This window comes from Streptomyces sp. NPDC003038, from assembly GCF_040611115.1.
GTDB lineage: Bacteria > Actinomycetota > Actinomycetes > Streptomycetales > Streptomycetaceae > Streptomyces.
In genome coordinates, this window is the sequence record NZ_JBEXNN010000008.1 from 114,180 (window position 1) to 167,215 (window position 53,036).

The 53,036-nt window shown below is 69.6% G+C and carries 67 protein-coding genes (2 of these 67 cut by a window edge); 60 read left to right on the plus strand and 7 right to left on the minus strand.

Features of this window, described 5'->3' with window-relative positions:
• Both rfbC and rfbA read right to left on the minus strand, forming a co-directional pair.
• Nucleotides 1-110, minus strand: the beginning of a protein-coding gene (rfbC, locus tag ABZX75_RS13000) for a dTDP-4-dehydrorhamnose 3,5-epimerase (protein WP_355410220.1). The gene continues 490 nt to the left of window position 1, outside the view; only the first 110 of its 600 coding nucleotides appear in the window; the start codon lies at nucleotides 108-110; its stop codon lies off the left edge, out of view.
• Nucleotides 107-982, minus strand: a complete 876-nt coding sequence (gene rfbA / locus ABZX75_RS13005; protein WP_355410221.1) for a glucose-1-phosphate thymidylyltransferase RfbA — start codon at nucleotides 980-982, stop codon at nucleotides 107-109. The genes rfbC and rfbA overlap by 4 nt, the downstream gene beginning before the upstream one ends.
• A gap of 82 nt (nucleotides 983-1,064) precedes the next feature.
• Here rfbA and rfbB point away from each other — a divergent pair, with 82 nt between their 5' ends.
• The 43 genes from rfbB (at nucleotide 1,065) to glmM (ending at nucleotide 31,813) form a co-directional block, all read left to right on the plus strand.
• On the plus strand, nucleotides 1,065-2,042 hold the full coding sequence (gene rfbB / locus ABZX75_RS13010) for a dTDP-glucose 4,6-dehydratase (protein WP_355410222.1): 978 nt from the start codon (nucleotides 1,065-1,067) through the stop codon (nucleotides 2,040-2,042).
• The gene (rfbD, locus tag ABZX75_RS13015) at nucleotides 2,039-2,959 is read left to right on the plus strand and encodes a dTDP-4-dehydrorhamnose reductase (RefSeq protein WP_355410223.1); all 921 of its coding nucleotides are present in this window, start codon (nucleotides 2,039-2,041) and stop codon (nucleotides 2,957-2,959) included. The genes rfbB and rfbD overlap by 4 nt, the downstream gene beginning before the upstream one ends.
• Nucleotides 2,956-4,287, plus strand: a complete 1,332-nt coding sequence (locus tag ABZX75_RS13020) for a hypothetical protein (protein WP_355410224.1) — start codon at nucleotides 2,956-2,958, stop codon at nucleotides 4,285-4,287. The genes rfbD and ABZX75_RS13020 overlap by 4 nt, the downstream gene beginning before the upstream one ends.
• Before the next feature lie 68 nt (nucleotides 4,288-4,355).
• The gene (locus ABZX75_RS13025; RefSeq protein WP_355410225.1) at nucleotides 4,356-5,045 is read left to right on the plus strand and encodes a glycosyltransferase family 2 protein; all 690 of its coding nucleotides are present in this window, start codon (nucleotides 4,356-4,358) and stop codon (nucleotides 5,043-5,045) included.
• Nucleotides 5,042-5,500 (plus strand): DUF2304 domain-containing protein, encoded by a 459-nt coding sequence (locus tag ABZX75_RS13030; protein WP_355410226.1) that lies wholly within the window; start codon nucleotides 5,042-5,044, stop codon nucleotides 5,498-5,500. The genes ABZX75_RS13025 and ABZX75_RS13030 overlap by 4 nt, the downstream gene beginning before the upstream one ends.
• 5 nt (nucleotides 5,501-5,505) lie before the next feature.
• Nucleotides 5,506-6,405 (plus strand): glycosyltransferase family 2 protein, encoded by a 900-nt coding sequence (locus ABZX75_RS13035; RefSeq protein WP_355410227.1) that lies wholly within the window; start codon nucleotides 5,506-5,508, stop codon nucleotides 6,403-6,405.
• A gap of 102 nt (nucleotides 6,406-6,507) precedes the next feature.
• Nucleotides 6,508-8,310, plus strand: coding sequence for a hypothetical protein (locus tag ABZX75_RS13040; RefSeq protein ID WP_355410228.1), 1,803 nt, complete (start codon nucleotides 6,508-6,510; stop codon nucleotides 8,308-8,310).
• Nucleotides 8,311-8,815: 505 nt separating this feature from the next.
• Nucleotides 8,816-9,124 carry a 30S ribosomal protein S10 gene (gene rpsJ / locus ABZX75_RS13045; RefSeq protein ID WP_003948644.1) on the plus strand — a complete coding sequence of 103 codons (309 nt, stop codon included), beginning with the start codon at nucleotides 8,816-8,818 and terminating at the stop codon, nucleotides 9,122-9,124.
• Between the two features lie 14 nt (nucleotides 9,125-9,138).
• Complete coding sequence (gene rplC / locus ABZX75_RS13050) at nucleotides 9,139-9,783, plus strand: 50S ribosomal protein L3 (RefSeq protein ID WP_215015311.1); 645 nt, start codon at nucleotides 9,139-9,141, stop codon at nucleotides 9,781-9,783.
• Between the two features lie 4 nt (nucleotides 9,784-9,787).
• Nucleotides 9,788-10,447 carry a 50S ribosomal protein L4 gene (gene rplD, locus ABZX75_RS13055; protein WP_355410229.1) on the plus strand — a complete coding sequence of 220 codons (660 nt, stop codon included), beginning with the start codon at nucleotides 9,788-9,790 and terminating at the stop codon, nucleotides 10,445-10,447.
• A complete protein-coding gene (gene rplW, locus ABZX75_RS13060; RefSeq protein WP_037792012.1) occupies nucleotides 10,447-10,770 on the plus strand; it encodes a 50S ribosomal protein L23 in 324 nt (107 codons plus the stop codon). Before rplD ends, rplW begins: the two co-directional genes overlap by 1 nt.
• Before the next feature lie 40 nt (nucleotides 10,771-10,810).
• Complete coding sequence (rplB, locus tag ABZX75_RS13065; RefSeq protein ID WP_136213227.1) at nucleotides 10,811-11,647, plus strand: 50S ribosomal protein L2; 837 nt, start codon at nucleotides 10,811-10,813, stop codon at nucleotides 11,645-11,647.
• Nucleotides 11,648-11,659: 12 nt separating this feature from the next.
• Nucleotides 11,660-11,941, plus strand: a complete 282-nt coding sequence (rpsS, locus tag ABZX75_RS13070; protein ID WP_008739713.1) for a 30S ribosomal protein S19 — start codon at nucleotides 11,660-11,662, stop codon at nucleotides 11,939-11,941.
• A gap of 43 nt (nucleotides 11,942-11,984) precedes the next feature.
• Nucleotides 11,985-12,332, plus strand: coding sequence for a 50S ribosomal protein L22 (rplV, locus tag ABZX75_RS13075; protein WP_136213228.1), 348 nt, complete (start codon nucleotides 11,985-11,987; stop codon nucleotides 12,330-12,332).
• Nucleotides 12,332-13,174 (plus strand): 30S ribosomal protein S3, encoded by an 843-nt coding sequence (gene rpsC, locus ABZX75_RS13080; RefSeq protein WP_008739710.1) that lies wholly within the window; start codon nucleotides 12,332-12,334, stop codon nucleotides 13,172-13,174. The genes rplV and rpsC overlap by 1 nt, the downstream gene beginning before the upstream one ends.
• A gap of 5 nt (nucleotides 13,175-13,179) precedes the next feature.
• A complete protein-coding gene (gene rplP / locus ABZX75_RS13085; RefSeq protein WP_030026326.1) occupies nucleotides 13,180-13,599 on the plus strand; it encodes a 50S ribosomal protein L16 in 420 nt (139 codons plus the stop codon).
• Nucleotides 13,599-13,823, plus strand: a complete 225-nt coding sequence (gene rpmC / locus ABZX75_RS13090) for a 50S ribosomal protein L29 (RefSeq protein ID WP_008739703.1) — start codon at nucleotides 13,599-13,601, stop codon at nucleotides 13,821-13,823. The genes rplP and rpmC overlap by 1 nt, the downstream gene beginning before the upstream one ends.
• Complete coding sequence (rpsQ, locus tag ABZX75_RS13095; protein ID WP_355410230.1) at nucleotides 13,823-14,107, plus strand: 30S ribosomal protein S17; 285 nt, start codon at nucleotides 13,823-13,825, stop codon at nucleotides 14,105-14,107. The genes rpmC and rpsQ overlap by 1 nt, the downstream gene beginning before the upstream one ends.
• A 104-nt stretch (nucleotides 14,108-14,211) precedes the next feature.
• On the plus strand, nucleotides 14,212-14,580 hold the full coding sequence (gene rplN / locus ABZX75_RS13100) for a 50S ribosomal protein L14 (protein WP_003956455.1): 369 nt from the start codon (nucleotides 14,212-14,214) through the stop codon (nucleotides 14,578-14,580).
• 2 nt (nucleotides 14,581-14,582) lie between these two features.
• Entirely contained in the window at nucleotides 14,583-14,906 is a 324-nt protein-coding gene (gene rplX, locus ABZX75_RS13105) for a 50S ribosomal protein L24 (protein ID WP_073912889.1), read from the plus strand.
• Nucleotides 14,906-15,457: a 50S ribosomal protein L5 gene (rplE, locus tag ABZX75_RS13110; RefSeq protein ID WP_030388859.1), complete on the plus strand. Its 552-nt coding sequence runs from the start codon at nucleotides 14,906-14,908 to the stop codon at nucleotides 15,455-15,457. The genes rplX and rplE overlap by 1 nt, the downstream gene beginning before the upstream one ends.
• Nucleotides 15,458-15,462: 5 nt before the next feature.
• Complete coding sequence (locus tag ABZX75_RS13115) at nucleotides 15,463-15,648, plus strand: type Z 30S ribosomal protein S14 (protein WP_003956452.1); 186 nt, start codon at nucleotides 15,463-15,465, stop codon at nucleotides 15,646-15,648.
• 223 nt (nucleotides 15,649-15,871) lie between these two features.
• Nucleotides 15,872-16,270 carry a 30S ribosomal protein S8 gene (gene rpsH / locus ABZX75_RS13120; protein ID WP_007265911.1) on the plus strand — a complete coding sequence of 133 codons (399 nt, stop codon included), beginning with the start codon at nucleotides 15,872-15,874 and terminating at the stop codon, nucleotides 16,268-16,270.
• A gap of 20 nt (nucleotides 16,271-16,290) precedes the next feature.
• A complete protein-coding gene (gene rplF, locus ABZX75_RS13125) occupies nucleotides 16,291-16,830 on the plus strand; it encodes a 50S ribosomal protein L6 (RefSeq protein WP_355410231.1) in 540 nt (179 codons plus the stop codon).
• A gap of 2 nt (nucleotides 16,831-16,832) precedes the next feature.
• Nucleotides 16,833-17,216 carry a 50S ribosomal protein L18 gene (gene rplR, locus ABZX75_RS13130; protein ID WP_030026334.1) on the plus strand — a complete coding sequence of 128 codons (384 nt, stop codon included), beginning with the start codon at nucleotides 16,833-16,835 and terminating at the stop codon, nucleotides 17,214-17,216.
• Between the two features lie 45 nt (nucleotides 17,217-17,261).
• Nucleotides 17,262-17,864: a 30S ribosomal protein S5 gene (rpsE, locus tag ABZX75_RS13135; RefSeq protein ID WP_053682615.1), complete on the plus strand. Its 603-nt coding sequence runs from the start codon at nucleotides 17,262-17,264 to the stop codon at nucleotides 17,862-17,864.
• A complete protein-coding gene (gene rpmD / locus ABZX75_RS13140; protein ID WP_053682614.1) occupies nucleotides 17,864-18,046 on the plus strand; it encodes a 50S ribosomal protein L30 in 183 nt (60 codons plus the stop codon). Before rpsE ends, rpmD begins: the two co-directional genes overlap by 1 nt.
• Before the next feature lie 2 nt (nucleotides 18,047-18,048).
• Nucleotides 18,049-18,504, plus strand: a complete 456-nt coding sequence (rplO, locus tag ABZX75_RS13145) for a 50S ribosomal protein L15 (RefSeq protein ID WP_355410232.1) — start codon at nucleotides 18,049-18,051, stop codon at nucleotides 18,502-18,504.
• A 187-nt stretch (nucleotides 18,505-18,691) separates the two neighbouring features.
• Complete coding sequence (gene secY, locus ABZX75_RS13150; protein WP_355410233.1) at nucleotides 18,692-20,005, plus strand: preprotein translocase subunit SecY; 1,314 nt, start codon at nucleotides 18,692-18,694, stop codon at nucleotides 20,003-20,005.
• Nucleotides 20,005-20,652 carry an adenylate kinase gene (locus ABZX75_RS13155; RefSeq protein ID WP_355410234.1) on the plus strand — a complete coding sequence of 216 codons (648 nt, stop codon included), beginning with the start codon at nucleotides 20,005-20,007 and terminating at the stop codon, nucleotides 20,650-20,652. Before secY ends, ABZX75_RS13155 begins: the two co-directional genes overlap by 1 nt.
• Nucleotides 20,653-20,818: 166 nt before the next feature.
• Complete coding sequence (map, locus tag ABZX75_RS13160) at nucleotides 20,819-21,655, plus strand: type I methionyl aminopeptidase (RefSeq protein WP_355410235.1); 837 nt, start codon at nucleotides 20,819-20,821, stop codon at nucleotides 21,653-21,655.
• A 128-nt stretch (nucleotides 21,656-21,783) separates the two neighbouring features.
• Nucleotides 21,784-22,005, plus strand: a complete 222-nt coding sequence (infA, locus tag ABZX75_RS13165) for a translation initiation factor IF-1 (RefSeq protein ID WP_003956442.1) — start codon at nucleotides 21,784-21,786, stop codon at nucleotides 22,003-22,005.
• Nucleotides 22,006-22,079: 74 nt separating this feature from the next.
• Entirely contained in the window at nucleotides 22,080-22,193 is a 114-nt protein-coding gene (gene rpmJ, locus ABZX75_RS13170) for a 50S ribosomal protein L36 (protein ID WP_003956441.1), read from the plus strand.
• Nucleotides 22,194-22,392: 199 nt separating this feature from the next.
• Nucleotides 22,393-22,773, plus strand: coding sequence for a 30S ribosomal protein S13 (gene rpsM, locus ABZX75_RS13175; protein WP_355410236.1), 381 nt, complete (start codon nucleotides 22,393-22,395; stop codon nucleotides 22,771-22,773).
• Nucleotides 22,774-22,827: 54 nt separating this feature from the next.
• Nucleotides 22,828-23,232 (plus strand): 30S ribosomal protein S11, encoded by a 405-nt coding sequence (gene rpsK, locus ABZX75_RS13180; RefSeq protein ID WP_003956432.1) that lies wholly within the window; start codon nucleotides 22,828-22,830, stop codon nucleotides 23,230-23,232.
• 175 nt (nucleotides 23,233-23,407) lie between these two features.
• Nucleotides 23,408-24,430, plus strand: coding sequence for a DNA-directed RNA polymerase subunit alpha (locus ABZX75_RS13185; RefSeq protein ID WP_355410237.1), 1,023 nt, complete (start codon nucleotides 23,408-23,410; stop codon nucleotides 24,428-24,430).
• Nucleotides 24,431-24,564: 134 nt separating this feature from the next.
• Nucleotides 24,565-25,059: a 50S ribosomal protein L17 gene (rplQ, locus tag ABZX75_RS13190; RefSeq protein WP_355410238.1), complete on the plus strand. Its 495-nt coding sequence runs from the start codon at nucleotides 24,565-24,567 to the stop codon at nucleotides 25,057-25,059.
• Between the two features lie 108 nt (nucleotides 25,060-25,167).
• Nucleotides 25,168-26,019, plus strand: coding sequence for a tRNA pseudouridine(38-40) synthase TruA (truA, locus tag ABZX75_RS13195; RefSeq protein ID WP_355410239.1), 852 nt, complete (start codon nucleotides 25,168-25,170; stop codon nucleotides 26,017-26,019).
• Between the two features lie 70 nt (nucleotides 26,020-26,089).
• Nucleotides 26,090-27,709 carry an ATP-binding cassette domain-containing protein gene (locus ABZX75_RS13200; protein WP_355410240.1) on the plus strand — a complete coding sequence of 540 codons (1,620 nt, stop codon included), beginning with the start codon at nucleotides 26,090-26,092 and terminating at the stop codon, nucleotides 27,707-27,709.
• A 66-nt stretch (nucleotides 27,710-27,775) separates the two neighbouring features.
• On the plus strand, nucleotides 27,776-29,074 hold the full coding sequence (locus ABZX75_RS13205) for a glycosyltransferase family 87 protein (protein WP_355410241.1): 1,299 nt from the start codon (nucleotides 27,776-27,778) through the stop codon (nucleotides 29,072-29,074).
• A gap of 238 nt (nucleotides 29,075-29,312) precedes the next feature.
• Entirely contained in the window at nucleotides 29,313-29,756 is a 444-nt protein-coding gene (gene rplM / locus ABZX75_RS13210) for a 50S ribosomal protein L13 (RefSeq protein WP_355410242.1), read from the plus strand.
• Nucleotides 29,757-29,798: 42 nt separating this feature from the next.
• The gene (gene rpsI / locus ABZX75_RS13215) at nucleotides 29,799-30,320 is read left to right on the plus strand and encodes a 30S ribosomal protein S9 (RefSeq protein WP_355410243.1); all 522 of its coding nucleotides are present in this window, start codon (nucleotides 29,799-29,801) and stop codon (nucleotides 30,318-30,320) included.
• Between the two features lie 134 nt (nucleotides 30,321-30,454).
• A complete protein-coding gene (gene glmM / locus ABZX75_RS13220; protein WP_355410244.1) occupies nucleotides 30,455-31,813 on the plus strand; it encodes a phosphoglucosamine mutase in 1,359 nt (452 codons plus the stop codon).
• 13 nt (nucleotides 31,814-31,826) lie between these two features.
• Here the strand turns inward: glmM and ABZX75_RS13225 are convergent, their stop codons facing one another.
• Together ABZX75_RS13225 and coaA are read right to left on the minus strand one after the other, a co-directional pair.
• Complete coding sequence (locus ABZX75_RS13225) at nucleotides 31,827-32,795, minus strand: DUF389 domain-containing protein (RefSeq protein WP_355410245.1); 969 nt, start codon at nucleotides 32,793-32,795, stop codon at nucleotides 31,827-31,829.
• 25 nt (nucleotides 32,796-32,820) lie between these two features.
• The gene (coaA, locus tag ABZX75_RS13230) at nucleotides 32,821-33,816 is read right to left on the minus strand and encodes a type I pantothenate kinase (protein WP_355410246.1); all 996 of its coding nucleotides are present in this window, start codon (nucleotides 33,814-33,816) and stop codon (nucleotides 32,821-32,823) included.
• 345 nt (nucleotides 33,817-34,161) lie between these two features.
• Here coaA and ABZX75_RS13235 point away from each other — a divergent pair, with 345 nt between their 5' ends.
• From ABZX75_RS13235 to ABZX75_RS13270, 8 genes are all read left to right on the plus strand, one after another.
• On the plus strand, nucleotides 34,162-34,920 hold the full coding sequence (locus ABZX75_RS13235) for a hypothetical protein (RefSeq protein ID WP_355410247.1): 759 nt from the start codon (nucleotides 34,162-34,164) through the stop codon (nucleotides 34,918-34,920).
• Nucleotides 34,921-35,038: 118 nt separating this feature from the next.
• Complete coding sequence (glmS, locus tag ABZX75_RS13240) at nucleotides 35,039-36,886, plus strand: glutamine--fructose-6-phosphate transaminase (isomerizing) (protein WP_355410248.1); 1,848 nt, start codon at nucleotides 35,039-35,041, stop codon at nucleotides 36,884-36,886.
• Nucleotides 36,887-36,964: 78 nt separating this feature from the next.
• Entirely contained in the window at nucleotides 36,965-37,333 is a 369-nt protein-coding gene (locus tag ABZX75_RS13245) for a holo-ACP synthase (RefSeq protein ID WP_355410249.1), read from the plus strand.
• Between the two features lie 35 nt (nucleotides 37,334-37,368).
• Nucleotides 37,369-38,883: an NAD(P)H-hydrate dehydratase gene (locus ABZX75_RS13250; protein ID WP_355410250.1), complete on the plus strand. Its 1,515-nt coding sequence runs from the start codon at nucleotides 37,369-37,371 to the stop codon at nucleotides 38,881-38,883.
• A 532-nt stretch (nucleotides 38,884-39,415) separates the two neighbouring features.
• Nucleotides 39,416-40,552: an alanine racemase gene (gene alr / locus ABZX75_RS13255; protein WP_355410251.1), complete on the plus strand. Its 1,137-nt coding sequence runs from the start codon at nucleotides 39,416-39,418 to the stop codon at nucleotides 40,550-40,552.
• Between the two features lie 19 nt (nucleotides 40,553-40,571).
• Nucleotides 40,572-41,795, plus strand: a complete 1,224-nt coding sequence (locus tag ABZX75_RS13260) for an alpha/beta hydrolase (protein ID WP_355410252.1) — start codon at nucleotides 40,572-40,574, stop codon at nucleotides 41,793-41,795.
• On the plus strand, nucleotides 41,746-42,312 hold the full coding sequence (gene tsaE, locus ABZX75_RS13265; RefSeq protein WP_355410253.1) for a tRNA (adenosine(37)-N6)-threonylcarbamoyltransferase complex ATPase subunit type 1 TsaE: 567 nt from the start codon (nucleotides 41,746-41,748) through the stop codon (nucleotides 42,310-42,312). The genes ABZX75_RS13260 and tsaE overlap by 50 nt, the downstream gene beginning before the upstream one ends.
• A 115-nt stretch (nucleotides 42,313-42,427) precedes the next feature.
• Nucleotides 42,428-42,643 (plus strand): hypothetical protein, encoded by a 216-nt coding sequence (locus tag ABZX75_RS13270; protein WP_355410254.1) that lies wholly within the window; start codon nucleotides 42,428-42,430, stop codon nucleotides 42,641-42,643.
• Between the two features lie 39 nt (nucleotides 42,644-42,682).
• Here ABZX75_RS13270 and ABZX75_RS13275 read toward each other — a convergent pair whose 3' ends face one another.
• The gene (locus tag ABZX75_RS13275) at nucleotides 42,683-43,240 is read right to left on the minus strand and encodes a L,D-transpeptidase (protein ID WP_355410255.1); all 558 of its coding nucleotides are present in this window, start codon (nucleotides 43,238-43,240) and stop codon (nucleotides 42,683-42,685) included.
• A gap of 136 nt (nucleotides 43,241-43,376) precedes the next feature.
• Here ABZX75_RS13275 and tsaB point away from each other — a divergent pair, with 136 nt between their 5' ends.
• From tsaB to ABZX75_RS13300, 5 genes are all read left to right on the plus strand, one after another.
• On the plus strand, nucleotides 43,377-44,054 hold the full coding sequence (gene tsaB / locus ABZX75_RS13280) for a tRNA (adenosine(37)-N6)-threonylcarbamoyltransferase complex dimerization subunit type 1 TsaB (protein ID WP_355410256.1): 678 nt from the start codon (nucleotides 43,377-43,379) through the stop codon (nucleotides 44,052-44,054).
• A gap of 32 nt (nucleotides 44,055-44,086) precedes the next feature.
• The gene (gene rimI / locus ABZX75_RS13285; RefSeq protein ID WP_355410368.1) at nucleotides 44,087-44,566 is read left to right on the plus strand and encodes a ribosomal protein S18-alanine N-acetyltransferase; all 480 of its coding nucleotides are present in this window, start codon (nucleotides 44,087-44,089) and stop codon (nucleotides 44,564-44,566) included.
• Entirely contained in the window at nucleotides 44,559-45,707 is a 1,149-nt protein-coding gene (tsaD, locus tag ABZX75_RS13290; RefSeq protein WP_355410257.1) for a tRNA (adenosine(37)-N6)-threonylcarbamoyltransferase complex transferase subunit TsaD, read from the plus strand. The genes rimI and tsaD overlap by 8 nt, the downstream gene beginning before the upstream one ends.
• A complete protein-coding gene (locus ABZX75_RS13295) occupies nucleotides 45,707-45,985 on the plus strand; it encodes a hypothetical protein (protein WP_355410258.1) in 279 nt (92 codons plus the stop codon). Before tsaD ends, ABZX75_RS13295 begins: the two co-directional genes overlap by 1 nt.
• Nucleotides 45,986-46,085: 100 nt before the next feature.
• Nucleotides 46,086-46,709: a hypothetical protein gene (locus ABZX75_RS13300; protein ID WP_355410259.1), complete on the plus strand. Its 624-nt coding sequence runs from the start codon at nucleotides 46,086-46,088 to the stop codon at nucleotides 46,707-46,709.
• On the opposite strand, the gene ABZX75_RS13305 is transcribed toward ABZX75_RS13300, so the two are convergent.
• Nucleotides 46,699-47,928, minus strand: coding sequence for a methyltransferase domain-containing protein (locus ABZX75_RS13305; protein ID WP_355410260.1), 1,230 nt, complete (start codon nucleotides 47,926-47,928; stop codon nucleotides 46,699-46,701). The genes ABZX75_RS13300 and ABZX75_RS13305 overlap by 11 nt on opposite strands.
• A gap of 132 nt (nucleotides 47,929-48,060) precedes the next feature.
• Between ABZX75_RS13305 and ABZX75_RS13310 the strand changes: the two genes are divergently transcribed.
• The gene (locus tag ABZX75_RS13310) at nucleotides 48,061-49,026 is read left to right on the plus strand and encodes a polysaccharide deacetylase family protein (protein WP_355410261.1); all 966 of its coding nucleotides are present in this window, start codon (nucleotides 48,061-48,063) and stop codon (nucleotides 49,024-49,026) included.
• On the plus strand, nucleotides 49,023-49,931 hold the full coding sequence (locus tag ABZX75_RS13315) for a polysaccharide deacetylase family protein (protein WP_355410262.1): 909 nt from the start codon (nucleotides 49,023-49,025) through the stop codon (nucleotides 49,929-49,931). The genes ABZX75_RS13310 and ABZX75_RS13315 overlap by 4 nt, the downstream gene beginning before the upstream one ends.
• Here the strand turns inward: ABZX75_RS13315 and ABZX75_RS13320 are convergent.
• On the minus strand, nucleotides 49,922-51,259 hold the full coding sequence (locus ABZX75_RS13320) for an FtsW/RodA/SpoVE family cell cycle protein (protein WP_355410369.1): 1,338 nt from the start codon (nucleotides 51,257-51,259) through the stop codon (nucleotides 49,922-49,924). The genes ABZX75_RS13315 and ABZX75_RS13320 overlap by 10 nt on opposite strands.
• A gap of 541 nt (nucleotides 51,260-51,800) precedes the next feature.
• Here ABZX75_RS13320 and groES point away from each other — a divergent pair.
• Together groES and groL are read left to right on the plus strand one after the other, a co-directional pair.
• Nucleotides 51,801-52,109 carry a co-chaperone GroES gene (gene groES / locus ABZX75_RS13325; protein WP_266934835.1) on the plus strand — a complete coding sequence of 103 codons (309 nt, stop codon included), beginning with the start codon at nucleotides 51,801-51,803 and terminating at the stop codon, nucleotides 52,107-52,109.
• A 136-nt stretch (nucleotides 52,110-52,245) separates the two neighbouring features.
• Nucleotides 52,246-53,036 carry the start of a chaperonin GroEL gene (groL, locus tag ABZX75_RS13330; protein WP_355410263.1) on the plus strand. 832 nt of this gene lie beyond the right edge of the window, so the window shows 791 of its 1,623 coding nt (coding positions 1-791); the start codon lies at nucleotides 52,246-52,248; its stop codon lies off the right edge, out of view.

The window sequence follows — 53,036 nt, forward strand, 5'->3', positions numbered from 1 at the left end:
TCGGCCAGCCGGTCGAAGCGGTACCACTCGGTGAACAGGCCGCGCGGGTCCCCGTGCAGCTGCGGGGTGATCTCGAAGGCGCCCTCGATGGACAGCTCACGGAACTTCATCGGGCGTCCTCCTCGTCGAGCAGCGTCACCAGGTAGTCGCCGTAGCCGCTCTTGAGCAGCGGCTCGGCGAGCGCACGCAGCTGCGCGGAATCGATCAGGCCGGCCCGCCAGGCCGCCTCCTCGATGCACCCGATCTTGAAGCCCTGCCGCTCCTCGATCACGCGGACGAACTCCGAGGCCTGCACCATCGATACGAAGGTGCCGGTGTCCAGCCAGGCGGTTCCCCGGTCGAGGATGGTGACATTCAACTCGCCGGCCTGGAGGTAGGCGTCGTTGACCGCCGTGATCTCCAGCTCGCCGCGGGCGCTGGGCTTCAGCTCGCGGGCTATCTCCACGACGCGGTTGTCGTAGAAGTAGAGGCCCGGCACCGCGTACCGGGACTTGGGCTTGACCGGCTTCTCCTCGATGGAGATGGCCTGGCCGTTCTCGTCGAACTCGACCACGCCGTACGCCGTCGGGTCCGCCACCGGGTACGCGAAGACCCGGCCGCCCTTGGAGTCGGTGTGCTGCGCGAGGCGGGTGCCGAGGCCACTGCCGTGGAAGATGTTGTCGCCGAGGATGAGCGCGACGGATTCGTCGCCGATGAAGTCGGCTCCGAGCACGAACGCCTGGGCGATGCCCTCCGGGCGCTCCTGGACGGCGTATTCGAGTTTCAGACCGAACTGCGAACCGTCGCCGAGCAGTCGCTCGAACTGGTCGCGGTCGTCCGGGGTGGTGATGATCAGGATTTCGCTGATCCCCGCCATCACCAGGGTGGAGAGCGGGTAGTAGATCATCGGCTTGTCGAAGACGGGCAGCAGCTGCTTCGAGACGGCCCGGGTCAACGGCCAGAGTCGCGATCCGGTGCCACCGGCCAAAAGGATTCCACGCATGGGGAGCACCCTATGCGAGAGCGTGTGGGGGAGCCGAGCCAAGGGAATGTGACGTTCAGCGGGCCGCTAGACTCTTCGTATTATGCGCATCCTCGTGACCGGCGGCGCCGGCTTCATCGGTTCAGAATTCGTCCGCCAGCAGCTCGGCGCGGACGCCACGGCTCAGATCACGGTCTTCGACAAGCTGACCTACTCGGGCGTCGAGGCCAACCTGGCACCGGTCGCGGATCACCCCGGTTACGCCTTCGTCAAGGGCGACATCTGCGACGCCGAGGCCGTCGACCAGGTGATGCCCGGTCACGACGTGGTGGTGCACTTCGCCGCCGAGTCCCACGTGGACCGCTCGATCGCCGGTGCCGGTCCGTTCGTGACGACCAACGTCCTGGGCACCCAGGTCCTGCTGGACTCCGCCCGCAAGCACGGCGTCGGCCGCTTCGTCCACATCTCCACCGACGAGGTCTACGGCTCGATCAGCGAAGGCTCCTGGACCGAGGAGTGGCCGCTGGTCCCCAACTCCCCGTACTCCGCCTCCAAGGCGTCGTCCGACCTGCTGGCGCTGGCCTACCACCGCACCCACGGCATGGACGTGGTGGTCACGCGCTGCTCCAACAACTACGGGCACTACCAGTTCCCGGAGAAGGTCATCCCGCTGTTCGTCTCGAACCTGATGGACGGCCGGAAGGTGCCGCTGTACGGCAACGGCGGCAACGTCCGCGACTGGCTGCACGTCTCCGACCACTGCCGCGGCATCGATCTCGTGATGCGCAAGGGGCGCGCCGGCGAGGTCTACAACATCGGCGGCGGCACCGAGCTCACCAACAAGGAGCTCACGGGTGTCCTGCTGGAGGCCGCCGGCCTCGGCTGGGACATGGTCGAACAGGTCGAGGACCGCAAAGGCCACGACCTGCGCTACTCCATCGACATCAGCAAGATCGGCGCCGAACTCGGCTACGCCCCGCAGGTCACCTTCGAGGACGGCATCAAGGCCACCATCGACTGGTACCGCGAGAACCGTGCCTGGTGGGAGCCCCTGAAGGCGAAGGCGGCCCTGCAGAAGTGAGCGCCGACCACGCCGGCGGGCGCTGGCTCGTCACCGGCGCCGCCGGAATGCTCGGCCAGGACGTCCTGACCGAGCTCAAGCACGCCGGGATCGAGGCCGTCGGCCTCGGCCGCGCCGACCTCGACATCACCGACCCGGACGCCGTCCGGGCCGCCGTCGGGGGCATCGCCGTCGTCGTCAACTGCGCCGCGTGGACCGACGTCGACGGCGCCGAGACGGCCGAGGAGGCCGCCACCGCCGTCAACGGCACGGGCGTCCGCGTCCTGGCCGCGGCCTGCGCGGCGGCCGGTGCGCGCCTGCTGCACGTCTCCACCGACTACGTGCTCCCCGGGGACGCCTCCCAGCCATACCCCGAGGACGCCCCCACCGGCCCGGTCAACGCCTACGGGCGCGGCAAGCTCGTGGGCGAACAGGCCGTGACCGAACTGCTGCCGCAGGACGGGTACGTCGTCCGGACGGCCTGGCTGTACGGCGAGCACGGGCCGAACTTCGTCGCCACCATGCTGAAGCTGGCCGCCCAGCGGGACACCCTGGACGTCGTCGACGACCAGCACGGCCAGCCCACCTGGTCGTACGCACTGGCCCGCCGACTGGTCGAACTCGGCCTGGCCGCGCTCGCCGGCCGCGCCCCCGGCGGCGTCTACCACGGCACCGCGAGCGGCCGCACCACCTGGTGCGGGCTGGCCCGCGAGACCTACCGGCTGAGCGGCCTCGACCCCGAGCGGATCCGGCCGACCACCTCCGCCGCGTTCGTACGCCCCGCGGTGCGCCCCGCCTTCAGCGTGCTGGCCCACGACCGCTGGGCCGAGGCGGGCCTCGCCCCGCTGGCCGACTGGCGCGAACAGCTGGCCGAGGCGCTCCAAGCCCCCGCCTTCACCGCACTGGCCCTCCCGGCCCGGGACGGCACCGCGGGATGAGGACCCTGCTGACCAAGCTCACCGCGGCGCTGCCGCCGGGCACCATCGCGGTGGCCGGCGGCACCGTCGTGCTCGGCGCGGCCTCGTACGTCCACCTGGGCGTGGCCGGCCACAGCCTGTCCGAGCAGGCCATGGCGAACGTCTCGGTGCTGTGGACGATCGTGATGTCCATCGGCATCGGCGTCTTCTTCCCCATCGAGCAGGAACTGACCCGGATCATCTCCGCCCGCGTGGTGCTGGGCCACGGCGCGGCCCCGGTGCTGCGCCGCGCCACCCTGCTCACGGCGGCGGTCCTCGGCGCGACCCTGCTCGTACTCGGCTTCGGCGCGGGCCCCATCGCGGACCTGCTGTTCCAGGGCGACCGAGCCCTGGTCGCCGCGCTCGGCGGCGCCTTCACCGGCATGGCCGTCTGCTACCTCACCCGCGGTGTGCTCGCCGGCCTCGGGCACTTCGGCGCGTACGGCACCCAGCTCGCCGTCGACGGCGGCCTGCGGATCCTGCTCGCCTTCGGCTGCGCGGTGTTCGGGCTGCACTCGGCGCTCGCCTTCAGCCTGGTCCTGGCCGTCGCACCCGTCGCCGCGACGCTGGTCACGCTGCCCGCGCTGCTGCGCGCGACCGGCCCCGGGGAGCCGGTCGCCTGGCGGGAGCTGTGCGGGGGGCTCGGCCTGCTCGTCTGCTCGACCCTGCTCTCCCAGGCCGTCGTCAACGCCGCGGTGGTGAGCACCAAGCTGCTGGCCCCGACCGAAAGCGCCCTGATCGCCGCACTGCTGAGCGCGCTGGTCCTGGCCCGGGTGCCGCTGTTCGTCTTCGGCTCGCTCCAGGCGTCGCTGCTGAGCGGTCTCACCACCGCCTTCACCGCCGGTGACCGGGCCGCGTTCTGGGCGATGCTGCGCCGGATCGGCATGGTCGTCGGCCTGCTCGGGCTGCTCGGCGGCGTGCCCGCCACCGTGCTCGGCCCGTGGCTGATCGAGGTGCTGTTCAACGCGGAGCCGGTGCTGGACCGCCTCGACTTCTTCCTGTTGTCCGCGGGCACCGTGGCGTACATGTTCGCGATGGTGCTCGGACAGGCGCTCATGGTATTCAAGCGGCACAACCTGCAACTGCTGTGCTGGGCCGTCGGTACCGCGGTGCTGGCGGGCATCACCTTCATGCCGGGCGAGGTGGCCATGCGCGTCATCGTGGCCTACGCTCTCGGCTCCGTCGCCACCGTGCTGGCTATGCTGACAGCGCTGAGGCTGAACTTCCCCGGAGCGGCTGCCGCCGCCACCGAAGGACCTGGGCACACGGGCGCCGCAAGCCGGCCGGTCGCCGGTGCGGTCGGAGACTGACCATGCCGGCCCAAGACGTCACACCGATCACCGAGCACGCAGACGTGCCACATTCCGCTGGAGCTACCGTGTCCCAATACGACGATGTCTGGCTGGTCATACCGGCCTATAACGAGGGCCAGGTGATCGCCGACGTGGTCGAGGGGGCCCGCAAGACGTTCCCCAACATCGTCGTCGTCGACGACGGCAGCACGGACGACTCGGCCGAGCACATAGCCGCCACCGGCGCCCACTTGGTCCGCCACCCGGTCAACCTCGGCCAGGGCGCCGCCCTGCAGACCGGCCTCACGTACGCGCTCGCCCAGCCCGGTGCCCGGTACTTCGCCACCTTCGACGCGGACGGCCAGCACCAGACCAAGGACGTCGAGACGATGGTCGCGGTGCTGCGCGCCGACGAGGCCGACGTGGTCCTCGGCTCGCGCTTCATCGAGCAGAACGGCCAGGTGCCGTGGATCAAGCAGGTCGTGCTGCGTACGGCCGCCGCCGTCAGCCCGACCGCCCGCAAGCTCAAGCTCACCGACGCGCACAACGGACTGCGTTGCCTGAGCCGCAAGGCCGCCGAGCAGCTGAACATCACCATGAACGGCATGGCCCACGCGTCCGAGATCGTCGGCTACCTGGCGGGCTCCGGGCTGCGGGTCACCGAGGTCCCCGTGGACATCCTGTACACCGACTACTCACGCGCCAAGGGTCAGTCCCTGATCAACGGCGTCAACATCCTTTTTGACATTTCGCTGCGGGAGCGTGGGCGTCGATGAAGTACTTCTGGATTCAGCTGCTGCTGATCGTGGGCTCGGTGTCCATGGCACTGATGTTCATACGGACCTGGGGACAGGCGAAGAACCGGGCCTGGAAGCGCATCGCGTTCTCCGTGTTCGTCGTCGTCAACGTGTACGCCGTGCTCCGCCCGACCGACGTCACCTGGGTCGCCCAGCAGCTCGGCGTCGGCCGGGGCACCGACCTGGTGCTGTACGTGATGGTGCTGGCGATGGGCTTCCTCACCCTCAACACCTTCCTGCGCTTCCGCTCGCTGGAGAAGAAGATCACCGACCTCGCCCGGACGGTGGCCATCAACGAGGGCGTCCGGCACAACGACGAACGCCTCGGCGCGGACGCCGCCGCCCCGGCCGCCCCTCTCGTCGGATCCGAGCCCGCGTCCGGATCCGAGCCCGTATCCGAGTCCGACTCCGCGTCCGCATCCGTGAAGGCCTGACGCCCGTGGTGACCTTCGACTTCATGCTCCCCTACTACGGGGACGTGCGGCTGATGCAGGACGCCGTGCACAGCGTCCTGGCGCAGACGGACCCGGACTTCCGGCTCGTCGTGATCGACGACGGCCGCGAGCCGGAAGTACCGGGCTGGTTCGAGCGGCTCGGCGACGAGCGGGTCCACTACACCCGCAACGAGCAGAACCTCGGCATCACCAAGAACTTCCAGAAGTGCGTACGGCTCTCCGAGGCCGACTACGTGGTCATCATGGGCTGCGACGACCTGCTGCACCCGCACTACCTGGAGACCGTCCGCGGGATCATCAAGGACAGCCCGGGCATCGGCATGGTCCAGCCGGGCGTCGAGGTGATCGACGGCGAGGGCCGGGTGACGCAGGGGCTCGCGGACAACACCAAGAAGCGCCTGTACTCCCCGCAGGTCAAGGGCCGCAGGCTGATGGGCGGCGAGGAGCTGGCCGCCAGCGTGCTGCGAGGGAACTGGCTGTACTTCCCGTCGATCGCCTGGCGCGGCGAGGCGCTGCGCGAGGTGAACTTCCGGGACGACTACTCGGTGATCCAGGACCTCGCGCTCGTGATCGACCTGCTGGAGGAGGGCGAGCGGATGGTGATCGACAACTCCACCACCGTCTTCCAGTACCGCCGGCACGCCGTCAGCGAGTCCTCGGTCCAGGCCTTCTCCGGCACCCGCTTCACCGAGGCCGAGCGGTACTTCTCCGCGGTGGCCCGGCGCATGGACGCCCGCGGCTGGCCCAAGGCGGCGCGTGCGGCACGCTTCCACAGCGCCTCCCGCCTGCACGCGCTCACGATGCTCCCCGGCGCGTTGCGCCGCGGACAGCGCGAGGGCGCCCGCACCCTGGTCCGGCACGCCTTCACCCCGGGGCAGAGCTGAGCAGGTTCCCGTAGCGACGTGAACGGCCTGCCACCGGTCCCAGGACGGACAGTGGCCTTCAGGCCCCAACCGCGGTGACATCCGCGACGGAAATGGACTGAGATGACACACCTGGCCCCCGAGGCGGTCGGAGAGGCCGGCTCGGCGCACCGCGGGACCGAGACGCCGCAGGCCGCACCGGTCCCGCCCGTCTCCCGTAGCCGCGCGTGGACGTCCCGGCGCGGGGTGCTCGCCCTCGCCGAGGTCGTGGTCAGCGTCGCGGCGGCCCTCGGGTTCACGCTGCTGTCCACACACATCAGCGCCAACCCGATGAACCGCATCGGCCAGGTCAGCGGCCTCGCCAAGATCCAGCAGTACGTGGCCTTCCTCGGCCTGCCGCTGCTGGCCCTGCTGCTGTACACCGCGTACCGGGGCACGCTGCGGCGCCACCAGCTGGTCAAGCGCCTGGTCTGCGCCGCTCTGGCCGGCCTGTCCACCGCTGTGGTGGCGGCCGGAGTGGTCGTCGCCCTGCGCGGCACGCCCTGGGCGCTCGGCGGCCAGGAGGGCGACCCGGGCGTCCTCATCGCCATGGCCAACTCGTTCATGCACGGCGAGAGCATGTCGGGCATCTACCCGCCCGGCTTCCCGGCGCTGATGGCGCTGTGGTCGGAGATCCGCTACGGCGGGGTCGGCGGGGCCGGCTTCGCCCTGCAGGACATGCAGATCTTGTTCAGCGCCCTGGTCGGCCCGATGGCCTACCTCGCCTGGCGGCTCCTGCTCCGGCCCTTCTGGGCGCTGCTGATCGCCGTTCCGTCGGCCGTGCTCTTCCTCGATCCGATCCGGCCCTACAGCCACGTCGTCATGATCGTGCTGCTGCCGCTGCTCGGTTTCTGCCTGCGCGAGATGCGCAGGCCGGGCGGGCGCTCCGTACGGTCCCAGCTGCTGCGCGGGGCGGGCCTCGGGCTGATCTTCGGGCTGCTGTTCCTCTGGTACTCCGGCTGGTACGTGTGGGCCGCGCCCGGTGTGGGCGTGCTCGCGCTGTTCCTCTTCCCCTGGCGCGGCGGCCCCGCGGTGGTGAAGCGGGCCCTCGCCTTCGTCGGCGCCATCCTGGTGACCGCCGGGATCGTCGGCGCTCCGCTGCTCTACCAGATGCTCCGCCTCGGCGCCCAGACCCCGGACCGCTACGCCTACCTCTCCGTCTACGCGGACCCGGCGTACATCATGGGCTGGGCCTCCGACCGGTCCGGGAAGGCGACCTACCTGGACTGGCCGGTGTCGGGGGAGATGGCCGGCCAGACCGGCTTCGCGCTCCTGCTGCTCTTCGGCGTGGGTCTCGGCGTGGGGCTGGGCATGCGGCACGTCATGGTCCGCACCGCGGCGGCCACCCTGGCCGGCGCGTGGCTGGCCCGGTTCTGGTTCGCCTCGCACATGGCGCACGAGAAGTCCGTACAGCTCTACCCGCGCACCACCTGGATCATCATGTACTGCCTGATGATCCTGGCCGTGCTGGGCATGATGGCGGTCGTGCAGCGCGGTTCCGGCTGGGTCGAGCGCTCGCTGCGGCCGCGCGGCGCCGAGGGGGCCGCCCAGGCCGCCCGGGTCATTCCGCGGCGGGTGGTCCAGCAGCTCGCGGCCGGCATGGTGTGCGTCACCGCGCTGTTCGCCACGATGGGGGCGTCCTGGTCGGTGAACCGGTACATGCCGGCGCACGAGTCGGGAAACACCATGGGCATCGACGCCTGGCGGGCCCACACCATCAAGAAGGCGGACGGCACCTGCCCGCGCTACTCCCCGGTCAAGGAGTGCGCGGACATCAGGATCAAGGACTGGAAGCAGGAAGAGGACCGCGGCTACATCTGGTGCGCCGGCGTGCTGGCCAAGGACTGGCCCGCCGTCTGCGGCCGCAGGGCGAACTTCAAGGACTGACCGGAAGACGCGCCCGGACCGGTGTGGCGCAGTCCACATCGGTCCCGCCGGGGCGTTCTCCCAGCTGGGCGCGGCAGTTTGACCAATGAGCCCCGCCGGGTATTCTCTTCGGCCCGATTGGCGCAGTACGTGCCTCGTATGGCAGACTACTCAAGTTGCTCGGTTGAGTGCCGATGCTGCGCGCCTCCCGCCGGGAGGACCGGAAGCGAGTCCCACAGTACTCGTCGTCCTTAATCTGCCTTTCGGGGCAGCAATGAGGACGGACGTACGGGAATCTTCTGGGAAGTGTCAGCGAGGCGTTCACCAGGCGCTCGGTGGGTGTTTCTCCCCCGCAGCGCGGTCTTGGGACCGCACCCCTTGGAGAGGGAATTTCCGTATGGGAATTTTCTGTAGAGGAAGTGCGACACACCCGACCGCGTGGGTCGGAGGAGAAGCCGCGGGATCCGTTCCGCAGCCAGCCGGGAGCCAGAGCGTTTCCACATAGAGACAGGACTACGGAGTAGCCATGGCGGGACAGAAGATCCGCATCCGGCTCAAGGCCTACGACCACGAGGTCATCGATTCCTCGGCGAAGAAGATCGTCGAGACGGTGACGCGCACTGGTGCGTCGGTCGCGGGCCCGGTGCCGCTGCCCACTGAGAAGAACGTGTACTGCGTCATCAAGTCGCCGCACAAGTACAAGGACTCGCGCGAGCACTTCGAGATGCGCACGCACAAGCGCCTGATCGACATCCTCGACCCGACGCCCAAGACCGTTGACTCGCTGATGCGCCTGGACCTTCCGGCCGGCGTTGACATCGAGATCAAGCTCTGAGAGGCGTCGAGAAGATGGCAAAGCAGATCAAGGGCGTCCTGGGCGAGAAGCTCGGCATGACCCAGGTCTGGGACGAGAACAACCGTGTCGTCCCGGTGACCGTGGTCAAGGCCGGGCCCTGCGTTGTTACCCAGGTCCGCAAGAACGACATCGACGGCTACGAGTCGGTCCAGATCGCCTTCGGCGAGATCGACCCGCGCAAGGTGAACAAGCCCCTCAAGGGCCACTTCGCCAAGGCCGACGTGACCCCCCGCCGCCACCTGGTGGAGCTCCGCACCTCCGACGCCAGCGAGTACACGCTCGGCCAGGAGATCACCGCCGCTGTGTTCGAGTCCGGCGTCAAGGTCGACGTCACGGGCAACAGCAAGGGCAAGGGCTTCGCCGGTGTCATGAAGCGTCACAACTTCAAGGGCCTCGGTGCCGGCCACGGCGTCCAGCGCAAGCACCGCTCCCCCGGTTCGATCGGTGGCTGTGCCACCCCTGGGCGTGTCTTCAAGGGCATGCGCATGGCCGGTCGTATGGGCAATGAGCGCGTCACCACCCAGAACCTGACCATCCACGCGGTTGACGCGGAGAAGGGTCTGCTCCTCATCAAGGGTGCGGTCCCCGGTCCGAACGGCGGCCTCGTCCTGGTCCGTACCGCGGCCAAGGGGGCTTGAGGTAATGAGCACCATTGACATCCTTTCGCCGGCAGGCGACAAGGCCGGTACCGTCGAGCTCCCCTCGGAGATCTTCGACGCGAAGACCAGCGTTCCGCTGATCCACCAGGTCGTTGTCGCCCAGCTGGCAGCTGCCCGTCAGGGCACGCACAAGACCAAGCGTCGTGGCGAAGTCCGTGGTGGTGGCCGCAAGCCGTACCGCCAGAAGGGCACCGGCCGCGCTCGCCAGGGTTCCACCCGTGCTCCGCAGTTCGTCGGCGGTGGCGTTGTCCACGGCCCGCAGCCGCGTGACTACTCCCAGCGGACCCCGAAGAAGATGAAGGCCGCCGCTCTCCGCGGTGCGCTTTCGGACCGTGCGCGTCACTCCCGCATCCACGTCGTCACCGGCGTGGTCGAGGGTGCCGCCTCCACGAAGGCAGCCAAGACGCTGTTCGGCAAGATCTCGGAGCGCAAGAACCTGCTCCTGGTCGTCGACCGCGCCGACGAGGCCGCGTGGCTGTCCGCCCGCAACCTGCCCCAGGTTCACATCCTGGAGCCGGGCCAGCTGAACACGTACGACGTGATCGTCTCTGACGACGTGGTCTTCACTCAGGCCGCTTTCGAGTCCTTCGTGTCTGGCGCGCCTTCTGGCCGGAACGATGAGACCGAAGGGAGCGACGCCTGATGTCTGAGGCGACCGTTACCAGCAAGACCTTCACTGACCCGCGCGACCTGCTGATCAAGCCGGTTGTCTCGGAGAAGAGCTACGCGCTGCTGGACGAGAACAAGTACACGTTCATCGTCGCGCCCGGCGCCAACAAGACCCAGATCAAGCAGGCCGTGGAAGCGGTCTTCTCGGTCAAGGTCACCGGGGTCAACACGATCAACCGTCAGGGTAAGCGCAAGCGCACCAAGACCGGTTTCGGCAAGCGCGCGAACACCAAGCGCGCCATCGTGACCCTCGCTGAGGGCGACCGAATCGACATCTTCGGCGGCCAGGCCTCCTAACGGAGTCCTGAGTCGTCCGGAATCGGACGAGGACTGAGAAATGGGTATCCGCAAGTACAAGCCGACGACCCCGGGCCGTCGTGGCTCCAGCGTCGCCGACTTTGTCGAGATCACGCGGTCCACGCCGGAGAAGTCGCTGGTTCGCCCGCTGCACAGCAAGGGCGGCCGTAACAACACCGGTCGGATCACCGTTCGCCACCAGGGTGGTGGACACAAGCGCGCCTACCGCGTGATCGACTTCCGTCGTCACGACAAGGACGGCGTGCCGGCCAAGGTCGCGCACATCGAGTACGACCCCAACCGCACCGCGCGCATCGCGCTGCTGCACTACGCCGACGGCGAGAAGCGCTACATCATCGCGCCGCGCGGCCTGCAGCAGGGTGACCGGATTGAGAACGGCCCGACGGCCGACATCAAGCCCGGTAACAACCTGGCGCTGCGCAACATCCCGGTCGGTACGACCATCCACGCGATCGAGCTGCGTCCCGGCGGCGGTGCGAAGTTCGCCCGCTCCGCGGGTGCGTCCGTGCAGCTGCTGGCGAAGGAGGGCACCATGGCCCACCTTCGTATGCCGTCCGGCGAGATCCGTCTCGTCGACGCCCGCTGCCGCGCCACGGTCGGCGAGGTCGGCAACGCCGAGCAGTCGAACATCAACTGGGGCAAGGCCGGCCGCATGCGCTGGAAGGGCGTTCGCCCGTCCGTCCGCGGTGTCGCGATGAACCCGGTTGACCACCCGCACGGTGGTGGTGAGGGCAAGACCAGTGGTGGTCGCCACCCGGTCTCCCCGTGGGGTCAGAAGGAGGGTCGTACTCGCTCGCCGAAGAAGGCTTCGAGCAAGTACATCGTCCGCCGCCGCAAGACGAACAAGAAGCGCTAGGAGCGGGTTTAGATGCCGCGCAGTCTCAAGAAGGGGCCCTTCGTCGACGACCACCTCGTAAAGAAGGTGGACGTCCAGAACGAAGCCGGCACCAAGAACGTCATCAAGACCTGGTCCCGTCGCTCGATGATCATCCCCAGCATGCTGGGTCACACCATCGCGGTGCACAACGGCAAGACCCACGTCCCGGTGTTCGTCACCGAGTCGATGGTCGGCCACAAGCTCGGCGAGTTCTCGCCGACTCGCACCTTCCGCGGCCACGTCAAGGACGACCGGAAGTCGAAGCGCCGCTAAAGGCGGGGTGGTTACGACTATGACTTACACCGAAGGGACAACCATGGAAGCCAGGGCCCAGGCGCGGTACATCCGCGTCACGCCCATGAAGGCCCGCCGAGTGGTGGACCTTATCCGTGGCATGGATGCCACGGAGGCTCAGGCGGTCCTGCGTTTCGCCCCGCAGGCCGCGAGCGTGCCGGTTGGCAAGGTGCTTGACAGCGCCATCGCCAACGCCGCACACAACTACAACCACCCGGACGCCTCTTCGCTGTTCATCAGCGAGGCGTTCGTGGACGAGGGCCCGACCCTGAAGCGGTTCCGTCCGCGTGCGCAGGGCCGTGCCTACCGGATCCGCAAGCGGACCAGCCACATCACCGTGGTCGTCAGCAGCAAGGAAGGTTCCCGGTAATGGGCCAGAAGGTAAACCCGCACGGGTTCCGGCTCGGCATCACCACCGACTTCAAGTCGCGTTGGTACGCCGACAAGCTGTACAAGGACTACGTCAAGGAAGACGTCGCCATCCGTCGGATGATGACGTCCGGCATGGAGCGCGCCGGCATCTCGAAGGTTGAGATCGAGCGCACCCGTGACCGCGTGCGTGTGGACATCCACACCGCTCGTCCGGGCATCGTCATCGGCCGCCGTGGCGCCGAGGCCGACCGCATCCGCGGTGACCTCGAGAAGCTCACGGGCAAGCAGGTCCAGCTGAACATCCTCGAGGTCAAGAACCCCGAGCTCGACGCTCAGCTGGTTGCCCAGGCCGTTGCCGAGCAGCTCTCGTCCCGCGTCTCCTTCCGTCGCGCCATGCGTAAGAGCATGCAGGGCACGATGAAGGCCGGCGCCAAGGGCATCAAGATCCAGTGTGGTGGCCGTCTCGGCGGCGCCGAGATGTCCCGGTCCGAGTTCTACCGCGAGGGTCGTGTGCCGCTGCACACGCTGCGCGCGAACGTGGACTACGGCTTCTTCGAGGCCAAGACCACCTTCGGCCGTATCGGCGTGAAGGTCTGGATCTACAAGGGCGACGTCAAGAACATCGCCGAGGTTCGCGCCGAGAACGCTGCGGCCCGTGCGGGTAACCGCCCGGCCCGTGGCGCGCAGGGCGCTGGCGACCGTCCCGCCGGCCGTGGTGGCCGTGGTGGCGAGCGCGGCGGCCGTGGTGGCCGCAAGCCGCAGCAGGCTGCTGGTGCCGAGGCCCCCAAGGCCGACGCTCCCGCCGCCGCTCCGGCCGAGAGCACCGGAACGGAGGCCTGACCGACATGCTGATCCCTCGTAGGGTCAAGCACCGCAAGCAGCACCACCCCAAGCGCCGCGGTATGGCCAAGGGCGGTACTGAGGTCTCGTTCGGCGAGTACGGCATCCAGGCGCTCACCCCCGCCTACGTGACGAACCGCCAGATCGAGGCGGCTCGTATCGCGATGACCCGCCACATCAAGCGTGGCGGCAAGGTCTGGATCAACATCTACCCGGACCGTCCGCTGACGAAGAAGCCTGCCGAGACCCGCATGGGTTCCGGTAAGGGTTCTCCTGAGTGGTGGATCGCGAACGTGCACCCGGGCCGGGTCATGTTCGAGCTGTCCTACCCGAACGAGAAGATTGCTCGTGAGGCGCTTACCCGCGCTGCTCACAAGCTTCCGATGAAGTGCCGGATTGTTCGGCGCGAGGCAGGTGAGTCGTGATGGCGACGGGAACCAAGGCGTCCGAGCTGCGAGAGCTCGGCAACGAGGAGCTCGTTGGCAAGCTGCGCGAGGCCAAGGAAGAGCTGTTCAAGCTGCGCTTCCAGGCGGCCACGGGCCAGCTCGAGAACAACGGCCGGCTCAAGTCCGTCCGTAAGGACATCGCTCGCATCTACACCCTGATGCACGAGCGTGAGCTCGGTATCGAGACGGTGGAGAGCGCCTGATGAGCGAGAACAACGTGACTGAGAACAAGACCGACCGCGGTTTCCGCAAGACCCGTGAGGGTCTGGTCGTCAGCGACAAGATGGACAAGACCGTCGTCGTCGCCGTCGAGGACCGCGTGAAGCACGCCCTGTACGGCAAGGTCATCCGCCGTACGAACAAGCTCAAGGCTCACGACGAGCAGAACGCTGCCGGCGTCGGCGACCGCGTCCTCATCATGGAGACGCGTCCGCTGTCGGCGAGCAAGCGCTGGCGCATCGTCGAGATCCTCGAGAAGGCCAAGTAATCACCTGAGGGGTTTCCCTCAGGTTCGTTCCGCCAGGCTCGGTGGGGGCCAGCTCTTCGGAGTGAAGCCCCCGCCGGGAACCGGCAGACAATCAGGAGATAGACGTGATCCAGCAGGAGTCGCGACTGCGTGTCGCCGACAACACTGGTGCCAAGGAGATCCTTTGCATCCGTGTTCTCGGTGGCTCGGGTCGCCGCTACGCGGGCATCGGTGACGTCATCGTCGCCACCGTCAAGGACGCGATCCCCGGTGGCAACGTGAAGAAGGGTGACGTCGTCAAGGCGGTCATCGTTCGCACCGTCAAGGAGCGCCGCCGCCAGGACGGCTCGTACATCCGCTTCGACGAGAACGCCGCCGTCATTCTGAAGAACGACGGCGACCCTCGCGGCACCCGTATCTTCGGCCCGGTGGGCCGTGAGCTGCGCGAGAAGAAGTTCATGAAGATCATCTCGCTCGCGCCGGAGGTGCTGTAAGCATGAAGATCAAGAAGGGCGACCTGGTTCAGGTCATCACCGGTAAGGACAAGGGCAAGCAGGGCAAGGTCATCGTTGCCTTCCCCGCTGAGAACCGTGTCCTCGTCGAGGGTGTCAACCGGGTCAAGAAGCACACCAAGGCCGGTCAGACCGCTGGTGGTTCGCAGACCGGTGGCATCGTGATCACCGAGGCGCCGATCCACGTCAGCAACGTTCAGCTGGTTGTGGAGAAGGACGGCCAGAAGGTCGTTACCCGCGTCGGTTTCCGCTTCGACGACGAGGGCAACAAGATCCGCGTTGCCAAGCGGACGGGTGAGGACATCTGATGGCTACCACTCCGCGTCTCAAGACGAAGTACCGCGAGGACATCGCGGGCAAGCTGCGTGAAGAGTTCTCCTACGAGAACGTCATGCAGATTCCCGGCCTCGTGAAGATCGTGGTCAACATGGGTGTGGGCGACGCCGCCCGCGACTCCAAGCTGATCGACGGCGCCATCAAGGACCTGACGACGATCACCGGCCAGAAGCCGGCCGTCACGAAGGCCCGGAAGTCCATCGCGCAGTTCAAGCTGCGCGAGGGTCAGCCGATCGGCTGCCACGTCACCCTCCGTGGTGACCGCATGTGGGAGTTCCTGGACCGTACGCTGTCGCTCGCGCTTCCGCGTATCCGTGACTTCCGTGGTCTGTCGCCGAAGCAGTTCGACGGCCGTGGCAACTACACCTTCGGTCTCACGGAGCAGGTCATGTTCCACGAGATCGACCAGGACAAGATCGACCGTACCCGGGGTATGGACATCACCGTGGTCACCACGGCGACCAACGACGACGAGGGCCGCGCCCTCCTTCGTCACCTCGGCTTCCCCTTCAAGGAGGCGTAAGCGAGATGGCGAAGAAGGCTCTCATCGCGAAGGCTGCCCGTAAGCCCAAGTTCGGTGTGCGTGCGTACACCCGCTGCCAGCGCTGCGGTCGCCCTCACTCCGTGTACCGCAAGTTCGGCCTGTGCCGCGTGTGCCTTCGTGAGATGGCTCACCGTGGCGAGCTGCCGGGCGTGACCAAGAGCTCCTGGTAATTCCCCTCAGTCCTCAGGGACTTGGGAACATCCAGAGACTCTCGGTAAGCATCTGGTCGGTGGGTGCCCTCCTCCGCATGCCGTAGGCTTGTGGGGTTGGGCGTCCGCCGTCCATAACGACTTACTACGCCGTAGGTCCCCGCACCGCACCCGTCCCGCCACTGAGTGGGGAGAGGGATGGCGCATACAGGAAACCCCGGCGAGAGAGGCCGAAGGCCACTTCATGACCATGACTGACCCGATCGCAGACATGCTCACGCGTCTGCGTAACGCTAACTCGGCGTACCACGACACCGTCGTGATGCCGCACAGCAAGATCAAGTCGCACATCGCGGAGATCCTCAAGCAAGAGGGTTTCATCACCGGCTGGAAGGTCGAGGACGCCGAGGTCGGCAAGAACCTCGTCCTCGAGCTGAAGTTCGGGCCGAACCGTGAGCGCTCCATTGCGGGCATCAAGCGGATCTCGAAGCCCGGTCTGCGCGTGTACGCGAAGTCCACCAACCTGCCGAAGGTCCTCGGCGGCCTGGGCGTGGCGATCATCTCCACGTCCCACGGTCTCCTGACCGGCCAGCAGGCAGGCAAGAAGGGCGTAGGTGGGGAAGTCCTCGCCTACGTCTGGTAGTCGGGAACGGAGGAAAAGCAATGTCGCGAATCGGCAAGCTCCCCATCCAGGTTCCCGCCGGTGTGGACGTCACCATCGATGGCCGCACGGTCGCTGTGAAGGGCCCCAAGGGTTCCCTCTCGCACACCGTCGCTGCGCCCATCGCCGTCGTTAAGGACGAGGACGGCGTTCTGAACGTCACCCGCCCCAACGACGAGCGTCAGAACAAGGCCCTGCACGGCCTGTCCCGCACGCTGGTGGCGAACATGATCACCGGTGTGACCACGGGATACGTCAAGGCTCTCGAGATCAGCGGTGTCGGTTACCGCGTGGCCGCGAAGGGCTCCAACCTGGAGTTCCAGCTCGGTTACAGCCACCCGATCCTGGTGGAGGCGCCCGAGGGCATCTCCTTCAAGGTCGAGTCGCCGACCAAGTTCTCGGTCGAGGGCATCGACAAGCAGAAGGTCGGCGAGGTCGCCGCCAACATCCGCAAGCTGCGGAAGCCCGACCCGTACAAGGCCAAGGGTGTCAAGTACGCCGGCGAAGTCATCCGCCGCAAGGTCGGAAAGGCTGGTAAGTAGCCATGGCATACGGTGTAAAGATCGCCAAGGGCGACGCGTACAAGCGTGCCGCCAAGGCTCGCCGACACATCCGCATCCGCAAGAACGTCTCGGGTACGGCGGAGCGTCCGCGCCTCGTCGTGACGCGTTCCAACCGCAACATCGTTGCTCAGGTCATCGACGACCTCCAGGGTCACACCCTGGCGTCCGCGTCGACCCTGGACGCTTCGATCCGCGGTGGCGAAGGCGACAAGAGCGCCCAGGCCCAGGCTGTCGGCGCGCTCGTCGCCGAGCGTGCCAAGGCTGCGGGTGTCGAGACCGTCGTGTTCGACCGCGGTGGCAACCGATACGCCGGGCGCATTGCCGCTCTGGCTGACGCCGCCCGCGAAGCCGGGCTGAAGTTCTAAGCCCCGGTTCCGGGACTCACGGACGTAACAGAGAGAGGTAATCCAATGGCTGGACCCCAGCGCCGCGGAAGCGGTGCCGGTGGCGGCGAGCGGCGGGACCGGAAGGGTCGCGACGGTGGCCCTGCCGCCGAGAAGACCGCTTACGTTGAGCGCGTTGTCGCGATCAACCGCGTCGCCAAGGTTGTCAAGGGTGGTCGCCGCTTCAGCTTCACCGCGCTGGTCGTGGTGGGCGACGGTGACGGCACTGTAGGTGTCGGTTACGGCAAGGCCAAGGAAGTTCCCGCGGCCATCGCCAAGGGTGTCGAGGAAGCCAAGAAGAACTTCTTCAAGGTTCCGCGCATCCAGGGCACCATCCCTCACCCGATCACGGGCGAGCGTGCCGCGGGCGTCGTGCTCCTGAAGCCGGCTTCCCCCGGTACCGGTGTTATCGCCGGTGGTCCGGTGCGCGCCGTTCTGGAGTGCGCCGGCGTTCACGACATCCTGTCGAAGTCGCTTGGCTCGTCCAACGCGATCAACATCGTGCACGCGACCGTGGCGGCCCTCAAGGGCCTGCAGCGTCCCGAGGAGATCGCGGCTCGCCGTGGTCTGCCCCTCGAGGACGTCGCCCCCGCGGCTCTGCTTCGTGCACGTGCTGGGGCGGGTGCGTAATGGCTCGCCTCAAGATCACGCAGACGAAGTCGTACATCGGCAGCAAGCAGAACCACCGTGACACTCTGCGTTCGCTCGGGCTCAAGCGCCTGAACGACGTGGTCGTCAAGGAGGACCGCCCCGAGTTCCGCGGAATGGTGCAGACCGTCCGCCACCTCGTGACGGTTGAGGAGGTTGACTAATCATGGCTGAAAACAGCCCGCTGAAGGCCCACAACCTCCGTCCCGCCCCCGGCGCCAAGACCGCGAAGACCCGTGTCGGTCGTGGTGAGGCGTCGAAGGGTAAGACGGCCGGTCGTGGTACGAAGGGCCAGAAGGCCCGTTACCAGGTTCCGGAGCGCTTCGAGGGCGGGCAGATGCCCCTCCACATGCGTCTCCCGAAGCTCAAGGGCTTCAAGAACCCCTTCCGCACCGAGTACCAGGTCGTGAACCTGGACAAGCTCGGCGCTCTCTACCCCGAGGGTGGAGAGGTCACGGTGGCCGACCTGGTCGCCAAGGGCGCGGTGCGCAAGAACAGCCTCGTCAAGGTCCTGGGCCAGGGCGAGATCTCCGTGGCGCTGCAGGTTTCGGTTGACGCCGTTTCCGGCTCCGCCAAGGAGAAGATTGCCGCCGCCGGCGGCACTGTCACCGAGCTCGTCTAAGACGAATAAAGTGACTAAATAGCTCGAAACCCGACCGGGGATGCCTCACATATGGGGCATCCCCGGTTGGTCGTTCCACGGGGGGCGCAGTCGCCGGTAAGGTGGCCTGCACCTTTGCTTGTACGTATTCGTCGATCCCTCAGACCGTCACCTCTGACGCAGTAGCGCGGGGGTCGCAGGAGGCACCGTGCTCACCGCGTTCGCCCGGGCGTTCAAGACGCCCGACCTGCGCAAGAAGCTGCTCTTCACGCTCGGCATCATCGTGCTGTTCCGGCTCGGGTCCCACATCCCGGTACCCGGCGTGAGCTACAAGAACGTTCAGATCTGTGTCGACCAGGCCGGGAGCAGCAACAGTCTGTTCGGTCTCGTCAACATGTTCAGCGGCGGTGCGCTGCTGCAGATCACGATCTTCGCGCTCGGCATCATGCCGTACATCACGGCGAGCATCATCCTGCAGCTGCTGACCGTGGTCATCCCGAAACTGGAGACCCTCAAAAAAGAGGGACAGTCCGGCACGGCGAAGATCACTCAGTACACGCGCTATCTGACGGTCGCACTCGCGATCCTGCAGGGCACGGGCCTCGTGGCCACTGCCCGCACTGGTGCCCTGTTCCAGGGCTGCCAGGTCGCCAGCCAGATCGTCCCGAACCGGTCGATCTTCACCACCGTCGTCATGGTCGTCACCATGACCGCCGGTACCTGTGTCGTGATGTGGCTCGGTGAGCTCATCACCGACCGCGGCATCGGCAACGGCATGTCGATCCTGATGTTCATCTCGATCGCCGCCGGCTTCATCGGCGCCCTGTGGACCATCAAGGAGCAGGGCAAGATCGCCGACGGATGGGTCGAGTTCGGCGTCGTCATGCTCGTCGGACTCGCGATGGTGGGTCTGGTGGTCTTCGTCGAGCAGGCGCAGCGCCGGATTCCCGTCCAGTACGCGAAGCGCATGATCGGTCGCCGTGCTTACGGCGGAACCTCCACCTACATCCCGCTCAAGGTGAACCAGGCGGGCATCATCCCCGTCATCTTCGCCTCGTCGCTGCTCTACATCCCGGCGCTCGTCGTGCAGTTCAGCGGTTCCACCGCCGGCTGGGCCACCTGGATCAACAAGCACTTCGTCAAGGGCGACCACCCGTACTACATCGCGGTGTACTTCCTCCTGATCGTCTTCTTCGCGTTCTTCTACGTGGCGATTTCCTTCAACCCCGAGGAAGTTGCAGACAACATGAAGAAGTATGGTGGGTTCATCCCGGGTATCCGCGCCGGTCGACCTACCGCCGAGTACCTGAGCTACGTACTCAACCGGATCACCTGGCCGGGGTCGCTGTACCTGGGTCTCATCGCTCTTGTGCCGACGATGGCGTTGGCCGGCTTCGGAGCGAACCAGAACTTCCCGTTCGGCGGGACGAGCATCCTGATCATCGTGGGTGTGGGTCTGGAAACCGTGAAGCAGATCGAGAGCCAGCTCCAGCAGCGTAATTACGAAGGGTTCCTCCGCTGATGCGAATCGTCCTCGTCGGACCGCCCGGTGCGGGCAAGGGAACGCAGGCCGCGTTCCTTGCCAAGAACCTGTCGATCCCGCACATCTCCACGGGCGACCTGTTCCGGGCCAACATCAGCCAGAACACCGAGCTCGGCCGGCGCGCCAAGGCGTTCATGGACGCCGGTGACCTCGTCCCCGACGAGATCACCATCGGCATGGCCAAGGACCGCATGGAGCAGCCCGACGCCGTGAACGGCTTCCTGCTCGACGGCTTCCCGCGGAACGTGGCACAGGCCGAAGCCCTCGACGTGATGCTCCAGGCCGAGGGCATGAAGCTCGACGCGGTCCTGGACCTGGAGGTCGAGGAGGACGAGGTCGTCAAGCGGATCGCCGGTCGGCGCACCTGCCGCAACGACTCCGCCCACGTCTTCCACGTGACGTACGCCCCGCCGAAGACCGACGGTGTCTGCGACACCTGCGGCGGCGAGCTGTACCAGCGCGGCGACGACTCCGAGGGCACGGTCCGCAACCGGCTGGAGGTCTACCACACGCAGACCGAGCCGATCATCGACTACTACAAGGCCCAGGGCCTGCTGGTGACCATCCCGGCCCTCGGCGAGGTCGCGGACGTCACGCAGCGCGCGATGGAAGCCCTCAAGAAGTAGTCACCCTTCGTGGCGCAGATCCGGCCGTGGTGTCCCTCGGGGCGCCGCGGCCGTCTGCGTGGCGCGGGTTCGCTGGACATCAGCCAATAATTGGGGAACCACGGCGGAGAGCGACCACCTCCGCGAGAGCGGCGGCGGTTCAGCCGCACAACACGGAGGCACGTTCATGGTCCAGATCAAGACGCCCGAGCAGATCGCGAAGATGCGCGAGGCCGGGCTGGTCGTCGCCGCCATCCACGCGGCGACGCGCGAGGCGGCCGTGCCGGGCGCCACGACGCGGGATCTGGACATGGTCGCCCGCAAGGTCATCGCCGACGCGGGTGCCAAGTCGAACTTCCTCGGCTACGGAGGCTTCCCCGCGACCATCTGCACCTCGGTGAACGAGGTCGTCGTCCACGGCATCCCGGACGACAAGACGGTCCTCAAGGACGGCGACATCATCTCGATCGACGCCGGCGCGATCGTCGACGGCTGGCACGGCGACGCCGCGTACACCGCCTTCGTGGGCTCTGGACACGCCCCTGAGCTGCTGGAGCTCTCCCGGGTGACCGAGGAGTCCATGTGGGCCGGTATCGCCGCCATGAAGCTCGGCAACCGCCTCGTGGACATCTCCAAGGCGATCGAGCAGTACATCCGCCGCCAGCCGCGGCCCTCGACCGGCAAGTACGGGATCATCGAGGACTACGGCGGCCACGGCATCGGGTCCGAGATGCACATGGACCCCCACCTGCTGAACTACGTCTCGCGCAAGCGGGGCAAGGGGATCAAGCTGGTCCCCGGCGTCTGCCTGGCCATCGAGCCGATGGTCTCCCTGGGCACCGCCCAGACGGAGGTCCTGGCGGACGACTGGACGGTCATCACGACGGACGGCAGCTGGTCCTCGCACTGGGAGCACTCCATCGCGCTCACCGAGGCCGGGCCCATCGTCCTGACCAGCCCGGACTGCGGCAAGGCGAAGCTGGCGGAGTACGGGGTCACCACGGCCCCGGACCCCCTGGCGTAATGATCTACAATGCGGGGCAAACTTTCCGGATTCGTCTTTCAGGGTGCCCTGACGTAGACTGACTCGTCGGCTCTCGTGCACTTCCATGCCTGGGAGCCGATCAAGGTAGCCGATTCGAAAGGCGAAGCGTGGCCAAGAAGCAAGGTGCCATCGAAATCGAGGGCACCGTGATCGAGTCCCTCCCGAACGCGATGTTCAAGGTGGAACTCCAGAACGGTCACAAGGTCCTCGCGCACATCAGCGGCAAGATGCGGATGCACTACATCCGCATCCTCCCGGATGACCGGGTCGTGGTGGAGCTCTCCCCGTACGACCTGACGCGTGGCCGGATCGTCTACCGATACAAGTAGATCTTGTCTTCACTCCCGCCCGGACATTCCGTCCCGGCGCGGGTGGTGGCACTGACCCGGAGAACCTCACCCACATGAAGGTCAAGCCGAGCGTCAAGAAGATCTGCGACAAGTGCAAGGTGATCCGCCGTCACGGTCGGGTCATGGTCATCTGCGACAACCTGCGCCACAAGCAGCGCCAGGGCTGACGCACGCCGACCGACCTGCACTACGCAGTTCTTCGCGCGACGTAAGAAAACGTACATACGCAGAACCCGCCCAGCCCTGAACGGGGCCGGCGGTACCTCCGGCGGGGGCCGGGGACCCGGACGTACCATCACCCACTTCGGGTGGTCGGCGGTCGGGAACGGTTCTGCGGAAGACCCCCGAACACACAGGAGCCATTGAATGGCACGCGTTTCCGGTGTTGACATCCCGCGCGAAAAGCGCGTGGAGATCGCACTTACCTACGTCTTCGGTGTCGGGCGCACCCGGTCCAAGGAGATCCTCGCCTCGACCGGCGTGAACCCGAACACCCGCGTTCGTGACCTGGCCGAAGAGGACCTCGTCAAGATCCGCGAGTACGTGGACGCCAACCTCCGCACCGAGGGTGACCTCCGCCGCGAGATCCAGGCCGACATCCGTCGCAAGGTCGAGATCCAGTGCTACCAGGGTATTCGCCACCGTCGTGGCCTGCCCGTGCACGGTCAGCGCACCAGCACGAACGCTCGTACCCGCAAGGGCCCGCGTCGCGCGATCGCCGGTAAGAAGAAGCCGGGCAAGAAGTAGTCCTGTTCAGCGGTCTTGCGCTGTAGGACCGACCACCTCCCGTAGGAGAAATAGATGCCCCCCAAGGGTCGTCAGGGCGCTGCCAAGAAGGTGCGCCGCAAGGAAAAGAAGAACGTCGCTCATGGGCACGCCCACATCAAGAGCACGTTCAACAACACCATCGTGTCGATCACGGACCCCTCGGGCAACGTGATCTCCTGGGCCTCCGCCGGCCACGTCGGCTTCAAGGGTTCGCGCAAGTCCACCCCCTTCGCCGCGCAGATGGCCGCCGAGTCGGCCGCCCGCCGCGCGCAGGAGCACGGCATGCGCAAGGTTGACGTCTTCGTCAAGGGTCCGGGCTCGGGCCGCGAGACCGCGATCCGCTCCCTCCAGGCCACCGGCCTCGAGGTCGGCTCGATCCAGGACGTCACCCCCACCCCGCACAACGGCTGCCGTCCGCCGAAGCGCCGCCGCGTCTGACGCGTCGCGCTTGGCGTACTCGTACGCCGTGCGTTCTCGAGGTTCCGGGCGGCACGACCCCCTTCCGGGGACGTGTCGCCCGTACCCTTGCCTCAAGCAGTAGTGACGCCGGGCTCCGCCCGGTGGATCCGTAGGACGTCAAATAGTGGGCGTCCGCGACTGAAGGAACACAGACATGCTGATCGCTCAGCGTCCTTCGCTGACCGAAGAGGTCGTCGACGAATACCGCTCGCGGTTCGTGATCGAGCCGCTGGAGCCGGGCTTCGGCTACACCCTCGGTAACTCCCTGCGCCGCACGCTCCTCTCCTCGATCCCGGGTGCCGCTGTCACCAGCATCCGCGTCGACGGCGTCCTGCACGAGTTCACCACCGTGCCGGGTGTCAAGGAGGACGTCACCGACCTCATCCTCAACATCAAGCAGCTGGTCGTCTCCTCGGAGCACGACGAGCCGGTCGTGATGTACCTGCGCAAGCAGGGTCCCGGCCTGGTCACCGCCGCCGACATCGCGCCCCCGGCCGGTGTCGAGGTGCACAACCCGGACCTCGTCCTCGCCACGCTCAACGGCAAGGGCAAGCTGGAGATGGAGCTGACCGTCGAGCGCGGTCGCGGCTACGTCTCCGCCGTCCAGAACAAGCAGCTGGGCCAGGAGATCGGTCGTATCCCGATCGACTCCATCTACAGCCCGGTCCTCAAGGTCACCTACAAGGTCGAGGCGACCCGAGTCGAGCAGCGCACCGACTTCGACAAGCTGATCGTCGACGTCGAGACCAAGCAGGCCATGCGCCCGCGCGACGCCATGGCGTCCGCCGGTAAGACCCTGGTCGAGCTGTTCGGTCTGGCGCGCGAGCTCAACATCGACGCCGAGGGCATCGACATGGGCCCGTCGCCGACGGACGCGGCGCTCGCCGCCGATCTCGCCCTGCCGATCGAGGAGCTCGAGCTCACCGTTCGGTCGTACAACTGCCTCAAGCGCGAGGGCATCCACTCCGTGGGTGAGCTCGTGGCCCGCTCCGAGGCGGACCTGCTCGACATCCGCAACTTCGGTGCGAAGTCGATCGACGAGGTCAAGGCGAAGCTCGCCGGCATGGGTCTGGCCCTCAAGGACAGCCCGCCCGGATTCGACCCGACCGCCGCCGCCGACGCCTTCGGCGCCGACGACGACGCGGACGCCGGTTTCGTCGAGACCGAGCAGTACTGATTCTTCCCGTCGCCGGGGGCTGGGGCTTCGGCCCCTGCCCCCGGCCGGGCTTGATCGCTTCCGCGGGGCAGCCGCCCCGGGGGAACTGACACCGGTACCTGACACGGCCGGTGCAGATATGAAGGAGTATCACCATGCCGCGTCCCGCAAAGGGTGCCCGTCTGGGCGGCAGCGCCGCGCACGAGAAGCACCTTCTCGCGAACCTCGCGAAGGCGCTCTTCGAGCACGGCCGCATCACCACCACCGAGGCCAAGGCCCGCCGCCTGCGTCCCTACGCCGAGCGTCTGGTCACCAAGGCCAAGAAGGGCGACATCCACAACCGTCGCCTGGTGCTGCAGACGATCACGGACAAGAGCATCGTGCACACGCTGTTCACCGAGATCGCCCCGCGCTACGAGAACCGCCCCGGTGGTTACACGCGCATCACCAAGATCGGCAACCGTCGTGGCGACAACGCCCCGATGGCCGTCATCGAGCTGGTCGAGGCCCTGACCGTGGCCCAGGCCGCCACCGGTGAGGCCGAGGCCGCCACCAAGCGTGCGGTCAAGGAGGCCGAGGCCAAGTCCGAGGCCAAGTCCGAGACCGAGGCCACCGAGGCGCCCGCCGCCGAGGAGACCAAGGAGGCCTGATCCTCCGGGATCTCGTCTGCTTGAACGGCTCTGACGGGCCCGCCCCTTTCCGGGGCGGGCCCGTTCCGCGTTCCCTGGCGTTTTCAGGTTTTTGAGAGGATCGGTCACGTGAGTGACGAGGTGGAGCCCGGGCACGTCCGGGTGCGGCTGGACCTGAGTTACGACGGCAAGGACTTCTCCGGCTGGGCGAAGCAGCGCGTGCTGCGGACCGTGCAGGGGGAGCTGGAATCGGCTCTGAAGACCGTCATGCGGCTGTCCGAGCCGGTGGAGCTGACCGTGGCCGGGCGTACGGACGCGGGCGTGCACGCCCGCGGCCAGGTGGCGCAGTTCGACCTGGCCGAGGAGGTGTGGGCCGAGCACCACGACAAGCTGCTGCGCCGCCTCGCGGGCCGGCTGCCGCACGACGTACGGGTGTGGAAGGCCGCCGAGGCCCCGGAGGGGTTCAACGCGCGCTTCTCGGCCATCTGGCGCCGTTACGCCTACCGCGTGGGCGACCACCAGGCCGGCGTCGACCCGCTGCGCCGCGGCCACGTGCTGTGGCACCAGTGGCCGCTCGACGTGGACGCGATGAACGAGGCCGCCGCCGCGCTCGTCGGCGAGCACGACTTCGCCGCGTACTGCAAGAAGCGCGAGGGCGCCACGACCATCCGTACGCTCCAGCAGCTCAGCTGGGAGCGAGCCGAGGACGGGATCATCACCGCGACCGTCCGCGCCGACGCCTTCTGCCACAACATGGTCCGCTCGCTGGTGGGCGCGCTGCTGCACGTCGGGGACGGGCACCGGCCGGTCGACTGGCCCGGCCGGGTGCTGGCCGCGGGCGTACGGGACTCCTCGGTGCACGTGGTCAAGCCGCACGGGCTGACCCTGGAGGAGGTCGGCTACCCGGCGGACGAGCTGCTGGCCGCGCGCAGCAAGCAGGCGCGGAACATGCGGACGCTGCCGGGAGCGGGCTGCTGCTGATCACCGTCCGCCCTTGATCCACCGCTTATGGGTTTGGGCCCCGGCCTGACGGGCGGCGACAATGCCCGGCATGGGACATCTCGAAGCCAGCCATCTGGAGTACTACCTTCCCGACGGGCGGGTACTGCTCCCCGACGTCTCCTTCCGCGTGGGGGAGGGGGCGGTGGTCGCCCTGGTCGGGGCGAACGGGGCCGGCAAGACCACCCTGCTGAAGCTGATCTCCGGGGAGCTCCAGCCGCACGGCGGCGGCGTCACCCTCAGCGGCGGGCTCGGCGTGATGTCGCAGTTCGTGGGCTCCGTGCGGGACGAGACGACCGTGCGCGACCTGCTGGTGTCGGTGTCCCAGCCGCGGATCCGGGAGGCCGCGAAGGCCGTGGACCGGGCCGAGCAGCTGATCCTCACGGTGGACGACGAGGCCGCCCAGATGGCGTACGCGCAGGCGCTCAGCGACTGGGCCGACGTGCAGGGTTACGAGGCGGAGACCCTGTGGGACGTCTGCACCACGGCCGCGCTGGCGATCCCGTACGACACCGCGCAGTTCCGCGAGGTGCGCACGCTGTCCGGCGGTGAGCAGAAGCGGCTGGTACTGGAGGCGCTGCTGCGCGGGCCGGACGAGGTGCTGCTCCTCGACGAGCCGGACAACTACCTGGACGTCCCGGGCAAGCGGTGGCTGGAGGAGCAGCTGAAGGCCACCCGCAAGACCGTGCTGTTCGTGTCGCACGACCGGGAGCTGCTGTCCCGCGCGGCCGAGAAGATCATCAGCCTGGAGCCGAGCCCGACGGGCACGGACGTGTGGGTGCACGGTGCGGGCTTCTCGACCTACCACGACGCCCGCAAGGAGCGCTTCGCCCGCTTCGAGGAGCTCAAGCGGCGCTGGGACGAGGAGCACGCCCGCCTGAAGGCGCTGGTCCTGCGGCTGCGCAACCAGGCCGCGAGCAGCCCCGACATGGCCTCGCGGTACCGGGCGATGCAGACCCGCTTCCAGAAGTTCGAGGAGGCCGGCCCGCCGCCGGAGCCGCCGCGGGAGCAGGACATCCGGATGCGGCTCAAGGGCGGCCGTACGGGTGTGCGCGCCCTGACCGTCGAGAACCTGGAGCTGACCGGCCTGATGAAGCCGTTCTCGCTGGAGGTCTTCTACGGGGAGCGGGTCGCGGTGCTCGGCTCGAACGGCTCCGGGAAGTCGCACTTCCTGCGGCTGCTGGCGGGCGAGGACGTCAAGCACACCGGCACGTGGAAGCTCGGCGCGCGGGTGATCCCCGGCCATTTCGCGCAGACCCACGCCCATCCCGAGCTGTTCGGCCGCACGCTGGTCGACATCCTGTGGTCGGAGAGTGCCAAGGACCGGGGCGCGGCCATGTCCGTACTGCGGCGGTACGAGCTGGAGCGCCAGGGCGACCAGCCCTTCGAGAAGCTCTCGGGCGGCCAGCAGGCGCGTTTCCAGATCCTGCTGCTGGAGCTGGCGGGGACCACGGCCCTGCTGCTGGACGAGCCGACGGACAACCTGGACCTGGAGTCGGCGGAGGCGCTGCAGGACGGGCTGGAGGTGTATGACGGCACTGTGCTGTGCGTCACGCACGACCGGTGGTTCGCGCGCACATTTGACCGTTACCTGGTCTTCGGTTCGGACGGTGTTGTGCGGGAGACTCAGGAACCCGTCTGGGACGAACGTAGAGTCGAGCGGAAGCGCTAGGGGGAGACCACCCCCTCGGCCGAGTGAGGGGGAGTCGTTGTGGGGCTGCGGCCTAACATCTGGCTGATGAAGTGGGAGAAGCAGACCACCCGTGTCCAGATCTCCGGGAAGCGGGTCCCCGGGCAGCAGACCTCCGGCAACCGGCTGGTCGACTGGCTGCTGCGGCCGGCGCCCCGGTCCTGGCAGGCCGTATCGCTCGCGGTGCTCCTCGGGATCGCCGTCTCCACGAGCCTGAGGGCGAACTGGGGCTCGGACAACGCCTTCGTCGTGAAGGCGGCCCAGGCGCTGCTGGCCGGCGGCTCCCCGTACGAGGACAAGCGCTTCCTCTACCTCCCCAGCGCCGTGCTCATGGCGGTCCCGGAGGCGCTGCTGCCGCAGCCGGTGCTGCGCTGGGTGCTGCCGCTCGGCATGTCCGGGCTGCTGGGGATCGGCTGGTGGGCGGCGCTGAGGCTGTTCTCGGTGCCCCTGCGCTCACGCTTCGCGGTGGGCGGGCTCGCGCTCCTCGCCATCGGCTACAAGCCGTACGTGAACCTCGTACTGATCGGGAACTGGACGGCCATCTCGGCCGCCGCCCTGCCCGTGGCGCTGCTGCTCGCGCACCGGCGGTCGTGGGGGGCCGCCGGGCTGGTGGTCGGGCTGGCGATCGCCTGCAAGCCGATGCTGGTGCCGATCGCGCTGCTCTTCCTCCTGGCCAGGCAGTGGCGGGGGCTGGCCGTGGCCGTGCTGGTGCCGCTGGGCCTTTCGCTGGCGGGCGCGCTGATGATGCCGAGCCCGTCGCTGTTCTTCACCAAGACGCTGCCCTTCCTGCTCCAGGGGCAGGACGCGTACGCGCTGCCGTGGGACGCGTCGCCGATCGCCGTGCTGCCGCGGCTGGGAGTTCCGGCGCCGCTGGCGGTGCTGGTCGCGGGGGCCGGGGCGCTGGGCGGGCTGTGGGCGGCCTGGGCGCGGTGGCGGCGTACCGATGAGAGGGACGGGGGAGAGCTGAGGCTGACGGAGACCGCCTGCATGGTGATGCTCGCCGCATTTCTGGTCTCGCGGCCGTCCTTCGACCACTACCTCCTGGTGGTGCTGCCGCTGCTGCTGGCCTCGGCGGTGCGGCCGGACTCGATGCCGCGCTCGCCCTGGTTCTGGGCGGCGCTGGGGCCGCAGGTGGCGGGTATTCCGTGGCCCTCCGAGCTGGAGGCCAAGCGGCGCGCGTTCAAGGACTGCTTCACTCTGTGCGGGCTCGCGGGCGTCCTGATGCGGCGCTGCCTGGGCCGGGAGCGGGTTAACCTGGAAAGCGTACGAACCGCAGGGACCGTGCGCGGGCCCGGATCGGAGCGCGCCGAAGAGTCCGCCCAGGCGGCCTCACAGTCGGCGTTTTGACCCGTCCGGGGCATCGCGGGTATCCTGCTGGTTCGTTATGCGTATTGGCTTGCTCATTCTCACGTGAAAGGGCCTTACGCCGGTCCACCGGGCCGATGACCAGCGGTACACACGGGTTGCGTCCCCGTTGTGGACCAGGGCTGTCGTGATCGTCCGTGGTGGCCTTGTCAGGACCCTTCCCCTTGGGCCTCGCGGCTCTGGGGAGAACCCATCACTGAAGAAGCGAAGGCATACGACCGTGCGTACGTACAGCCCCAAGCCCGGCGACATCTCGCGCCAGTGGCTCGTCATCGACGCCCAGGACGTTGTCCTCGGCCGTCTGGCGACCCAGGCCGCTGCCCTCCTGCGGGGCAAGCACAAGCCGACTTACGCCCCCCACATGGACATGGGCGACTTCGTCATCATCGTCAACGCCGACAAGGTGCACCTGTCCGGCAACAAGGCGACCCAGAAGATGGCGTACCGTCACTCCGGCTACCCGGGTGGTCTCCGCAGCGTCCGCTACGACGACCTTCTCGCGAACAACCCGGAGAAGGCTGTGGAGAAGGCCGTCAAGGGCATGCTCCCCAAGAACACCCTGGGCCGTCAGATGCTCTCGAAGCTGAAGGTCTACTCGGGCGACCAGCACCCCCACGCTGCCCAGCAGCCGGTGCCGTTCGAGATCACCCAGGTCGCGCAGTAGTTCCGGCCACCCCCTAAGACGTAGAAAATTCTGAGGAGCATCGTGGCCGAGACCACCGCCGAGACGACCCCCGTCGACGAGTTCGAGGGCAACGTCGAGGAGTACACCAGCGAGTCCGAGGTCGTCGCCGAGGGCGACTACACCTCCGAGTCCCTTGCCGGCCGCTTCGGCGACCCCCAGCCGGCCGCCGGCCTGGGCCGTCGCAAGAACGCCATCGCCCGCGTCCGGATCGTTCCGGGCACCGGCAAGTGGAAGATCAACGGTCGCACCCTTGAGGACTACTTCCCCAACAAGGTGCACCAGCAGGAAGTCAACGAGCCGTTCAAGCTCCTTGAGCTGGACAACCGCTACGACGTCATCGCCCGCATCGCGGGTGGCGGCGTCTCCGGCCAGGCCGGCGCCCTGCGCCTCGGCGTGGCCCGCGCGCTGAACGAGGCGGATGTCGACAACAACCGCCCGGCGCTGAAGAAGGCCGGCTTCCTTTCCCGCGACGACCGTGCGGTCGAGCGCAAGAAGGCCGGTCTCAAGAAGGCCCGTAAGGCTCCGCAGTACAGCAAGCGTTAATCTGCGCCTGCTGTTCTGCACGAAACCGCCCCGGCAGCACTCTCTGTGCTGCCGGGGCGGTTCGTTTACCGCCATAAGCGGCAAATACCTGTCACATGCGGTCACAAGCGAAGCGTGAACTCGGGAGGACAACAGTGGGACGACTTTTCGGGACGGACGGTGTACGCGGCGTCGCCAACGCGGATCTGACGGCTGAGCTCGCGCTCGGTCTCTCCGTGGCGGCTGCCCACGTACTCGCCGAAGCGGGCTCATTCGCGGGCCACCGGGCGACCGCCGTCGTCGGCCGCGACCCGCGGGCCTCCGGCGAGTTCCTGGAGGCCGCCGTCGTCGCGGGCCTCGCGAGCGCGGGCGTGGACGTCCTGCGCGTCGGTGTGCTGCCCACCCCGGCGGTGGCGTATCTCACCGGGGCGCTGGGCGCCGACCTCGGCGTGATGCTCTCCGCCAGCCACAACGCCATGCCCGACAACGGCATCAAGTTCTTCGCGCGGGGCGGTCACAAGCTCGCCGACGAGCTGGAGGACCGGATCGAGTCCGTCTACGAGGAGCACCGCACCGGCGCCCCCTGGGACCGGCCCACCGGCTCGGGCGTCGGCCGCATCTCGGACTACGACGAGGGCTTCGACAAGTACGTCGCCCACCTCATCGGAGTCCTCCCCAACCGCCTCGAAGGCCTGAAGATCGTCCTGGACGAGGCGCACGGCGCCGCGGCCCGCGTCTCGCCCGAGGCCTTCGCCCGCGCCGGTGCGGAGATCATCACGATCGGCGCCGAGCCCGACGGCCTGAACATCAACGACGGCTGCGGCTCCACCCACCTGGGCCTGCTCAAGCAGGCCGTCATCGAACACGGCGCCGACTTCGGCATCGCGCACGACGGTGACGCCGACCGCTGCCTGGCGGTGGACGGCTCCGGCGCGGAGGTCGACGGCGACCAGATCCTCGCGGTGCTGGCGCTGGCCATGCGCGAGGCGGGGCAGCTGCGCGAGAACACGGTGGTCGGCACCGTGATGTCGAACCTGGGCTTCAAGCTGGCCATGGAGGGCGAGGGCATCCAGGTCGTGCAGACCGGGGTCGGCGACCGGTACGTCCTGGAGTCGATGAAGCAGCACGGCTACGCGCTGGGCGGCGAGCAGTCCGGCCACGTGATCATCCTCGACCACGCGACGACCGGTGACGGCACGCTGACGGGCCTGCTGCTGGCGGCGCGGGTCGCGGCCACCGGCCGGTCCCTGGCGGACCTGGCGGGCGTCATGCGGCGGCTGCCGCAGGTGCTGATCAACGTTCCCGACGTGGACAAGTCCCGCGTCACGACCTCGGCCGAGCTGGCCGCGGCGGTGGTCGACGCCGAGCGCGAGCTGGGCACCACCGGGCGGGTGCTGCTGCGTTCGTCCGGTACGGAGCCGCTCGTACGGGTGATGGTCGAGGCCGCCGACATCGAGCAGGCCCGCGCGGTCGCCGGGCGGCTCGCGGACGTCGTGAAGTCGGCGCTGGGCTAGGGCGTCCCGCGCATCAGGGCTTGATCGTGCCTCGTGGCGCATCCGGCGACCGGATCATCCGGTTCTGCTGGGTGCGCCACAGCAGTTTCTGGAACACGAGCGTCAGGGTGCCCGCGAACATGATCCCGCCCAGGTTCAGCAGCAGCTGCTCGGCGGAGCCCCACATCTGGCCCACCTCGCCGTAGCTGAGCGCCACGGCGGCGTTGGCCGCGGCCGGGACGGTGGTCACCGAGATGGCCACGCCGACCAGGGCCCCGGACTTCGCCGACGTCAGGGACAGCACCCCGGCCACGCCGGCCAGCAGGGCGACGATGAAGGAGAACGGGTCCGGCTGCCAGATGAAGCTCGTGTTCGGGCGCGGGTCGTCGAGCATGCCCTGGTCGAACTGACCGAGGGAGTCCATCAGCAGGCTGAACCCGGTGGTCACCAGCATCGCCACCGCGAAGCCCACCAGCAGGGCGATCAGTGAGCGCGCCGCCAGCCGTGCCCGGCGCTGGACCAGGCCGGTGCAGACGCCGGCGACCGGGCCGAACTCCGGGCCGACCGCCATCGCGCCCACGATCAGGATCGCGTTGTCGAGCACCACGCCGCAGGCCGCGATCATCGTCGCGAGGGACAGGAACGTCAGATAGGTGACGGAGAGGGTCGACTCCTCGTGGGTCGCATCGGTCAGCTGCTCCCAGATCACCGCGTCCGCGGCCTCGCCCGGAGCCTCCCGCTCGGCCCGGTCGGCCGTTGTGGACAGGGACAGGTCGATGTTCTCCACGGCGATGGAGCCGAGCTCGTCCACCTTGATGGAGCGGAGCTCGGCGAGCAGCTCGTCGGCGGACTCGCGGGCCACGTCGCACAGGACCACATCGCCGACCGGGTCGCGGGCAGCGCCCGTCAGGACGGCCAGATGGGTGGTTCCGACCGTCTTGTCGATCAGCGCCACCACCTCGTCGGTCAGGTGGTGCGGGGTGATCATCCGCAGATGCAGCATGCCCGCACCCTAGCCAACCGGCCCGCTAGAGCTTGCGCAGGCTCAGTTTCTGCACCTTGTGATCGGGGCCCTTGCGGACGACCAGGGTGGCGCGGCCGCGGGTGGGGGCCACGTTCTCCAGCAGGTTGGGCTTGTTGATGGTCCGCCACATCGTCTGTGCGTACTCCATGGCCTCCTCCTCGGAGACCTGGGTGTACTTGCGGAAGTAGGAGAAAGGATTCTGGAAGGCGGTCTCGCGCAGCTTCCGGAAGCGGCCCAGGTACCAGCGCTCGATGTCCTCGGGGCGCGCGTCCACGTACACGCTGAAGTCGAAGTAGTCCGCGAGGCCGACGCGGGTGCGCCCGTCCGTGCCGGGCAGGGCCGGCTGCAGGACGTTGAGGCCCTCGACGATGAGGATGTCCGGGCGGCGTACGACGAGCTCCTCGCCCTCGACGATGTCGTAGATCAGGTGGGAGTAGACCGGGGCCCTGACCTCGTCCTTGCCGGCTTTGATGTCCGCGACGAAGCGGGTGAGCGCGCGGCGGTCGTAGGACTCCGGGAAGCCCTTGCGCGAGGTGAGGCCGCGCCGCTGGAGCTCCTTCATCGGGTAGAGGAAGCCGTCGGTGGTGACCAGCTCCACCCGGGGGTGCTCGGGCCAGCGGGCGAGCAGGGCCTGGAGCAGACGGGCCACGGTGGACTTGCCGACGGCGACGGAGCCAGCGACCCCTATGACGAAGGGGGTGCCCTGCTGGGAGCCGTGGCCGTTGCCCGCGTCGCCGAGGAAGGTGTTGAGGGTGCCGCGGAGGTTGCTGGTGGCGCCGACGTAGAGATTGAGCAGGCGGGAGAGAGGGAGGTAGACGTCCCGGACCTCGTCGAGGTCGATGACGTCACCGAGGCCGCGCAGCCGCTCGACCTCGTCGGCGGTGAGGGGGAGCGGGGTCCGCTCGCGCAGGGCGCTCCACTCGGCGCGGGTGAGGTCGACGTAGGGGGAGGCGTCGGGGGCCCGGCGTGCTGCGTGCCCGGCCCGGCCGGTGCGCTCCATTGCGCTGTCCGGCGTGCTGCTTCGTGGCGGCGAAGTGATCACACCTGCCATTGTCGTGGCTGGAAGGCGGTCGTGGGTGGTGTGGTCGGTCACGTGCGGGACGGACGGGCGGACGTGGAGGGGGGTGGGACGGGCGTCCGGGTGGTTGTACGCGGCCGGCATCGGTTGGGGGGGCCTGCGGTCTCGTGACGATCACGATTGCGGGCGGGAGCGAAAAATGCCGGTGGGGTGATCGAACGGCACCGTACATTTGCTGATCATCGCTGCTCCGATGCGCACCGTGCTCCGGCCGGGCGCTGGCTGGGCTGCCCTGCCGCTGTTCTTTTCCACGGGGGAGACCTTTTCGTGCGTACCGCTCTTGTCCGTCGTACCGTCCTGACCGCGTCCGCGGTGTCCCTGGCCGTGCTCGCCACCGCGTGCGGCGAGTCGGGCAAGACCGACGCGAAGCCGTCCGCCAGCGCTCCGGCGACGTCGGCCGCGCCGGCCGCCAAGGGCAAGACGGACGCGGAGATGGCGGCTCTGGTCGTCACCCAGGCGGAGCTCCCGGACCAGCTGGTCTCGGCTGAGGGCGCCGCCAAGGCCGCCGCGGTGGCGACCGAGCCCGACAACGCCGCCTGCAAGCCGCTGGCACAGATCCAGTCGGCCCAGAAGATCGGTCCGGCCGTCGGCACAGGCCGTACCGCCGCCAAGGCCAAGCCCAAGGAGCTGCCCGCCGGCGCCTCCGCCGAGGACAAGGTGGAGGCCGGCCTGATGGCGCTCGGCGGGGACCAGACCCTGGTCACCGTCTCCTCGTACGACGGCAAGGGCGCCGACGAGGCCTTCGCCTCCGTCAAGGCCGCGGGCGCGGCGTGCGCCGGCGGGTACACGGTGACCTCCGAGGGTGAGAAGACCAAGCTCGACAGCGTTACCCCGGGTGCCGCCGTCACGGGCGGTGACGAGGCCGCTTCCTACACCGTGGTCATGGACCTGGAGGACGGGGACAAGTCCACCGGCCACCTCGTGGTGGTGCGCAAGGGCAACGCCCTGGCCACCTTCTACACCTGGGGCCTCAAGGCCGCTCTCCCCAAGGGCATCGTCGACGCGCAGGTCAAGAAGCTGGTCTGACCTGCCCGCTGAGTCGTTCGAACAGTCGTCAACCCCGCTCCGGCGCATTCGCCGGAGCGGGGTTTTCGTCGTGTCCGGGTACCCGGCCCGCAGCCAACTACGGCGTACGCTGCGGCCTATGTGCGGAATTGTGGGTTACGTGGGAGCGCAGTCGGCGCTCGATGTGGTCATCGCCGGACTCAAGCGGCTGGAGTACCGAGGCTACGACTCGGCGGGCATCGCCGTGCTCGCCGACGGGGAGCTCGCCAGCGTCAAGAAGGCCGGCAAGCTCGTCAACCTGGAGAAGGAGCTGGTCGCGAACCCGTTGCCGGCCGGCTGCACGGGCCTCGGTCACACCCGGTGGGCGACCCACGGCGGGCCCACCGACGTCAACGCCCATCCCCACCTGGACAACTCCGGCCGGGTGGCCGTCGTGCACAACGGCATCATCGAGAACTTCGCCGTCCTGCGCGCCGAACTGGCCGAGCGCGGACACCGGCTGGAGTCCGAGACGGACACCGAGGTCGTGGCGCACCTGCTGGCCGAGCGCTTCTCGGTCACCCGGGACCTCGCGGAGGCCATGCGGCAGGTGTGCCGGCGACTGGAAGGGGCCTTCACCCTGGTCGCGGTGCACGCCGACGCACCGGACGTGGTGGTCGGTGCGCGCCGGAACTCGCCCCTGGTGGTGGGCGTTGGAGAGGGTGAGAACTTCCTCGCCTCGGACGTGGCCGCGTTCATCGCCCACACCCGGTCCGCGATCGAGCTGGGGCAGGACCAGGTCGTCGAACTCCGCCGCGACGGGGTCTCGGTGACCGACTTCGACGGTTCGCCCGCGTCCGTGCGGGCGTACCACGTGGACTGGGACGCCTCGGCGGCCGAGAAGGGGGGATATGACTACTTCATGCTCAAGGAGATCGCCGAGCAGCCGAAGGCTGTCGCCGACACCCTCCTGGGCAGGATCGACGCGAGCGGCTCGCTGACCCTGGACGAGGTGCGCATCCCCGTCTCGGTGCTCAGGGAGGTCGACAAGGTCGTGATCGTGGCGTGCGGTACGGCGTACCACGCGGGCATGATCGCGAAGCTGGCCATCGAGCACTGGACCCGCGTCCCGTGCGAGACGGAGCTGGCGAGCGAGTTCCGCTACCGCGACCCGATCCTGGACCAGCGGACGCTGGTGGTCGCGATCTCGCAGTCCGGCGAGACCATGGACACCCTGATGGCGCTGCGGCACGCCCGCGAGCAGGGGGCCAAGGTGCTGGCCATCTGCAATACGAACGGGTCGACGATCCCCCGCGAGTCGGACGCCGTGCTGTACACGCACGCCGGCCCGGAGGTGGCCGTCGCCTCGACCAAGGCGTTCCTTACGCAGCTGGTCGCCTGCTATCTGGTCGCGCTGTACCTCGGCCAGGTGCGGGGCACCAAGTGGGGCGACGAGATCGAGGCGGTGATCCGCGAGCTGTCGGACATCGCCGCCGCGGTGGACACCGTACTGGAGACCATGGAGCCGGTACGGGAGCTGGCGCGGTCACTGGCCGACAAGAACACCGTGCTGTTCCTCGGCCGGCACGTCGGGTACCCGGTGGCACTGGAGGGCGCGCTCAAGCTCAAGGAGCTGGCGTACATGCACGCCGAGGGCTTCGCGGCGGGCGAGCTCAAGCACGGGCCGATCGCGCTGATCGAGAAGGACCTGCCGGTGGTGGTGGTCGTGCCGTCGCCGCGGGGCCGGTCGGTGCTCCACGACAAGATCGTGTCCAACATCCAGGAGATCCGGGCGCGCGGGGCGCGGACCATCGTGATCGCGGAGGAGGGCGACGAGGCGGTCGTACCGTACGCCGATCACCTGATCCGGATCCCGGCGACGCCGACGCTCCTGCAACCGCTGGTGGCGACGGTGCCGTTGCAGGTGTTCGCCTGCGAGCTGGCGACGGCGCGGGGCAACGAGGTGGACCAGCCGCGTAATCTTGCCAAATCGGTGACTGTGGAGTGAGCCAAGCGAGCGGATCAGGCCGCCGATCCACCGGCACATTCGTGGCTGCGGAGTCAGCGGAACAGTAGGGCTGTTGCTGTGATCATCGGCGTGGGTATCGACGTGGCGGAGATCGACCGGTTCGCCGCGGCGCTGGAGCGGACGCCGAATCTGGCGCAGCGACTGTTCGTCGACGAGGAATTGACGCTGCCGACCGGCGAGCGGCGCGGAATCGCCTCGCTCGCCGCGCGGTTCGCCGCCAAGGAGGCACTCGCCAAGGCGCTCGGCGCGCCCGGCGGAATGCTGTGGACCGACGCCGAGGTGTACGTCGAGACCACCGGACAGCCGCGGCTGCGGGTGTGCGGGACGGTCGAGGCCCGGGCCGTGGCCCTGGGCGTCAAGTCCTGGCACATCTCGCTGAGCCACGACGCGGGAGTCGCCTCCGCCGTGGTGATCGCCGAGGGATAGGGCCCGTCCGGGGCCGCGTCGGGCAGGCTGGTCCCATGCGTACTGCTTACAGCGTGGAGACCGTACGGGCCGCCGAGCGGGAGTTGATGGCCGTGCTGCCCGAAGGCGCCCTGATGCGGCGGGCGGCGGCCGGGCTGGCCACCGTCTGCGCGGGGCTGCTGACCCGGCGCCGCGGACGGGTGTACGGGGCGCGGGTCGCGCTGCTCGTCGGGCCCGGGGACAACGGCGGCGACGCGCTGTACGCCGGGGCGCGCCTCGCCCGGCGAGGGGCCGCGGTGACGGCCGTGCCCATGGACCCCGGGCGGATGCACGCGGGCGGGCTCGCCGCGCTGCGGGCGGCCGGCGGGCGGGTGGCCGAGCGGGTGCCGGCGCGGGCGGACCGGGTGGACCGGGTGGACCTCGTGGTGGACGGGCTGCTCGGGATCGGCGGCCGCGGCGGGCTGCGGCCGGCGGGCGCCGCGCTGGTGGAGCAGATCCCGCAGGGCGTCCCCGTTGTGGCGGTCGATCTGCCGAGCGGGGTGGACGCGGACACGGGGGAGGTGCCGGGGCGGGCGGTGGCGGCCGATGTGACGGTGACCTTCGGGGCGTACAAGCCCGGGCTGCTCATCGACCCCGGGGCCTCGCTGGCGGGCGCGGTGCACCTGGTGGACATCGGGCTGCCCCTGGCGGGTGCGGATGCCGGGGCGGGTGCGGGTTCGGATGCGGATGCCGGGGCCGGGGCGGGGGCTCGGCCCGGGGCGGTGGCCGAGGCTTTGCAGCACGCCGACGTGGCGGGGCTGCTGCCCGTGCCGACGGCGTCGAGCGACAAGTACCGGCGGGGCGTGGTCGGGATCGTCGCCGGGTCCACGCAGTACCCGGGCGCGGCGGTGCTGGCCGTGGCGGGAGCCCTGCGGGGCGGCGCGGGCGCCGTGCGGTACGTAGGACCGGCGGCGGAGGCGGTACTCGCGCGGTTCCCCGAGACGCTGATCGGGCGCGGACGCGTGCAGGCGTGGGTGGTCGGACCGGGGCTGGGGGAGGGGCGCGGCGGGCAGGTCGCGGACCTGCTGGCGCAGGACGTTCCGGTTCTGGTCGACGCGGACGGACTGCGCGGACTCGACGCCGGGCTGCTGCGGGCCCGGTCGGCCCCGACCCTGCTGACCCCGCACGCGGGGGAGGCGGCGGCGCTGCTCGGGGTGCCGAGGGAGTCGGTGGAGGCGGGGCGACTGTCCGCGGTGCGGATGCTCGCGGAGCGGTACGGGGCGGCGGTGCTGCTGAAGGGCTCGACGACGCTGGTGGCCTCCGGCGGCGCGGGCTCGCCCGTACGGGTGAACCCGACGGGGACGCCCTGGCTGGCTACGGCCGGGAGCGGAGACGTGCTGTCCGGGCTGACGGGGGCGCTGCTGGCGGGCGGGCTGTCCGGTGCGGACGCGGGGGCGGTGGGGGCGTATCTGCACGGGCTGGCGGGGAGGCGGGCGGCGTCCGGAGCGCCGGTGCTCGCGCAGGAGGTGGCGGATTCCCTGCCGGAGGCTTGGAGGGGCGTCTGCGGTGGCCCTGCGGTGGCCGTGCGGTGACCGTGCCGTGCGCTGACCGGGCGGGGCGGGGCGGTGCATGCGAGGCGGTTGGTGCGCGCGGGGCGGGGCGGGGCATGCGAGGCGGTTGGTGCGCGCGAGGCCGTGCGGCGCCTGCGGGGCCTGTGGTGCGCGCGGTGCGGTGCCTGCGGGCGGTGCGGTGCGTGCGGTGCGGTGCCTGCGGGGACGGGTGGTGCGCGCGGTGCGGTGCAGGCGAGGCGGGTGGGGCGCCGCTGCTGGGGCTCCGCCCCGGACCCCGCGCCTCAAGCTCCCCCAGTACCTCCCCCCAGTACCTCCCCCCAGACTCCGTCCGGGGGACCCACTCGGAGGTGCCCCCTGACGGGCGGAATGAGGCGCCTCACTGGATGGGTGCGCCGCACAGGCCGGCGGGGCAGGCGGATGCCGAGCCGGGCTGCGGGATGCCGAGCCGGGCGGGCCCGGCTGGGGTGCAGAGCCGGCTGGGGTGCCGAGGGGGTGGAGCGCCCCGGAAAGGGCCTGAGCTGGGGTGGGTGGGGGTTCTGAGAGACTGGGGGGGATGAACGAGACACCGACGCGCGTGTACGCCGAGATCGATCTTGACGCCGTACGGGGAAACGTACGCGCACTGCGCGAGCGGGCGCCCCGGGCCGAGCTGATGGCCGTCGTCAAGGCGGATGCCTACGGGCACGGGGCCCTGGAATGTGCGAAGGCCGCCCGGCAGGCCGGCGCCAGCTGGCTCGGGACCGCCACCCCCGACGAGGCCCTCGCGCTGCGTGCCGCCGGGATCGGGGGCCGGATCATGTGCTGGCTGTGGACCCCCGGCGGGCCCTGGCGGGAGGCGGTCGAGGCCGACGTCGACGTCTCCGTGAGCGGGATGTGGGCGCTGGACGAGGTACGGGCCGCCGCGCGCGCCGCCGGGCGTACCGCGCGCGTCCAGCTCAAGGCCGACACCGGACTCGGGCGCAACGGCTGTCAGCCCGCCGACTGGGAGGAACTGGTCGGAGCGGCCGTCGCCGCCCAGGCCGAGGGCACCGTCCGCGTCACCGGCGTCTGGTCGCACTTCGCCTGCGCCGACGAGCCGGGGCATCCCTCCATCCGGCTTCAGCTGGGCGCCTTCCGCGACATGCTCGCGTACGCCGAGAAGGAGGGCGTCGAGCCCGAGGTCCGGCACATCGCCAATTCGCCGGCCACGCTCACGCTGCCCGAGTCCCACTTCGACCTGGTGCGCTGCGGGATCGCCGTCTACGGGGTCTCGCCCGCGCCCGAGCTCGGGACGTCCGCCCAGCTGGGCCTGCGCCCCGCCATGACCCTCAAGGCATCCCTGGCCCTGGTCAAGACCGTGCCCGCGGGCCACGGAGTGAGTTACGGGCACCACTACGTCACCGACCGCGAGACGCGTCTCGCGCTGATCCCGGCGGGTTACGCCGACGGCATCCCGCGGCACGCCTCCGGCCGCGGCCCGGTGCTCGTCGGCGGGAAGCTGCGGCAGATCGCCGGGCGCGTCGCCATGGACCAGTTCGTGGTCGATCTGGGCGACGACCCCGCCCGGGTCGGGGACGAGGCCGTGATCTTCGGTGATGCCGGGCGCGGCGAACCCACCGCCGAGGACTGGGCTCAGGCGGCACACACCATCGCGTATGAGATCGTCACCCGTATCGGTAGTCGAGTGCCCCGGGTGTACCTGGGCGGCTGAGCGGAGCGAGGGCGGCGGCGTGGGCGAGAACTGGCGCAAGGCCGGCTGGGCCGGCGCCGCCATCGGCGTGCTGGCCGCGGGTGCGGCCGCCGGTGTCGCGGTCGAGCGGATCACCGTCGGGCGCGGCATGCGGATGAAGGCGCGCCTCGCGCTCGACGCCGCCGGGGACTACGGATCCCTGCGCGGGACCGAGGGGCGCTGCAGGGCCGACGACGCCACCGAGCTCTACTACGAGATCGACGAGATCGAAGAGATCGACGGCGTCGACGGCGTCGACCCGCTCCCGGGCGACGGCAAGAGGCGGCTGCGGCGCAAGGCCGGGGCCCCGGCCCCCGCACCGGCCACGGTCGTCTTCTGCCACGGCTACTGCCTCGGCCAGGACTCCTGGCACTTCCAGCGTGCCGCCCTGCGCGGAGTGGTCCGCTCCGTGTACTGGGACCAGCGCAGCCACGGCCGCAGCGGGCGCGGCCTCGCCCAGGCGGACGGCGAGCCGGTGACCATCGAGCAGCTGGGCCGCGACCTGAAGGCCGTCATCGACGCCGCCGCGCCCGAGGGCCCGCTGGTCCTGGTGGGTCACTCGATGGGCGGCATGACCGTCATGGGACTGGCCGAGCAGTTCCCCGCACTGGTGCGCGACCGCGTCGTGGGCGTGGCCTTCGTCGGCACCTCCAGCGGCCGCCTCGACGAGGTGACGTACGGGCTGCCCGCCGCCGGGATGGGCGCCGTACGCCGGTTCCTGCCGGGCGTGCTCAAGGCGCTCGGCACCCAGGTGGAGCTGGTGGAGAAGGGCCGCAGGGCCACCGCCGACCTCTTCGCCGGCATGATCAAGATGTACTCGTTCGGCTCCCGCGAAGTGGACCCGGCCGTCGCCCGCTTCGCGGAGCGGCTCATCGAGGCCACCCCGATCGACGTGGTCGCCGAGTTCTACCCGGCCTTCCAGACCCATGACAAGGGCACCGCGCTCCGGCGGCTCGCGGACATCCCCGTCACCGTCATCGCGGGGGACCGGGACATGATCACCCCGCTCGCGCACAGCGAAGCCATCAAGGACGCGCTGCCGGGCGCCGAACTGGCCGTCCTGGAGTCCGCCGGGCACCTGATGATGCTGGAGCGGCCCGAGACCGTGACACGGCTGCTGACGGAGCTGCTGGAGCGCGCCGGGGTGGTGCCCGCAGCGACTAACGTTGGGCCGCATGGAAGAAGTACCGCTGGAAGTGCGGCGCGGCCAGGCGCCGGCAGCTGAGGCCGGATTCCCGGCCGAGACCCTGATCACCGTCGACTCGCCGGAAGCGATGCGGGAGTTGGGCCGCAGGATCGCCGGCCTGCTGCGCCCCGGCGACCTCGTGCTGCTGACCGGCGAGCTGGGGGCGGGCAAGACCACCCTGACCCGCGGCCTCGGTGAGGGCCTGGGCGTGCGGGGAGCCGTGACCTCGCCGACCTTCGTGATCGCCCGCGTACACCCCCCGCTGGGTGAGGGGCCGGCGCTGGTGCACGTGGACGCGTACCGCCTGGGCGGCGGGCTGGAGGAGATGGAGGACCTGGACCTCGACGTCTCGCTGCCCGAGTCCGTGGTCGTCGTGGAGTGGGGCGACGGCAAGGTGGAGGAGCTCTCCGACGACCGGCTGCACGTGGTGATCGGGCGGGCGGTGGGCCACGAGGAGGTCCTGGACGACGTACGGCAGGTCGTGGTGCGCGGTGTCGGGGCGCGCTGGGCCGGTGGGGCCGGGCTGGAGGAGCTGGCCGCCGCCCTTCCGGGGTAAACGTACCGACAACTCGTCGGGAAGATATTGCGCTGGTGGCGGCGCGCGTGGTCCCATGGTACCGAGCGTTTCTTAGGTATGCCTAAGTTCGGCGTCCCGGGCCCAGGAGGCAGTCATGTCGGCACCAGCAGGAGCACAGCGCGAGCCACGCCCGTCCGCCGTGTCGATGCGGGCGCTGCTCGCCGCGGGCGTGGCCGCCACCGCCGTCTCGACGCCGCCCGCGCGGGCCCACGTACCGGAGGGCGACGAGCCCGTCGAGGCCGCCCGCCCCGCCGCACTCGGGGCCGACGCCGACACCGGACAGGCCGCTCCGGAATCCGAAGCGGCCTGAAGCTGGGTCCCCCGTACGGGTGAGAGTGAACCGGGGCTTTCAGGGGAGGACGACGACCTTCGAGTTGATCGTCGCGAAGGCCCACATGGCGTCGGCGTCGGCCCGCGACATGCGGACGCCGCCGGTCTTCATGTTGGGATCGGGCTCCGGCGTCGAGCCGTCCACGCGGGCGCTGAAGCCGACCGCCACGCCGTCCGTGACGGCGAACCGTACGACGTGCTCGATCGGCACCCCGTCCGATCCGGTGACCGCGCCCGAGCGCGAACCGACCGTGTAGGTCCCCGGCTTCGGGTGCACCGTGCTCGGCATCACCGGGAACGACTTCGGCTCCTGCCCGGCGTCGCCCACCAGCCACACCCGCTTCTGGCTCACGGAGTACACGACACGCACCCCGGTGCCCGAGCCGGCCGGTACGGGCACCGGCTTGGACGGGTCCTGCTGGACGGCGGGCTGGCTCGGCGCGGGGGCCGGCGCCTGCGGAGCCGCCTGCGCGGGGCGCGCGGGCGCGGTCGCGGAGGCCTGGTAGCCGAGGAAGCCGACGGCGGCGAGTGCCGCGACGGTGAGCCCGGCCACGATTCCCGAGCTGCTGCGTGCCACCTTGCTCCACCTCTCCGCGCTTGCCCTGCACAACCTGGAGGGGCGCCTCGGCGGGTACCCCGGTCGAAAGGTAGCAGCCGGGGTCCGTCCTGACCGGCCGCAAGGGCTCGGCGGGTGGGAGTCGTAGGCTGTTCGCGTGCTCTTGCTCGCTGTAGATACCGCCACGCCCGCCGTCACCGTCGCTCTGTACGACGGCGAGACCGTCCTCGCCGAGTCGCATGAGATCGACGCCCGCCGCCACGGGGAGCTGTTGCTGCCCTCCGTGGACAGGGTGCTCGCCGAGGCCGGGCTGAAGCTCGACGCCGTCACCGGCATCGTCGTCGGCGTCGGCCCCGGCCCCTATACCGGGCTGCGCGTCGGCCTCGTGACCGCCTCCACCTTCGCCGCCGTGCTCGGCGTGCCCGTGCACGGCCTGTGCACCCTCGACGGCCTCGCGTACGCCGCGGGGACCGCCGGGATCGAGGGACCCTTCGTCGTCGCCACCGACGCACGGCGCAAGGAGGTCTACTGGGCGCGGTACGAGGACCCCCGCACGCGCGTCGGCGAGCCCGCCGTGGACCGCCCGGCCGACATCGCCGAGCAGGTCGCCGGGCTGCCCGCGGTGGGCCAGGGCGCGTACCTGTACCCCGGGGTGTTCCCGGACGCGCGGGCGCCCGAGCACCAGTCGGCCGCCGCCCTGGCCGCGCTGGCCGCCGAACGGCTGGCGGCCGGTGTGGCGTTCGAGAACATCGAGGGCCTCAGCCCGACCCCCCTCTACCTGCGCCGCCCCGACGCGCAGGTGCCCAAGAACTACAAGGTGGTCACCCCGCAGTGACGGCCGCCGCTGACCTCGTCGTGCTGCGTGAGATGCGCTGGTGGGACATAGAGCCCGTGCTGGAACTGGAGCGGGAGCTCTTCCCCGAGGACGCCTGGTCCGCCGGGATGTTCTGGTCCGAGCTCGCCCACGCCCGCGGGCCGCGCGCCACCCGGCGCTACGTCGTCGCCGAGGACGAGACCGGCCGGCTGGTCGGCTACGCCGGGCTGGCCGCCGCCGGCGACCTGGCCGACGTACAGACCATCGCGGCCTCCCGCGACCAGTGGGGCACCGGGCTCGGCGCCCGGCTCCTGACCGACCTGCTGCGCGCCGCCACCGCCTTCGAATGCGCCGAGGTGCTGCTGGAGGTGCGCGTGGACAACACCCGCGCTCAGAAGCTCTACGAGCGCTTCGGATTCGAGCCCATCGGCTTCCGCCGCGGCTACTACCAGCCCGGCAACGTCGACGCGCTCGTCATGCGACTGACCGACCCCGCACAAGCAAGAAGTGAGAGCAGTGAGAGCAATGGCTGACGAACCGCTCGTCCTCGGCATCGAGACCTCCTGCGACGAGACCGGCGTCGGCATCGTCCGGGGCACCACCCTGCTCGCGGACGCGATCGCGTCGAGCGTCGACGAGCACGCGCGCTTCGGCGGAGTCGTGCCAGAAGTCGCCTCCCGGGCGCACCTGGAGGCCATGGTCCCGACCATCGAGCGCGCCTTGAAGGAGGCCGGGGTCAGCGCCCGCGACCTCGACGGCATCGCGGTCACGGCCGGACCCGGACTGGCGGGCGCCCTGCTGGTCGGCGTCTCGGCGGCCAAGGCCTACGCCTACGCCCTCGGCAAGCCGCTCTACGGCGTGAACCACCTCGCCTCGCACATCTGCGTGGATCAGCTGGAGCACGGGCCGCTGCCCGAGCCGACGATGGCGCTGCTGGTGTCCGGCGGGCACTCCTCGCTGCTGCTGGCGCCCGACATCACCTCCGACGTACGGCCGCTCGGCGCGACCATCGACGACGCGGCGGGCGAGGCCTTCGACAAGATCGCCCGCGTGCTCCAGCTGGGCTTCCCCGGCGGTCCGGTCATCGACCGGCTCGCGCGCGAGGGCGACCCGAAGGCGATCAACTTCCCGCGCGGGCTGACCGGGCCGCGCGACGCGGCGTACGACTTCTCCTTCTCCGGGCTGAAGACGGCCGTCGCCCGCTGGATCGAGGCCAAGCGGAACGCCGGCGAGGAGGTGCCGGTGCGTGATGTGGCGGCGTCCTTCCAGGAGGCCGTGGTCGACGTGCTGACGCGCAAGGCCATCCGGGCGTGCAAGGACGAGGGCGTCGACCACCTGATGATCGGCGGCGGGGTGGCGGCCAACTCCCGGCTGCGGTCGCTGGCGCAGGAGCGGTGCGACGACGCGGGGATCATCCTGCGGGTGCCGCGGCCGAAGCTGTGCACGGACAACGGTGCGATGGTGGCCGCGCTGGGCGCGGAGATGGTCAAGCGGAACCGGCCGGCCTCGGACTGGAGCCTGTCGGCGGACTCCTCGCTGCCGGTGACGGACCCGCACGTGCCGGGCGTCGCCCCCTCCGAGCCGCACTCCCACTCCCACTCCGGCGCATCGGGTCACTCCCACACGCATGATCATGACCACGTGCACGAGCTGAGCAAGGACAACCTGTACTGATGGGCACGGTCGCGCTGATGTGGGAGGCCCGGGCCGCCGACGGCCGGGGCAGCGAACTGCTGGAGTGGGCCCGCGCGCAGATCCTTGCCCGGGAGCCGGTGCGCCGCGAGGTGTTCCGGGCCCCGCAGGACCGGGTGCTCGTGATCACCTGGTGGGAGACGGACGAGGGGGTCCAGGCGGATCTGCCCGAACTCCCCGAGCCCGCAGCCGACTTGATCGCGCGCGCGGTGCACCGCTGGCGGTTCGAGTCGGTGGAGACCGGGCCGGACGCGCTCTAGAGCCTCCCCGGCGCCGGCCCCGGCCCCGGGCCCGTCCGCCGGCCCTGCGCCCCGGCGGGGGAGTCCGGCGTGCCCGGAAGGTGGAGCTATGGTCATGTCCATGCCTCGCCGTGACCTGCCGCCCCCGCCGCCTCCCGCGCATGTGCGCGCCTGGCTGGACGAGGCGGCGCTACGGGCCGACCGCGCCCGGTTCCTGCGGGAGCTGGGCCGACGCGATCTGGGCCCGGGGCGGTTGCTGCTGCTCTGGGCCGTCTCGGCGGTCTTCGCCCTCGGCTGGTCCTTCGTCGGCATGGCGCTGATGGCCGTCGAGCAGGGCGGCGGCCTCTCCGTGTACGCCCTCGGCCTCGTCTTCGCCGTACTCGGCGCGGGCGTGCTGGTCCCGGCCGGATTCTGGTTCGCCTGGGGCGCCCGCCGGGACCGCCAGGTGCGCCGGCTGCTGTGGGCGTGGGCCGAGGCGGACCGGGACCCGGCGGCCGACCGCCGGGTGCGCGCGCCCGGGCGGAGCCTGGCCTGGCTGCTCGCCTCCTACGGGCTGGGCGCGGCCGGGCTGTGGGTGAGCTTCGGGGTCGCGGGGTCGGCCCGGCCGGGCGAGGAGACGTACGGCGAAGTCGCGTACTGCATGGGCCTCGCCCTGATCCTGTGGATCACCGGACTGCTGGGTGCCGGCAAGGCGGGGGCGCACTACCGGTGGGCGGTGCGCGCCTTCCGCGGGCCTACGGCGTAACGGCCGGAGCGGCCGGCGCGGGCGCGGGGGCCTGCGTGGGGGTGGCGGGTGAGCCGATCAGCATCGACGGAGCCCCCGCCACCCGGGTCAGGAACACCGTCGCCGCATGCGGCCCCTGCGGCTTGACCTTCTTGCGCAGCTCCTCCGGCTCGATCGCGGAGCCGCGCTTCTTCACGGTCAGGATGCCGACACCGCGTTCGCGCAGCAGCGCCTTCAGCTTCTTGAGCCCGAACGGCAGCACGTCGGTGATCTCGTACGCGGTCGCGTACGGCGTCGCGCGCAGCTCGTCGGCGGTGATGTAGGCGATGGTCGGGTCGATCAGCCGGCCGCCCAGCCGCTCGGCCACCTCGGCGACGAGGTGGGCGCGGATGACGGCGCCGTCGGGCTCGTAGAGGTAGCGGCCGACCGGCCCGGCCTGCGGGTCGGGCAGGGGATCGGCGGTGTGCAGGGCGCGCGGACCGGGCAGCAGGGTGGCGCGGACCGTCCCCGGCGAGGTCCCGAACCAGAGCACGGCCTCCTTGACGTCCCCGTGGTCGGAGACCCACTCGGCCTCGGCCTCCGCGGGCACGGCCTCGTGCGGGATGCCCGGGGCGATCTTGATGGCGGCGTGCGGCGCCGTACGGGCGGTCCCGACGGCCCAGGACAGCGGCGGCGAGTACGACTCCGGGTCGAAGACGCGCCCGCGCCCGCCCCGCCGGGCCGGGTCGATGAAGACGGCGTCGTACGCGGAGACGTCCACCTGCGTCACATCCGCCTCCCGGACCTCGATCAGGTCCGCCAGCCCCAGCGCCTCGGCGTTGGCCCGCGCCACGGCGACGGTCAGCGGGTCGTGGTCCACCGCCAGAACCCGGATGCCGAGCCGCGCCAGGGCGAGGGCGTCCCCGCCGATGCCGCAGCACAGGTCGGCGAGGCTGCGAACGCCGAGGGCCGCGAGCCGCTCCGCGCGGTACGAGGCCACGGACGCGCGGGTGGCCATCTCGCCGCCGCCGGGCGTGAAGTACATCCGGAACGCGTCCTCGGCACCGAACTTCGCCACCGCGCGCTGCCTCAGGCGGGCCTGCCCGAGCGCGGCGGAGACCAGGCCGGCGGGGTGCTCGCGGCGCAGCCGGGTGGCGACGGCGATCTCCTGGGCGGGGTCGTAGTCGCGGAGCGAGTCGAGGAGGGCGTGGCCCTCGGGGGTGAGGAGGGCGGCGAAGTCTTCGGGGGTCACGGGGTCCATTGTCGGCGACGGGCGGGCGGGGCGCGTGGTGCGGGCGGGCCCGGGCTGGTGTGGGCCAGTGGAGGGAAGGTGGGCGTCCGCTCGCGGTGTCGTCCGGGGTGCGGGGCGTGTCCGGTGCCAGGATCCGCAGCTATGCAGCTAGTACGACAAAAGGAAGATAAGGCGCAACACGGTCACCGGTACGCGGCACGCCCGCACGGCCGGTTCGGGGTGACAGGAGCGGCGCTGGCCGCACTGCTGGTCGCGGCCCTCGGCACGGCGTGCGGTTCCGCGGAATCCGGAGCACCGGACAAGGCCGAGAAGGCGAAGGCCGGCAAGGCCACGGAGGCGGCGGGCGCGGCCGGCGCGCCCCGCACCAAGGCGGAGCGGCTCAAGGCGGCCCAGCAGGCCCGCATCATCGCCGCGAAGAAGTGGGGCCTGGCCAAACCGCCGCTCACCGCCCCGCCGGCGCCGAAGGAGAAGCCCGAGATCACCACCCGGGAGGGCTTCGAGGTGGAGGACGGCGAGAACCTGCCCCCCGTCTTCACCACCGTCCCCACGGAGGACAAGGTCGTCTTCCTGACGATCGACGACGGCGCGGAGAAGGACCCCGAGTTCCTGAAGATGATGCAGGAACTGCAGTTGCCGTACACGGCGTTCCTCAGCGACTACATCGTGCGCGACAACTACGCCTACTTCAAGAAGATGCAGGCGGCGGGCGTCACCCTGAACAACCACACGCTCAACCACCGCTACATGCCGGCGCTGTCGTACGAGAAGCAGCGCCAGGAGATCTGCGGCCAGCAGGACATGATGCAGAAGCAGTTCGGCAAGCGGCCGACGCTCTTCCGGCCGCCGTACGGGAACTACAACGAGGACACGCTGCGCGCGGCGAAGTCCTGCGGGATCAAGGCGGCTCCGCTGTGGAACGCCGAGGCGTTCCCGAACCGGATGGACTACCGCGAGTGGGACCGCGACCTGCACCCCGGTGACATCATCCTCACGCACTTCCGGGGACGGGAGGACTGGAAGGGCACGATGCCTGACATGATCCGTCATGTCATGAAGACCGTCACGGACAAGGGGTACGCCGTGGCCCGCCTGGAGGACTATCTGTGAAGCACGCGCGCCGGTTGGTAGCCGGAACGCTGGCCGCCGGCGCGCTCGCGCTGTCCCTGACGGGATGCGGGGACAGCGTGGACCCCATCGAACGGCTGGGTCGCGAGGCGACGCGGGAGACACCGGACGCAGCCGCCTCACCTCCGGTGCCGCCGGCGCCTTCGGCGGCCGGGGGCGGCGCGGAGGGGAGCGCGGAGGCCGGCGGCGCGTCGGGCGAGGCGTACAGGAAGTGGGGCCTGTCGGCCCCCGTCCAGTACGCCCCCAAGCCCGCCCACAAGCCCCAACTCCCGCAGGCGGCCCCGGGCAAAGTCCCGGTCGTGGACCGAATACCCGTCCCGGCCGGGGAGAAGACCGTCTTCCTGACCTTCGACGACGGCGCGGAGAAGGACCCCGAGTTCCTGCGGATGGCGGCCGACCTCAAGCTGCCGATCAGCATGTTCCTGACCGACAGCGTGGCCTCGTCGGACTACGGGCACTTCGAGAAGCTCCGCGACAACGGCTCGGCGAGCACGATAAACAACCACACGCTGACGCACCCGAACCTCCGGACCCTGCCCTTCGCGGCGCAGAAGAAGGAGATATGCGGCCAGCAGGACCGGCTGGAGAAGCGCTTCGGCCACCGGCCGCCACTCTTCCGCCCGCCCTTCGGCAACTACAACGACGACACCCTCCGGGCCGCCTCGGAGTGCGGAGTCTCGTCCCTGGTCCTGTGGCGCGTGTCGATGCAGATCAACGACTTCCAGTACGCCGACGGCTCCGCCCTCCGGCCGGGCGACATCATCCTGGCCCACTTCCGCGGCCGGGCCGAGCTCAAGGGCTCGACGGAGGTCCAGATGACCACCCGCATGCTCCAGAAGATCCAGGAACAGGGATACCGGGTGGGCCGGCTGGAGGATTACCTGTAGGGGATGGGCGGGCGGGCTCGGTCTGCCGGGTCATGGGTGTCCGCCTCGCGCTGGCGTTCCGCGCTGTCGCTGATGCGCAGGAGCAGGGCGATCATGATCCAGTTGGCCAGGAGTGACGAGCCGCCCTTCGCGAGGAAGGGCAGCGCCTTGCCGGTCAGGGGGATCAGGCCCGTCACGCCTCCCGCGACCACGAAGACCTGGAGGGCCAGGGCCGCGCTGAGGCCCACCGCCAGGAGTTTGCCGAACGGGTCGCGGGCGCCGAGTGCCATGCGCAGCCCCCGCTGCACGAGGAGTGCGTAGAGGATCAGGACGGCCATGACGCCGGCCAGGCCCAGTTCCTCGCCCACCGTGGTGAGGATGAAGTCGCTGCGGCCCGCGAACTTGATCAGCTCCGGGTGGCCCATGCCGAGGCCGGTGCCCGACATTCCGCCCGTGCCGAAGCTGAACAGCGCCTGCGCGGACTGGTCCGAGGTCACCCCGGCGGGAGGGTTCGGCCAGTAGACGGACAGCGGCTCCAGCCAGGCGGCCACACGCGCCTTGACGTGCGGTTCCGTAGAGCCGACCGCGTAGGCGCCCACCGCCGCCATGAGCAGGCCGCACACGATCCAGCTGGTGCGCTCGGTGGCGACGTAGAGCATCACCACGAAAACACCGAAGAAGATCAGCGAGGTGCCGAGGTCGCGCTCGAAGACCAGCACCAGCATCGAGACGATCCACACGGTGACGATGGGGCCGAGCTGGCGCATGGGCGGCAGCCGCATGCCCAGGAACTTGCGGCCCGTCAGCGCCAGCGAGTCCCGGTGGACGACCAGATAGCCGGCGAAGAAGACCGCGATCGCGATCTTCACGAACTCGCCGGGCTGGAGCGAGAAGCCGAAGAGGATGATCCAGCGCTTCGCGCCGTACGTGTCCGCCCGGGAGAACGCCGGCGCGATGAGCAGCACCAGCGCGACGGCCATCGTGATGTAGATGAACCGTTGCAGCAGCCGGTGATCGCGCAGCAGCGCCAGCACCAGCAGGCAGGCGGCGACCCCGACCACCGTCCACATCAGCTGCCCCGGCGCGTTCGCGTCCGAGCCGTACCGCTCGATGTACCCCTGGTCGAGACGGTGCAGCAGGACCAGCCCCAGCCCGGTCAGCAGCATGGCGAGGGGGAGGATCAGCGGGTCCGCGCGGGCGGCGAAGCGGCGTACGCCCAAGTGCCCCACCAGTGACAGCAGCGTCAGGCTGATCGCGAATCCGGTGAGGTCGGGCGGCAGCTCGCCGTTCATCCCGAGCCCCGCGCCCGCGTGGCCGAATACGGCGATGGCGACGACGAAGGCCAGCATCAGCGCCTCGGTGCGGCGCCGCGAGCCCGCCGAGGTCAGGGGCGTCAGTCCGCGCACGGGACGCCGCCACCGTCCGTGGGGGCGGGGAAGGGCGCAGCCGGTGGGGGCGCCGGAGGTGCGTCCGGTGATGAGGAAGCGACGCCCGGTGCGATCGGGCTTGCGGAAGCCCTGGGTCCGATCTGCTCGGCAATGAGGCGCTTTATCTTCATATCGACTACGACGTCGAGGTCCCGCCCCTGGTTCCTGCCGGCCCGCTTCGGGCCGCCGCCGCACCCGGCGGGAGGAATGATCCCGAACCGCGGTGAACCCGGGAAGGCGCCCGGGATTCACGGGCTCGGGGCCCGCTCCGCGCAACGCCCGAGTGCCGAAAATTGGCACTCCGCTTGACCGAGTGCTAATCGCCGGAATAGTCTCGCACCTGGCACTCGCCCCTGGTGAGTGCCAACACAGCGACAGGCAGATCCGGCACCCGCGACGACGGATCGACCTGGTCGCCACCTCAGACAGTTAACCCCGCATCTCCGAAGGGGGAGGTCGGATCGTGACGACCGCCAGCTCCAAGGTTGCCATCAAGCCGCTCGAGGACCGCATTGTGGTCCAGCCGCTCGACGCCGAGCAGACCACGGCCTCTGGCCTGGTCATCCCGGACACCGCGAAGGAGAAGCCCCAGGAGGGCGTCGTCCTCGCGGTGGGCCCGGGTCGCTTCGAGGACGGCCAGCGTCTCCCGCTGGACGTCAGCGTCGGCGACGTCGTGCTGTACAGCAAGTACGGCGGCACCGAAGTGAAGTACAGCGGCGAGGAGTACCTCGTCCTCTCGGCTCGCGACGTGCTCGCGATCGTCGAGAAGTAATTCGCTTCCAGATTTGATTTGAGCTGCGCCCCTGGTCACCCTGCTGATGCCGGGCGGCGAGGGGCGTAGTTCGTTCTAGGCGGTGGAGGTCGCGGTGAGCGGCCGAGGATCGCAACGAGAGGACTGAACCGCTCCCATGCCGAAGATCCTGAAGTTCGACGAGGACGCCCGTCGCGCCCTCGAGCGCGGCGTCAACAAGCTTGCCGACACGGTGAAGGTGACGATCGGCCCCAAGGGCCGCAACGTCGTCATCGACAAGAAGTTCGGTGCGCCGACCATCACCAACGACGGTGTCACCATCGCTCGCGAAGTCGAGCTGGACGACCCGTACGAGAACCTCGGCGCGCAGCTCGTGAAGGAGGTGGCGACCAAGACCAACGACATCGCGGGTGACGGCACCACCACCGCCACCGTGCTGGCCCAGGCGCTGGTTCGCGAGGGTCTGCGCAACGTCGCCGCGGGCGCTTCCCCGGCGGCCCTGAAGAAGGGCATCGACGCGGCCGTCAAGGCCGTCTCCGAGGAGCTCCTCGCGACCGCCCGTCCGATCGAGGACAAGTCCGACATCGCCGCCGTGGCCGCGCTCTCCGCGCAGGACCAGCAGGTCGGCGAGCTCATCGCCGAGGCGATGGACAAGGTCGGCAAGGACGGTGTCATCACCGTCGAGGAGTCCAACACCTTCGGCCTGGAGCTGGAGTTCACCGAGGGCATGGCCTTCGACAAGGGCTACCTCTCGCCGTACATGGTCTCCGACCAGGAGCGTATGGAGGCCATCCTCGATGACCCGTACATCCTGATCCACCAGGGCAAGATCTCCTCCATCCAGGACCTCCTGCCGCTGCTGGAGAAGGTCATTCAGGCGGGCGCCTCCAAGCCGCTGCTGATCATCGCCGAGGACGTCGAGGGCGAGGCGCTCTCCACCCTCGTCGT

What these genes read in the sequence shown, in the direction of transcription:
- rfbA (WP_355410221.1), bottom strand. Translation starts at nt 982, where the DNA reads ATGCGTGGAATCCTTTTGGCCGGTGGCACCGGATCGCGACTCTGGCCG.
- rfbB (WP_355410222.1), top strand. Translation starts at nt 1,065, where the DNA reads ATGCGCATCCTCGTGACCGGCGGCGCCGGCTTCATCGGTTCAGAATTC.
- ABZX75_RS13020 (WP_355410224.1), top strand. Translation starts at nt 2,956, where the DNA reads ATGAGGACCCTGCTGACCAAGCTCACCGCGGCGCTGCCGCCGGGCACC.
- ABZX75_RS13030 (WP_355410226.1), top strand. Translation starts at nt 5,042, where the DNA reads ATGAAGTACTTCTGGATTCAGCTGCTGCTGATCGTGGGCTCGGTGTCC.
- ABZX75_RS13040 (WP_355410228.1), top strand. Translation starts at nt 6,508, where the DNA reads ATGACACACCTGGCCCCCGAGGCGGTCGGAGAGGCCGGCTCGGCGCAC.
- rpsJ (WP_003948644.1), top strand. Translation starts at nt 8,816, where the DNA reads ATGGCGGGACAGAAGATCCGCATCCGGCTCAAGGCCTACGACCACGAG.
- rplC (WP_215015311.1), top strand. Translation starts at nt 9,139, where the DNA reads ATGGCAAAGCAGATCAAGGGCGTCCTGGGCGAGAAGCTCGGCATGACC.
- rplD (WP_355410229.1), top strand. Translation starts at nt 9,788, where the DNA reads ATGAGCACCATTGACATCCTTTCGCCGGCAGGCGACAAGGCCGGTACC.
- rplW (WP_037792012.1), top strand. Translation starts at nt 10,447, where the DNA reads ATGTCTGAGGCGACCGTTACCAGCAAGACCTTCACTGACCCGCGCGAC.
- rplB (WP_136213227.1), top strand. Translation starts at nt 10,811, where the DNA reads ATGGGTATCCGCAAGTACAAGCCGACGACCCCGGGCCGTCGTGGCTCC.
- rpsS (WP_008739713.1), top strand. Translation starts at nt 11,660, where the DNA reads ATGCCGCGCAGTCTCAAGAAGGGGCCCTTCGTCGACGACCACCTCGTA.
- rplV (WP_136213228.1), top strand. Translation starts at nt 11,985, where the DNA reads ATGGAAGCCAGGGCCCAGGCGCGGTACATCCGCGTCACGCCCATGAAG.
- rpsC (WP_008739710.1), top strand. Translation starts at nt 12,332, where the DNA reads ATGGGCCAGAAGGTAAACCCGCACGGGTTCCGGCTCGGCATCACCACC.
- rplP (WP_030026326.1), top strand. Translation starts at nt 13,180, where the DNA reads ATGCTGATCCCTCGTAGGGTCAAGCACCGCAAGCAGCACCACCCCAAG.
- rpmC (WP_008739703.1), top strand. Translation starts at nt 13,599, where the DNA reads ATGGCGACGGGAACCAAGGCGTCCGAGCTGCGAGAGCTCGGCAACGAG.
- rpsQ (WP_355410230.1), top strand. Translation starts at nt 13,823, where the DNA reads ATGAGCGAGAACAACGTGACTGAGAACAAGACCGACCGCGGTTTCCGC.
- rplX (WP_073912889.1), top strand. Translation starts at nt 14,583, where the DNA reads ATGAAGATCAAGAAGGGCGACCTGGTTCAGGTCATCACCGGTAAGGAC.
- rplE (WP_030388859.1), top strand. Translation starts at nt 14,906, where the DNA reads ATGGCTACCACTCCGCGTCTCAAGACGAAGTACCGCGAGGACATCGCG.
- ABZX75_RS13115 (WP_003956452.1), top strand. Translation starts at nt 15,463, where the DNA reads ATGGCGAAGAAGGCTCTCATCGCGAAGGCTGCCCGTAAGCCCAAGTTC.
- rpsH (WP_007265911.1), top strand. Translation starts at nt 15,872, where the DNA reads ATGACCATGACTGACCCGATCGCAGACATGCTCACGCGTCTGCGTAAC.
- rplF (WP_355410231.1), top strand. Translation starts at nt 16,291, where the DNA reads ATGTCGCGAATCGGCAAGCTCCCCATCCAGGTTCCCGCCGGTGTGGAC.
- rplR (WP_030026334.1), top strand. Translation starts at nt 16,833, where the DNA reads ATGGCATACGGTGTAAAGATCGCCAAGGGCGACGCGTACAAGCGTGCC.
- rpsE (WP_053682615.1), top strand. Translation starts at nt 17,262, where the DNA reads ATGGCTGGACCCCAGCGCCGCGGAAGCGGTGCCGGTGGCGGCGAGCGG.
- rpmD (WP_053682614.1), top strand. Translation starts at nt 17,864, where the DNA reads ATGGCTCGCCTCAAGATCACGCAGACGAAGTCGTACATCGGCAGCAAG.
- rplO (WP_355410232.1), top strand. Translation starts at nt 18,049, where the DNA reads ATGGCTGAAAACAGCCCGCTGAAGGCCCACAACCTCCGTCCCGCCCCC.
- ABZX75_RS13155 (WP_355410234.1), top strand. Translation starts at nt 20,005, where the DNA reads ATGCGAATCGTCCTCGTCGGACCGCCCGGTGCGGGCAAGGGAACGCAG.
- map (WP_355410235.1), top strand. Translation starts at nt 20,819, where the DNA reads ATGGTCCAGATCAAGACGCCCGAGCAGATCGCGAAGATGCGCGAGGCC.
- rpmJ (WP_003956441.1), top strand. Translation starts at nt 22,080, where the DNA reads ATGAAGGTCAAGCCGAGCGTCAAGAAGATCTGCGACAAGTGCAAGGTG.
- rpsM (WP_355410236.1), top strand. Translation starts at nt 22,393, where the DNA reads ATGGCACGCGTTTCCGGTGTTGACATCCCGCGCGAAAAGCGCGTGGAG.
- rpsK (WP_003956432.1), top strand. Translation starts at nt 22,828, where the DNA reads ATGCCCCCCAAGGGTCGTCAGGGCGCTGCCAAGAAGGTGCGCCGCAAG.
- ABZX75_RS13185 (WP_355410237.1), top strand. Translation starts at nt 23,408, where the DNA reads ATGCTGATCGCTCAGCGTCCTTCGCTGACCGAAGAGGTCGTCGACGAA.
- rplQ (WP_355410238.1), top strand. Translation starts at nt 24,565, where the DNA reads ATGCCGCGTCCCGCAAAGGGTGCCCGTCTGGGCGGCAGCGCCGCGCAC.
- ABZX75_RS13200 (WP_355410240.1), top strand. Translation starts at nt 26,090, where the DNA reads ATGGGACATCTCGAAGCCAGCCATCTGGAGTACTACCTTCCCGACGGG.
- ABZX75_RS13205 (WP_355410241.1), top strand. Translation starts at nt 27,776, where the DNA reads ATGAAGTGGGAGAAGCAGACCACCCGTGTCCAGATCTCCGGGAAGCGG.
- ABZX75_RS13225 (WP_355410245.1), bottom strand. Translation starts at nt 32,795, where the DNA reads ATGCTGCATCTGCGGATGATCACCCCGCACCACCTGACCGACGAGGTG.
- coaA (WP_355410246.1), bottom strand. Translation starts at nt 33,816, where the DNA reads ATGGAGCGCACCGGCCGGGCCGGGCACGCAGCACGCCGGGCCCCCGAC.
- glmS (WP_355410248.1), top strand. Translation starts at nt 35,039, where the DNA reads ATGTGCGGAATTGTGGGTTACGTGGGAGCGCAGTCGGCGCTCGATGTG.
- ABZX75_RS13250 (WP_355410250.1), top strand. Translation starts at nt 37,369, where the DNA reads ATGCGTACTGCTTACAGCGTGGAGACCGTACGGGCCGCCGAGCGGGAG.
- alr (WP_355410251.1), top strand. Translation starts at nt 39,416, where the DNA reads ATGAACGAGACACCGACGCGCGTGTACGCCGAGATCGATCTTGACGCC.
- tsaE (WP_355410253.1), top strand. Translation starts at nt 41,746, where the DNA reads ATGGAAGAAGTACCGCTGGAAGTGCGGCGCGGCCAGGCGCCGGCAGCT.
- ABZX75_RS13270 (WP_355410254.1), top strand. Translation starts at nt 42,428, where the DNA reads ATGTCGGCACCAGCAGGAGCACAGCGCGAGCCACGCCCGTCCGCCGTG.
- rimI (WP_355410368.1), top strand. Translation starts at nt 44,087, where the DNA reads ATGCGCTGGTGGGACATAGAGCCCGTGCTGGAACTGGAGCGGGAGCTC.
- tsaD (WP_355410257.1), top strand. Translation starts at nt 44,559, where the DNA reads ATGGCTGACGAACCGCTCGTCCTCGGCATCGAGACCTCCTGCGACGAG.
- ABZX75_RS13295 (WP_355410258.1), top strand. Translation starts at nt 45,707, where the DNA reads ATGGGCACGGTCGCGCTGATGTGGGAGGCCCGGGCCGCCGACGGCCGG.
- ABZX75_RS13300 (WP_355410259.1), top strand. Translation starts at nt 46,086, where the DNA reads ATGCCTCGCCGTGACCTGCCGCCCCCGCCGCCTCCCGCGCATGTGCGC.
- ABZX75_RS13305 (WP_355410260.1), bottom strand. Translation starts at nt 47,928, where the DNA reads ATGGACCCCGTGACCCCCGAAGACTTCGCCGCCCTCCTCACCCCCGAG.
- ABZX75_RS13310 (WP_355410261.1), top strand. Translation starts at nt 48,061, where the DNA reads ATGCAGCTAGTACGACAAAAGGAAGATAAGGCGCAACACGGTCACCGG.
- ABZX75_RS13320 (WP_355410369.1), bottom strand. Translation starts at nt 51,259, where the DNA reads ATGCTGGCCTTCGTCGTCGCCATCGCCGTATTCGGCCACGCGGGCGCG.